This is a genomic window from Egicoccus halophilus, from assembly GCF_004300825.1.
Classification (GTDB): domain Bacteria; phylum Actinomycetota; class Nitriliruptoria; order Nitriliruptorales; family Nitriliruptoraceae; genus Egicoccus; species Egicoccus halophilus.
The window spans coordinates 3,670,248-3,727,918 of the sequence record NZ_CP036250.1 but is presented as its reverse complement, the minus strand read 5'-3'; the positions used below and the strand labels follow the sequence as shown (position 1 = coordinate 3,727,918).

Here is a 57,671-nt window from a genome sequence, read left to right as displayed (position 1 = left end):
TCCCGACCTCGAGATCCCCCCGCTGGCGCCGGTGCCCGTCGCCGGTGCGGTGCCCGACACCTACGTGGTGGACGTCGACGGGCAGCTGGAGCTGCGTGACCTGCGCAGTGGGGATCCGATCCCCGTGGAAGCGCTGGAGGCGATGGGCGCCACCGAGGCGCCGGCTCGCGAGCTCGAGGTGCGACCCGGCTCGACGCGCGACGACTACGCCGTGCTGGCGGTCCGGGGCGGGGTCGGCGACGGCGCCTCGCGGGTCGAGCTGCTCGACGGCGGCGACCCGGCCGGCGGGACCGAGGGCGTCCGCCGCGGAGCGTCGGTGGCCACGGCGCTCGCGCCCGGCGCCGAGGACGAACCGTCCTTCCTCACCAGTGTGGTGTGGGCCCCCGACCAGGACGCCGCGATCGTCACCGCTCCTGCGACCGGCGACGACGGCACCGTCCTGCGCTGGTGGGACACGCCGAGCGCCGAGGACCTGCAGGGTGAGGGGGACTGGCCGGAGGCCGGCCCGATCGTGCTCGATCGCGATGTCGAGCTGCTGGACTGGGTCGGGGCGACCAGCGTGCGTGGGGACGAGAGCGTCCTGGTGTTGCGCGATGCTCAGGGGCGGTTGGTCGCCCAGACCATCGAGGTGCAGGGCGACGGCACCCTCGCGCCGGGCGAGACCCGGGAGCTGCCCTCGGGCACGGACGTCGCGAGCTCGCACGCCGTCCCCGGCACGCTGGCCGCAGCGGAGTACACCCTGGCCCGCTCCGGGGACACCTGGGAACTCGCCTGGTCCGCCGACGGCGACCGTCACACGACCACGACCCTGCCCGACGGCCTCGGCACCGATGGCGAGCCGTGGCTCGACGCCAAGCAGGACGCGGCGCTGGTCGGCAACGGGTCGGCGACGTGGCTGGTCGCGCACGACGGCGACGGCGAGTTCCTCGCACCGGTCGAGCTCGGCACCGGTGGCCGCGCTGCACTGTTCGACCGTTCGCGACCCGGCGCCGCGCCGACGACGGACGAGCCGGACCCCGCGCCGCCGACCTCCACGACGACCGAGCCGGTGCCGGGCGACACGTCCGATCCGCGAACGTCGGCCGCCGCACCCGCGACCGACGACGCGGCACCTTCCCCGTCCCCGCTACCCGCGCCCGCCCTGCCGGCTCCGCTCGTCACGGTCGGCGTGACCGACCTGGTGCTGCACGGCCCCGACGGCGAGCAGGTGCTCACCTCGCTGCCCGCCGAGGGCGAGTCGAGCTTCCTGTCGGTCGCCGTCCGGCCCGGCTCGTCACCCGACGAGCTGACCGTCGTCGCCCTGCACCTCGCGGAGGGGATGCAGGACCTGCGCACCTACCGCCTGGTCGACGGGGAGCTGTCGGTCGACTACTGGCCGCAGCAGTACCAGGTCGGCTTCGGGGGCGAGGCCGGCGACGCCGTCGCCGCCTACGGCCCGGTGTGGCACCCGTCGGGCGACAAGCTGGCCTGGGTGGAGACCGGAACCTCCGGCACGCCGGTGCTGCGCGTCGTCGGCTGGACCGAGGCCGGGGTGGGGACGGGCGACACCGCCGACGACCACGCCTCGTTCTCGCTCGACGAGCTCGTCGGGATGGAGCCCGAGCCGGTCGACTGGGTCGACCTCGGTGAGGGACGTACCGAGATCCGCGCGGTGACCGGTGACGGGGCGAGTTCGTGGATCACGCTCCCGATCGAGATCCAGGGCGACGACGCCGCGGCACGGTCGGGACGGCCCGAGTTCCACAGCCTGGCCTCCGGCGGGCAGGGCGCGGTCGGCGGCCTCGCCGGCTCCTCGGCCGACGGGCCGCGCTGGGTGCTCCAGGACGGTGCGGTGCGGTCGCTCGTCGACCGCAGTGTCGTCGTGCCGCTGCCGCCGGCGTTCTTCGCGGCCGAGGGCATCCCCGACCCGTGGATGCGCGCACTCGGTGACGGCGTGCTCGTGGGCATGTCGAACACCGGGACGGCCTACCACGTCACCGGCGACGGTGAGATCTCGCGGGTGGGTGGCGACGGGATCCTGGACGGCGACGTCATCCGGTGAACCCCGCGAGTTCCCCGTCCGGACGGCCCGTTCGGCCGGTCCCGTCGGCGCTCGTCCCGGTCGTTCGCGGGAGCGGACTGGTACCGTCGTCGTACGGCCCGTCACCATGGCGGGCCGTGCGCGTGCCCGCCGCCGGCCGTCCGGGGAGTCGCCGGCCGCCCGGTCACGCCGCGTCGTCCTGACCTCGCCGGAGGCTGCCCTCTCGTGCCGTACGTCGACACCCATTGCCACCTCGACCACCACGAGGGCCTGTCACCCGCCGAGCAGGTCGAACGGGCCCGCGCGGCCGGTGTGCGCACCATGATCACCGTGGGCACCGACATGGCGTCGTCCACCCAGGCGGTGCGCACCGCGGCCCGGTTCGACGGCGTGTGGGCGGCCGTCGGGGTGCACCCCAACGACGCGATGGAGGCCACCCCACCGGTGCTCGACGTGATCGACCGACTCGCGCAGGACGAGCGGGTGGTCGCGGTGGGCGAGACGGGTATGGACTACTACCGCGAGTACACGACGCCGGCGCAGCAGGAGGCCAGCTTCCGGGCACAGATCCAGATCGCCCGCGAGCGCGACCGGGCCCTGGTCATCCACTGCCGCGAGGCGTGGGACGACTGTCTCGACGTCCTCGAGGACGAGGGCGCACCCGAGCGGGTGGTGATGCACTGCTTCAGTGGCGATCTCGCGGTCACCAAGCGCTGCGCCGACCGGGGATGGTTCCTGTCGTTCGCCGGCAACCTGACGTTCCGCAATGCCCAGGAACTGCGGGACGCGGCCGCCGCGGCGCCCCTCGAACTGCTGCTCACCGAGACCGACTCGCCGTTCCTGACCCCCCACCCGCACCGCGGCAAGCCCAACGATCCGTCCTACGTTCCGTACACGCTGCGCACACTGGCCGAAGTCCAGTTGCGGCCGGTCGACGAGGTCGAGGCGGCGGTCGAGCGCAACGCCGTCCGGGCCTTCGCGCTGCCGGTCGACGCAGGCGAACACCCCCGCTGACCTGCAGCGGGGCAGTCCTCGCGCGCATTCCGCACGGCGGCGCGGCGATGGTTCAGCATGGCCGCTCCCGGCCGACCGTGCTTCCACAACCTGTCCGGACGGCCACGGCCGGACACGGCCCCCTGTCCTACCGTCCGCCCCCATGTCTTGGCGAACCCCCCTCTCTGCCATGTCGCGGCGTGCCCGCATGGCAGCATCCCTCACCCTCGTCGGTGCTCTCGCGCTGCCACTGATCGGCTGGTCCGACGCCGTGGTCGTCGCGGTCGACGGCGAGGTCCACGACGTGCGGACCTCCGCCGGCACGGTGGCCGACGTCCTCGACGAACTCGAGGTCGAGGTCGGCCCCGAGGACCTCGTCGTGCCGGCACCGGCCACCGAGGTCACCGACGGGCTCGAGATCGAGATCGCACGGGCGATCACCGTCGACGTGGTCGTCGACGACCGCGTGCACGAGGTCGTCGCGCCCGTCGAGTCGGTCGCCGACGCGCTCGCAGCCGCCGAGCTGACGCACGTGCGGCAGGAGGGCGCTCGGGTCGTGCCCGGCCCGGCCGCGCGACTCGCCGACGGTGCGGTCGTGCACGTCACCCTCCCCAAGCCGGTGGAGGTCGTGGTCGACGGGACGACCCACGAAGCCGACACGCTGCTCGGCACGGTCTACGGCGTCCTGTCGGAGCTCGAGGTGGAGGTCGGTGAGGACGACCGGGTCACGCCGGCGTTGACGAGCTCCATCGACGGTCCGACCGAGATCGTCGTCGAGCGGGTCGAGACCGTCGAGGACACCGTCGAGGTCGTGCTCGAGGCGGGGGAGCGGCGCCGCGAGGACGCCGACCTGCCGCGCGGCACCACCCGGGTCGCCCAGCAGCCCCAGGACGGGCTGCGGGTCGACACCTACGCGGTGACGACCGTGGACGGCGAGGAGTCCGAGCGCGAACTCGTCGAGCAGGAGGTCGTTCGCGAGCCCCGCGACCGCGTCGTGGTCGTCGGCACCAAGGCGCCGGCCCCCGCCCCCCGGGCGGCGTCGTCGAGCGGGTCGTCGTCGAAGTCGTCGTCGGGCGGGTCGTCGAACTCGTCGTCGAGCGGGTCGTCGTCGAAGTCGTCGTCGAACTCGTCGTCGAGCTCCGCTTCGTCGAGCACGTCGTCGTCGAGCTCCTCGTCGTCCTCGTCGTCCTCGTCGTCCTCGTCGTCGGACGGGGTCTGGGACCGGCTCGCGCGCTGTGAGGCCGGCGGCAACTGGTCGCACAGCGGCGGGCGGTACCACGGTGGCCTGCAGTTCCACCCCGACACCTGGACGCGTCACAAGCCGTCCGGGTACCCGACCTACGCCTACCAGGCCTCGCGGGAGCAGCAGATCGCGGTCGGCGAACGGGTGCGGCAGTCGCAGGGTTGGGGCGCCTGGCCGGCCTGCTCGCGCAAGCTCGGCCTGCGCTGACGACCGCCTATCGTGGACGGGCGCGGCACACCAGCCGCGCCCGTCGACGTGTCCGAGGTGCGAGGACGTCCCATCGGTGAGCTGCTGACACCCCGCGAGGTCCGCCGCTTGCTCGCCGAGCGCGGATTGGCCCCACGCAAGGCGGCCGGGCAGAACTTCGTCGTCGACCCGAACACCGTGCGGCGGATCGTCGACGCCGCCGGGTTGCGGGCCGACGACGTGGTGCTCGAGATCGGGCCCGGCCTCGGGTCGCTGACGCTCGGTCTGGCTGGCGCGGTCCGACGGGTCGTGGCGGTCGAGATCGACGCCGGCCTGGTCGGCGCGTTGGCCGAGGTGCTCGACGGACGCGAGGACGTGACGGTCGTCCATGCCGACGCGTTGCGCGTGCGGCTCGGCGACCTGGTCGACGGCGGCCCGGTCCGGCTGGTGGCGAACCTGCCCTACAACGTCGCGACCCCGCTGGTGATGCACGCGCTGGAGGACCCGGCGGTGCACGACCTGTTCGTCATGGTGCAGCGCGAGGTCGGTGAGCGATGGGCGGCGGCGCCGGGGGATCCGCTCTACGCCGGGGTGAGCTGCAAGCTGGGCACCGTCGCCCGGGCGCAGGTGGCGCTCGCCGTCCCGCGCGCCGTCTTCCACCCGGTGCCCAACGTCGACAGCGTGATGGTCCGCATCGTCCGCCGCGACGACGCGCCACGGGGACCCGAGCGCGAGCGTCGCTTCCGGCTGATCGAGGCCGCGTTCCGACAGCGGCGCAAGACCCTGCGCAACAACCTGCGTGCGCTGGCCGAGGTGACCGTGCTCGAGCGGGCGGCCGGACGTGCCGACATCGACCTCACGGCGCGAGCGGAGCGGCTCTCGCCCGCCGACGTCGCACGGCTCGACGCGGCCCTCGCCGACGCCGGCGTGGTGATCTGAACCTCCGACGGGGTGTCGTGCCGGTCGTCCGGGTCGTGCGGTCGCCCCACGCCGGGAGGGTCGGAATCGGGCCGGTGCCGGCAGATCCCTAGGATGCACCCGGCTCGCAGGGGAGCTGCAGTCGAGTCGGGGAGGCCGCCGTGGTCGGCGCAGACAGGACGGGGACGTCGTGTGTCCGCGTCCGCGTGCCCTCCAAGGTCAACCTGTTCCTGTCGGTGCGTGGTCGGCGTCCCGACGGGTACCACGAGCTGGTGACCGTCATGCAGACCGTCTCGATCCACGACACCGTCTCCGCCCGGCTCGACGGTTCGGCCTCGGCGGCGCACCCGGCGGCCCGGAGGTTCATGGACCTGGCCTTCACGCAGGAGGCCGGTCCGGAGGTGCCGCCCGGCGGGGACAACCTCGCGGTTCGGGCGGCGCGTCAACTGATGGGCCTGGTCGGGGTCGGTACCGCGCAGCGCGACGGCGAGGCGATGGTGCCGGTGACCCGGCTGCACCTGACCAAGCGCATCCCGGTCGCCGCCGGGATGGCTGGTGGGTCGGCCGATGCCGCGGCCGCGCTGCTGGCCCTCAACGAGCTCTGGGGTACCGAGCTCGACCGCAACGAGCTGCGCGACGTGGCCGCCGAACTCGGTGCCGACGTACCCTTCTGCGTCACGGGTGGCACCGCGCTCGCCACCGGCACCGGGACGGCCATCGCGCAGGTGCTGTGCCGCGGGCGTTACCACTGGGTCGTGGGCATCAGCGAGCAGCCCCTGTCGACCCCGGCCGTCTACCGGGCGTTCGACGAGGTCGGTACCCCCGGCGAGGCCGAGCCCGACGCGGTGCTCCAGGCGCTGCGGACCGGTGACGCGGAGGCGCTCGGCGCGGCCCTGCACAACGACCTGGAGGTGGCCGCGTTCTCGTTGCGGCCGGAGCTGCGCGATGCCCGTGACGCCTTCCTCGACGCCGGCGCGCTGGGCGCGGTCGTGAGTGGTTCGGGGCCGACGGTCGTCGCGCTGGCCGCCTCGGCGCAGCACGCCGTGGAGGTGCGCGAGCGCATGCAGGGCGTGTTCGACCGCTCCGAGGTGGCGCTCTCGCCCGCCGGGGGACCCGAGCTGGCGCTCGGCTGAGTCGAGTCGGCACACGCCGGCGGGCGGACTACCCTGCCCGGCCGGTGCCGGCGCGCGCGAGCGCGCGACGGGCCGCCACCCTGGGAGGTGGTGTAACTGGCAACACGCCGTCCTTTGGAGTCGGTATTCAGGGTTCGATCCCCTGCCTCCCAGCCACGACCGTCCGCCATGACGGACGTCCCCGACGCGTCGGGACGTGCGGCGATCGCCGCGCTCGGTACCCTCGGTAGTACCCCCCAGGGGTATGCTGGGTGTCGACCGAGGAGCTGACGTGCGCGGGTACACCATGAGCAAGGAGCAGTACCTCGCCCGTCTCAAGCGCATCGAGGGCCAGGTTCGCGGCCTGCAGCGCATGATCGACGAGGACACGTACTGCATCGACGTGTTGCAGCAGATCGCGGCCGTCAACGGCGCGCTGCGCAACGTCGCCATCGGCCTGCTCGACGAGCACGTGGGTCACTGTGTCGCCGACGCCGCCGCCGCCGGCGACCAGGAGCGTGCCCGCGAGATGGTGAACGAGGCCACCCAGGCGATCGCCCGACTCGTCAAGTCCTGACTGGAGGCCGACATGGCCACCTCCGACATCGACACCCGCACCGGCTCCACCGCGGGCACGGCGACCCGCCGGCTCGACCTGCCCGTGGAGGGCATGACCTGTGGGTCGTGCGCCGCCCGGGTCCAGCGCACGCTGGACAAGCAGCCCGGGGTCCGCGACGCCGAGGTCAACTTCGGCACCGGCCTCGCACGGGTCGAGCTCGACGAGGCCGCCGATCTCGACGCGTTGCAGGCCGCCGTGGAGAGAACCGGCTACACGCTGGTGCTGCCTGCTCCCGCCCCGAGCGGGGCCCGGCACGTGCTGCAGGTCGAGGGCATGACCTGCGGCTCGTGCTCCGCCCGCGTGCAACGGGCGCTGGCCAAGCAGCCGGGCGTGGTGGACGCCGAGGTCAACTTCGCGACCGGCATCGCCGAGGTGCACACCGACGGTCCGGCCGACCCCGCCGCCTGGCGGGCGGCGATCGAAGGCGCCGGCTACCGGGTCGCCGGACCCGCCGCCACCGACGGGGACCGGCCGGCCGCGCCGAGCGCCGAGGAACGGGCGGCCCGCGCCGAGCGCGACGAGGCCACCCACCGGCGGCTGTGGGGGCGTCGGCTCGCCCTGGTCGCCCTGCCCGCGCTGCTGCTGCTGTCGACCATGCTCTACCACGACTGGGCGATGAGGAACCCGGGCCTGCGGCTGGCCCAGTTCCTCGTCGCCACCCCGGTGCAGTTCTACATCGGCTGGCCGTTCCTGCGCGAGGCGGCCCGTCGCGCCCGCCACCTCAGCGCCAACATGGACACGCTGATCGCGATGGGGACGCTCGCGGCCTGGTCGTACTCGACCTGGCAGCTGGCGACCGGCGGCCACGAGCTGTACTACGAGGCGCAGGTCGTCATCATCGCCTTCATCGTGCTCGGCCGGTACCTCGAGGCCCGGGCGAAGGGCAACGCCGGACGGGCGATCCGCTCACTGCTGGAACTCGGAGCCAAGCAGGCCCGGGTCCTGCGCGACGGGTCGGAGCAGCTCGTCCCCGCCGACCAGGTCGTGGTCGGCGACCTCGTCCGGATCCGTCCCGGTGAGAAGATCCCGGTCGACGGCGAGGTCGTCGACGGCACCTCGGCCGTGGACGAGTCGATGCTGACCGGGGAGTCGTTGCCGGTCGACAAGGCGGTCGGCGACCAGGTGGCCGGCGCCACCCTCAACACCGCCGGTGCCCTCACCGTCCGAGCCACCGCCGTCGGTGCCGAGACCGCCCTGGCGCAGATCGTGCGGCTCGTCGAGGATGCGCAGGCCGGCAAGTCGGGGCTGCAGAAGCTCGCGGACCGGGTCTCGGCCGTGTTCGTGCCGACCGTCATCGGGATCGCTCTGATGACGTTCGCCGCCTGGACGCTGACCACCGGCGACACGGCCCAGGGCCTGCTCGCCGCCGTGGCCGTGCTCATCATCGCCTGCCCGTGCGCGCTCGGACTGGCCACGCCCATGGCGACCATGACCGGCATGGGTCGCGGGGCACAGATCGGTGTCCTGATCCGTTCCACCGACGTGCTGGAGCGCACCCGCGGCATCACCACCATCGTGCTCGACAAGACCGGCACGCTCACCCGCGGGGAGATGACCCTCACCGACGTCGTCGTCGGCGACACCGACGAGCCCACCCTGCTCCGGCTCGCCGGCGCGGTCGAGGCGGACTCCGAGCACCCCGTCGGTCGCGCCCTCGCCGACGGGGCGCGGGCACGCATCGGCGTGCTGCCCGCCGTACGTCGGTTCACCGCCCTGTCGGGGCGGGGCGTGCGCGCCGACGTCGACGACGTCGAGGTGGTCGTCGGACGCCGCACCCTGCTCGCCGAGTCGCGACTGTCCTTGCCCGACCGGCTCGAGCAGGCCGCGGGCGAGCTCGAGGCGCGTGGACGGACCGCGGTCTTCGCCGGCTGGGACGGCGAGGTCCGCGGCGTGCTGGCCGTGGCCGACACCCTCAAGGAGGATGCCCGCGACGCGGTCGCCCGACTGCACGCGCTCGGGCTCGAGGTCGCCATGCTCACCGGCGACAACCGGCGCACCGCGCAGGCCATCGCCGGGCAGGTGGGTATCGACCGGGTGCTCGCCGAGGTGTTGCCCGAGGACAAGCAGGCCGAGGTCCGACGACTGCAGGAGCAGGGACAGGTCGTGGCCATGGTCGGCGACGGCGTCAACGACGCGCCCGCGCTGGTGCAGGCCGACCTCGGCATCGCCATCGGCACCGGGACGGACGTCGCGATCGAGTCCAGCGACCTGACGCTGATGCGCGGCGAGCTGACGGGGGTCGCCACGGCGATCACGCTGTCGCGCCGGACCCACCGCACGATCCGTCAGAACCTGTTCTGGGCGTTCGCCTACAACACCGCCGCGCTGCCGGTGGCCGCGTTGGGGCTGCTCGATCCCATGATCGCCGGGGCGGCCATGGCGTTCTCGAGCGTGTCCGTCGTCACCAACTCCCTGCGGCTGCGCCGGTTCGCACGCGACTGAGCGGCGCACGTCGAGTTCGCTGCCGGACGCGGCCCGGGCCTGGCACCGGTGACCCTCGTCGGCCGGGCCCCGCCCCGGACGCCGACCGCGCAGACGAACAGGGGGCCACGGCAGCTGCCGTGACCCCCCGCAGGTGGTGCCGCCGTGCGCTGGCGTCAGCGCCGGTTGGAGACCTGGGCGCGGGCCTCGTCGAGGCGCGACTCGCGAACCTCGTCGAGGGACTCCTGGGCCCCCTCGATCGGCGACTCGGGCACGACGACCGGCTCACCCTCCATGCTCAGGGCACCGACCGACGCGCGCTCGGTCTGCGCGCGACGGGCCTCGAAGGCCTCGAGCGCCGCAGCCTTGCGGTCCTCGGCCACGTCCACCGAGGCGTCGCTGGACATCGCCATCATGCCGAAGGCGGAGGAGCCGAGGTCGGCGCACTGGCCGATGGCCTCGCCACGGACACGGACGTTGGTGCCGGTCGGCGCGGTGGTGTTGCCGTTGCAGCGCAGGTCGCCACGCACGATGGTGTCCTCCAGCGTCGGAGCGCCGGTGTGACGCGAGATCTGCAGGTCCGACCCGAAGTACACCGGCCCGCAGTCGTCGCCGCCGATCTGCAGGGTGCCCCGGTTGAGGTTGAACAGCGCGTTGCCGTCGACCTCGCTGGTGCAGAAGATGCTGCCCTGCTCGGCGCGCGCGATCGTGAGGTCACCCTCGATCGTGCTGTCGAACACGTCGGTGAAGTCGTTGTTGTTCGTCTCGAGGTTGCCGCCGACGCGCAGCGACTCGACGAAGGTCTCGGTGCGGGCGTCCACGGCCGCGCGGATGTCCATGCTGCCGGCCAGGTCGCCGCCCAGCAGGAACACGAACTGGTTGCGACGGGTTGCGATGTCGCCACCGATCTCGGTGTCGAACAGCACCTGGCCGAACGAGGCCTGGCCGGTCACGTCACCCGCGATCGAGGAGTCGGCGAACTCGGCGTAGCCCTCGGCGCGGACCTCGACGTTGCCGCCGACGGTGGTGCCGTCGGCGAGCAGGTCGGCCTCGCGCAGCACCAGCACGTTGCCCTGGACGGTCACGCCGTCGAGGACACAGAAGCTGCCGGCGGGCACCCGCAGGTCACCGGAGATGGTCCCGTTGGTGAGACTGCTGTTGTTGCAGGTCACGACGTTCGCTGATGCCGGCAGCGCGGTCGCGCCCATCACCATCGCGGCGGCGACGCCGACGACGGTCGATTGACGGAGTTTCATGAAGGTTCCCCACGGTTCGATTCGGCCGGTCCTGGCCGGGAGCCGACACTAGACATCGCGGCGTAGGACTTGCGACGACGATCTCGGATTCTTCACCGTATGCGAGCGATTAGCGCGCGATCTAGTTAGGGTGATCTGAACACCTGGTGTCACCGGGTTGTCGGAGACGCGACGGCTAAGGTCGGTGAGCCGTTCGCTCGCCCGGAACAAGGAGTCCTCGACGTGTCCGACCACGCCCGCACCGCCGCGGTCGTCCTCGCCGCCGGCAAGGGGACCCGCTTCCGTTCCGACCTCGCCAAGGTCCTGCACCGCGCCGCCGGCCGCACCCTGGTCGGCGCCGTCCTCGAGGCCCTGCGCCCGCTCGGACTCGGGCAGGTCGTGGTGGTCGTCGGCCACCAGGCCGACGACGTCGCCGCCGCCGTCGACGCGGCCGGCATCCCCGGGCTCACCACCGCGCTCCAGGCCGAGCAGCACGGCACCGGTCACGCCGTCCAGATCGCGATGCCGGCCCTCGCCGACGACGTCGAGCGGGTCCTGATCCTCCCCGGTGACACCCCCCTGCTGACCGCCGACACCCTGCAGCAGCTGCTCGCCGCCGCCGACGGACGCGCCGCCGCCCTGCTCACCGCCCGGCTCGCCGACCCCACCGGCTACGGCCGCGTCCTGCGCGACCCGGACGGCGCCGTCACCGGCATCGTGGAGCACCGCGACGCCGATCCCCGACAGCGGGCCGTCGACGAGATCAACGCCGGCATGTACGTCGTCGCCCGTGAGCCGCTCACCCGCGCGCTCGGACGCCTCGACGCCGACAACGACCAGGGCGAGCTCTACCTCACCGACGTCATCGGCATCCTCGCCGGCGACGGCGAGCCCGTCGCCGCCGTCGTCACCGACGAGGACGAGGTCGCCGGCGTCAACGACCGCCGACAGCTCGCCGACGCCGCCGCCGTCCTGCGGCGCCGCCACCTCGACCACCTCATGACCGACGTCGGCGTCTCGGTCACCGACCCCGCCACCACCTACGTCGACGTGGACGTCGAGGTCGGCCGCGACGCCGTCCTGCTGCCCGGCACCATCCTCGAAGCGGGCACCCGCGTCGGCGAACGCGCCGTCGTCGGCCCCCACACCCACCTCACCGGCTGCGAGGTCGGCGCCGACGCCACCGTGCACTCCACCCGCGGCAGCGACGCGATCATCGGCATGGGCGCCACCGTCGGGCCCTACACCCACCTCCGTCCGGGGACCCGGCTCGGCGTGAAGTCGAAGGCCGGCGCCTTCGTCGAGACCAAGAACGCCGACATCGGCGACGGTGCCAAGGTCCCCCATCTCGCCTACCTCGGTGACGCCACCGTGGGGGAGCGGGCCAACATCGCCTGCGGCGTCATCACCGTCAACTACGACGGCGTCGGCAAGCACCACACCACCATCGAGGACGGTGCCTTCGTCGGCTGTGACACCATGCTCGTCGCCCCGGTGACCGTCGGCGCCGGTGCCTTCGTCGCCGCCGGTTCCACCCTCACCGACGACGTCCCCGCCGACGCGCTCGCCATCGCCCGCGCCCGACAGGTCAACAAGGAGGGCTGGGCCGCCCGACGCCGCGAGCAGCACGACGGCTGACGGTCGTCCGCCGTCGTGCCCCGGTGGCACGCTCCCGCGCGCACGACGCTCCGGGCGCTCCTCGAACGGCCGGGCGCGCGCGGCACTCGGACGCCCACGTCGAGCGGGCGGGACCCGGCTGGCCCGTCGCGCCGATGGACGGCTACCGTCCACGGCTCCCCCTCCTGCCGCGCGTCGAGGCTGCCGTGGAAGTCGTCACCAAGAAGCGCATGCACATCTTCACCGGGTCCTCCTACCCGGAACTCGCCCGCGAGGTCGCCGACCACCTCGGCATGCGCGTCGGCGAGGTGAAGCTGGCCCAGTTCGCCAACGGCGAGCTCTACGCCCGCTTCGGCGAGTCCGTCCGCGGCGGTGACGTCTTCGTCATCCAGTCACACCTGTCCATCCCCGACGGGATGAGCATCAACGACTTCGTCATCGAGCAGCTCATCATGCTCGACGCGCTCAAGCGCGCCTCCGCCAAGCGCACCGTCGCGGTCATCCCGTACTACGGCTACTCCCGCTCCGACAAGAAGGCCCGCTCCCGCGAGGCGATCGCCGCGCGCATGATCGCCGACATGTACGAGACCACCGGCGTGGACCGCATCATGTCCGTCGACCTGCACACCGGGCAGATCCAGGGCTTCTTCGACGATCCGTTCGACCACCTCACCGCCCTGCCGCTGCTCGTGCAGTGGATCGCCGACAACACCGAGGCCGCCGACCGCGTCATCGTCTCGCCCGACGCCGGACGCGTGCGCCTCACCGAGAAGTTCGCCGGCCATCTCGGCGCGCCCATCGCGATCCTGCACAAGCGCCGGGACCCCGAGCGGCAGAACGTCTCCGAGACGCTCGACGTCATCGGTGACGTCGAGGGCAAGGACTGCATCCTCATCGACGACATGATCGACACCGCGGGCACCATCTGCGGCGCCGCGTCGCTGCTCAAGGAACGCGGCGCCAACCGGGTCTTCGCCTGCGCCACCCACCCGGTGTTCTCCGGCCCGGCCGCCCAACGGCTCGACACCTCCGTGATCGAGAAGGTCGTCGTCACCAACACCCTGCCGATCCCCGAGCAGCGCCGCATCGACAAGCTCGTCGTGCTCTCCATCGCCCCCATCCTCGCCTCGGCGCTGCGCGCCGTGTTCGAGGACCAGTCCGTCTCCGAGATCTTCCGCGGCGAGAACGTCTGAGCGATGGGGATGGGTCCCCCGTCTCGGGCGCTTCGCGCCCTCGTTGCCCCCCATCCCGGCCCCGTCTCGGGCGCTTCGCGCCCTCGTTGCCCCCCCCCAACCGGCCTTACGGAGGTTGCGGTTGCCGGGGGGAGGAGGCGGGCGGTAACCTCGCCCTCCACGGCCCGCGTGTCCTTCCTCGCGGGCCGGCCGCGTGTCCGGCCCTCGCGTCCCGAGTCGCGACCGCGCCGAGCCGCACGCACACCCCACGTGACATCTCGCCGCCGCAGGTCGTGCCCTGAGGGGTCCGACGCACAGCTCGTGCCCCCTGCGGGCCGGGCCAGACGGTGACCGACCCACGCCGGGGACGAACACACCTCAGGAGCACCACCGTGTCGAAGCAGGTCCAGCTCAGCGCCGCCGCGCGCACCCACCACGGCAAGGGCGCCTCCGGTCGCCTCCGTCGCGAGGGCCGCGTGCCCGGCATCGTGTACGGCTACAAGGTCGAGCCCACGGCCGTCAGCGTCGACGCCCTCGAGCTCTACCACGCGCTGCACACCGAGGCCGGTCGCAACGCCATGATCCGCCTCGACATCGAGGGCGCCACGCACCTCGTGATCGCGCGCGACCTGCAGATCCACCCGATCCGCCAGGAGACGCAGCACGTCGACTTCCTCGCGGTCGACACCGACTCGCAGATCTCCGTCGAGGTGCCGGTCGCGCTCGTCGGCGAGGAGGACATCGCCCCCGGTGGCGGTGTCGTCAACCAGATCCTCTACACCGTGCCGGTCCTGGTCCGCCCGCTCGACGTGCCCAACGCCATCGAGGTGTCCATCGAGGGCATGGAGATCGGTGACGTCAAGCGCATCGAGGACCTCACGGCCGAGCTGCCCGAGGGCGCCGAGTTCGACACCGACCCGGAGACGACCGTCATCACGATCAACGCCCCGGTGAGCGAGGCGGAGCTCGAGTCGCTCGAGGAAGGCGTGGGCGCCGGCTCCGACGACACCGGTGCGGAACCCGCCCCGGTCGACGTCATCGTCGAGCCGGCCGAGGCCGAGGAGGCCTGAGCCTCCCGCGTCCGTTCTCCAGGAGTACCCCCGTGGCCGACGACGACCGCTGGCTCGTCGTCGGCCTCGGCAATCCCGAGGCGGAGTACGGCGGTACGCGGCACAACGTCGGTGCCGACGCCGTGCGGCGCTTCGCCGTCCGCGAACACGCGCCGTTGTCGCGCAACAAGCGGGCGCGCTGCGAGACCGCCGAGACCGTCGTGGCCGGTGTCCGGTTCGCCCTCGCGATCCCACAGAGCTACATGAACACCTCCGGCGGACCGGCGCAGCAGGCGGCGACCTGGTTCAAGGTCCCGGTCGAGCGCACGATCGTGTTGCACGACGAGCTCGACGTCGACCTCGGTGCGCTCAAGATCAAGCGCGGCGGTGGCGCCGGCGGCCACAATGGCCTCAGGGACCTCGACCGGGCCTTCGGCAGCCGCGAGTACCTGCGGGTGCGCATCGGCATCGGACGCCCGCCCGGCCGCATGGCCGGCAAGGACTTCGTACTGCGCCGTTTCTCGCCGGCGGAACGCGAGATCGTCGACGTCACCCTCGAGGAGGCGTGCGACGCGGTCGTGCTGCTCGCGACCCAGGGCCTCGAGCCCACCCAGAACCGCTACCACGGGACACGCTGACCCGTCGACGTCGAGGAGACCTCTCGTGAAGGAGAGATTCGCGCAGATCCGCCTGGCGTGGGGGCAGCTCAAGCAGGTCGACCCCAAGGCGCCGGCGATGATCGCCGCCGGTGCGTTGATCGGTCTGCTGGTCGGGGCCCTGCTCGGCCTGCTCATCAACCCCTGGGTCGCCATCCCGTTCGCGCTGCTGTTCACGTTCATGGGCGCGATGGTGGTGTTCAACCGGCGCCTGCAGAAGGCGCAGTTCTCGGCCATCGAGGGGCACCCCGGGGCGGCCGCGGCCGTGCTCCAGCAGATGCGCGGTCAGTGGTTCGTCACCCCGGCCGTGGCCGTCAACGCCAAGCAGGACCTCGTGCACCGGGTGGTCGGACGCTGTGGCATCGTCCTCGTGGGGGAGGGCGGCTCGAAGCAGCGGGTCAAGGGGCTGCTCGCCAAGGAGCGCAAGCGCCTGTCGCGGGTGGCCGGTGACGCACCCCTGCACACCATCGTCGTCGGTGACGGCAGCGACGACACGGTGGCGCTCAAGAAGTTGCAGTTCACCATGAACAAGCTCGACCGCGAGCTGAAGAAGACCGAGGTCCCCAAGCTCGAGCGTCGCCTCAAGCCGCTGGACAAGGCCCCGCCGATCCCACAGGGGATCGACCCCAACATGGCCCGGCGGCCGCGGCCCAGGCCGCGCTGACCCCGCCGACCCAGCGGTCGTCGAGGGCCGCCCGCTCGGCCATGCGCCCACCACCGCCGGTTCGCGGCGCTGCGGGGACGCGGGCACACTGGGCGACCGCCACACCACAACCCGAGCGCACGCCGAGCCGGACGCCGCGACCCCCGTCGCGGCCCGGGTCGGCCTTTCGCCGTCCCCGGCGCGCGGAGCACCGCGCGCCCCGCGTGGCGACGTCTGCGCGACCGTCCCGCGAGGTCCCCATCGTGAGCGCCCCCTCCAGCATCGACGACGTGCTCGACCCCGGCCTCGCGGTCGGCCCGCTCGCGGCCGCCCTGCGTCCCGGACGTGCCGCATGGCCCGAGGAGTTCGAGGCACCCGACGAGCTCGTGTGCACGCCCGCGCTGCGTCCGTACGTCCTGAGTCTGCTGGCCGAGCGGGCCCGCCCGCTGCTGGTGCTCACGCCGCGGACCTCCGACGCGGAGGCGGTCGCCGACGGCATCGCGGCCTACCTCGGTGAGGACCGCGTGGCGGTGTTCCCGGCGTGGGAGACCCTGCCGCACGAGCGGCTCTCGCCCCAGCCGCGCACGGTCGGCCGTCGTCTCGCGGTGCTGGACCGGCTCTGCCACCCGCAGGCGCACGAGCAGCCGCTCCAGGTGATCGTGGCGCCGGTCCGGGCGGCGGTGCAGCCCATGGACCCGGCCCTCACGCGGCAGCGACCACTGGAGCTGACGGCGCGATGGGGCGGGTTCGACGCGCTGGTCGAGGGTCTGGCCGCGCTCGGCTACAGCCGCACCACGCAGGTCGAGGCGCGGGGGGAGTTCGCCGTCCGCGGCGGCATCGTCGACCTGTTCCCGACCGGCGGCGACCAGGCCGTCCGCGTGGAGTTCTGGGGCGACGACGTCGAGTCGTTGCGCGCCTTCTCGGTCGGGGACCAGCGCTCCACCGAACCGCTCGAGCGGGTGGTGATCGACCCGGCCCGCGAACTCGTCCTCGACGAGGCGTTGCGCGCGGCCGCCCGGGGGCGGCTCGCGGACTGGCCGGAGCTGACCGAGTCGCTCGACAAGCTCGCCGAGGGGCAGACCTTCGAGGGTGCCGAGGCACTCGTGCTGTTGCTGCGGGACGAACCGGCGCTGCTCAGCGACTTCCTGCCCGAAGGCGCCGGTCTGGCACTGATCGATCCGATGCTGCTGCAGGATCGGGCCACCAAGCTGCGCGAGGAAGCCGAGGTGCTGGCCGAGACGGCGTGGCGCACGGCCGCCTTCGCCGGTCAGGACGGTGCCGCACTGGACGGGCTGGCCGGTGCCGAGGTCCCGCTGCAGGGCACCAACTTCGCCTCACCCGACCAGCTGCTGGCCCGCAGCCCGGACTGTGTCTGGCGCCTGACGCCGTTCGGTGGAGTCGATGGTGGGCCTCGGGAGGGACATCGTGCCGGCGGGACGCGGCTGCCCGGGACCGCCTGGGACTCCTTCCGCGGCGACGTCGTCACGCTGTCCGAGCGCGCCAACATGTTGCTGCGCGACGGCAAGCGGGTGGTCGTGGCCGTCGACGCCGACGGTCCGGCGCGGCGCATCGCCGACGTGCTCGGTGAGCAGGGCGTGCCGGCATCCATCGTGCCGGCGCTGGCCCCGCAGCCCGTCGGGCAGCGGGTCGAGGTCACCGTCAGCCGGCTGCGCACCGGGTTCGCCTCGGACGAGCTCGGCCTGGCCGTGCTCGGGACCTGGGACGTGTTCGGTCCGCGCCGCCGTCGCGCCAGTCGCCGGCTCGGCACCCGTACCAACGCCGCCGACGCGGTGGTGCAGTTGCGCGAGGGCGACCCGGTGGTGCACCGCACGCACGGCGTCGGGCGCTACCGGGGCATGGTGACCCGGGAGTTCCCCGGTCCGGGCGGCACGCCCGCCAAGCGCGACTACGTGCTGCTCGAGTACGCCGACGGCGACACCCTCTACGTGCCCTCCGACCAGGTCGACGCCGTCACCAAGTACCAGGGCGGCGAGACCCCCAGCGTGATGTCGCTCGGCGGTGCGCAGTGGGAACGGGCCAAGAACCGGGTCCGCAAGGCCGTCCGGGACATCGCCGCCGACCTCATCCGCCTCTACGCCGCCCGCATGCACGCGCCCGGCACCGCGTTCTCGCCCGACGGCGCCATGCAGGCCGAGCTCGAGGACGCCTTCGCGCACGTGGAGACCGTCGACCAGCTCACCACGATCGAGGAGATCAAGCGGGACATGGAAGCGCCGATCCCGATGGATCGGCTGCTGGCCGGCGACGTCGGCTTCGGCAAGACCGAGGTGGCCGTCCGCGCCGCCGGCAAGTCGGTGTTCGACGGCAAGCAGGTCGCGGTGCTCGTCCCCACCACCATCCTCGCCCAGCAGCACTTCGAGACCTTCAAGGAACGCTTCGCCGGGTTCCCGGTCGAGGTCGAGGCGTTGAGCCGCTTCACCACGGCCAAGGACCGCAAGCGCATCCTCGACGGCCTGGCCGCCGGCACCGTCGACGTCGTCGTCGGCACCCATTCGCTGCTCGCCAGGACCGTGCAGTGGAAGGAGCTCGGACTCGTGGTCGTCGACGAGGAGCAGCGCTTCGGCGTCGCCCAGAAGGAACGCCTCAAGCAGCTGCGCACCTCCGTCGACGTGCTGTCGATGTCGGCCACCCCGATCCCGCGCACGCTGGAGATGGCCGTGTCCGGCCTGCGGGACCTGTCGGTCATCGAGACCCCGCCCGAGGACCGCCAGCCGGTCATGACCGTCGTCAGCGAGTACGACGAGTCGCAGATCGCGCTGGCGATCCGTCGCGAACTGCTGCGCGACGGCCAGGTCTTCTACGTCCACAACCAGGTCGACACCATCCACCGGGTCGCCGCCGGGATCGTCGAGATGGTCCCCGGTGCCCGCGTCGAGGTGGCGCACGGGCAGATGGACGAGCGGCAGCTCGAGCGCGTCATGGTGCGCTTCTGGGAACGCGAGTTCGACGTCCTGGTCTGCACCACCATCGTCGAGTCCGGCCTCGACGTCCCGAACGCCAACACGCTGATCATCGAACGGGCGGACCTGCTCGGGCTGTCCCAGCTGCACCAGCTGCGGGGCCGGGTCGGACGCTCCGCCGAGCGCGGCTACGCCTACTTCCTCTACCCGCAGGGCGCGTCGATCACCGAGCCCGCCTACGAGCGGCTCAAGACCATCGCGGAGCACACCCGCCTCGGCTCCGGACTCGCGATCGCGATGCGCGACCTCGAGATCCGTGGCGCCGGCAACGTCGTCGGGGCCGAACAGTCCGGCCAGGTCGCCGCGGTCGGCTTCGAGATGTACTCGCAGCTGCTCAAGGAGGAGGTCGCCGACCTGTCGGGACAGCCGGTCGAGCCGGAGGTCGAGATCAAGCTCGAGCTGCCCGTCGACGCCCACCTGCCGCACGACTACGTCGAGGACGAGCGGCAGCGGCTCGAGCTGTACAAGCGGATCTCGGCCATCCGTGACGCCGGCGGTGTCCGTGACGCCAAGGCGGAGCTGGCCGACCGTTTCGGACCGCTGCCCGAACCCGCCGAACGGCTGCTGACCCTGGCGGCGCTCAAGGCGGCACTGCGACGGTGGCGCATCACCGAGGTGACGCTCACGCCGGCGGGTCGTCTGCGCGTGGTGCCGATGGACCTCAGCGAGTCGCAACTGGTGCGACTCGAACGGCTGCACCGCGGGTTCAAGTACAGCCGCGAACAGCTCACGCTGCAGTTGCCGGTGCCCTCGCCACGGCCGGCCGACCTCGTCGGCTGGGTGGCCGCCACCCTGCGCGACCTGGTCGCGCCGGCGAAGAAGCGCTGAGGCGTAGTCGCCTCCGGCACGGTGTGCAGGAACGTACGGGAGAGCGCGCGGCGGCGCGTCCGACGGCGCCCGACGGCAGCAGCGGGACTAGACCCGGGCCGTCAGCCGCCGTCGAGAGAGGCCCGCCGTGCCACGGCACCTGCTCCTCCGATCCCGCGCACGCCTGTCGTTGGCGCTCGCGACCCTGTTCGCGCTCGCCGCCTCGGGAACGCCCGCCACGGCCGCCCCGGCCGCGGTCGCCGTCACCGCCGACGCGCGCCCCCACGTGTCGGGCGCCGAGACCGTGCCCGTCTACGACTACGCGGACGCGATCCGCGAGACCGTCTACGTCGAGAGCACCACCGACAGCGACGCGTCGGGCTCCCCCGACCGCATCGCGATGGACATCATCCGTCCCCGCGAGGCCGCCGAGGCCGGCGTCGACGTCCCGGTCATCATGGTCGCCTCGCCCTACTACCACTGCTGTGGACGCGGCAACGAGTCCGAGCGCAAGACCTACGACGGCAACGGCGACCCGGTCGCCTTCCCGCTGTTCTACGACAACTACTTCGTGCCGCGTGGCTACGCCGTCGCCCTGGTCGACCTCGCCGGTACGGCTCGCTCCGAGGGCTGCATGGACGTCGGCGGCGAGGCCGAGGTGCAGTCGGCGGTCGCCACCATCGACTGGCTCAACGGGCGCGCGAACGGCGTCGACCACGCCGGCAACCCCGTCACCGCCGACTGGAGCAGCGGGTACGTCGGGATGATCGGCAAGTCCTGGGACGGCTCGGTCGCCAACGGCGCCGTCGCCACCGGGGTCGAGGGGCTCGAGACCATCGTGCCGCTCGTGGCGATCTCCAATTGGTACAACTACACCCGTGAGAACGGCGTCGTGATCTCGCGCGGGTACGCCGACTACCTGCACCGCTACGTCAACGGTCGTCCCACGGGCACCTGCAACCACGTGCGTAGCGAACTGATCGCCGGCGCCGACGACGCCACCGGGGTCTACAACGACTTCTGGGCCGCCCGCGACTACGTCCCCGACGCCTCGGACGTGACCGCGAGCGTGTTCCTGATCCACGGCCTCAACGACACCAACGTCAAGACCAACATGGTCGGCCCCTGGTGGGACGCGCTGGGTCGTGCCGGGGTGGAACGCAAGATCTGGTGGACGCTCAACGGCCACGAGGAGCCGTTCGGCGTCCTGCGCGAGGAGTGGGTCGACACCCTGCACCGCTGGTTCGACTCGGAGCTGATGAAGCTCGACAACGGCATCCTGCACGAGCCACGCGCCAAGATCCAGGTCGGTCCCGACGAGTGGATCGACGACGCGACCTGGCCGGCCCGCAACCGCAGCCGGGTCCGGCTCGCGCTCAGCGGCACCGGCTCGGACGGCTCCGGACAGCTCAGCCTGCGCGGCAACCGGCCCACCGCCGGGACCGAGTACCTCGCCGGACAGCTGCTCGCCTTCTCGACCGGGTCGCTGCGCGCCGACACCCGCATCTCCGGTGACGCGGAGCTCAAGCTGCGCCTCAAGGTCGACCGGCCCACGATCGGCATCCGCAGCCGGCTCGTCGAGCACGGTGACCTCCGGGTCGTCTCGCCGTCGGTCCGCACGCTGGCGACCGAGTCGTGCTGGGGGCAGGGCATCCCCGAGGACGACGGCTGCTTCCGGGACACCGAGCAGATCGTCAACCGTGCGGGCAGCCGCGTGCTGACCCACGGCGACGCGTCGGCCGCGCACTGGCAGTCGCTCGACACGCTCTCGCCGCTCGAGCCCGACCAGTGGTACGACCTGACCATCCCGATCCGGTCGACCGACGTGACGCTCGGCGCGGGTCACCGCCTGTCGCTGGAGCTGCGTGCCACCAGCCCGAACTACACGGCCCTGCCGTGGTCGGGCGCACGCATCCAGCTCGATCTGAAGAACAGCGAGCTGGTCGTGCCGGTCGTGCGGGGTGCCTCGAGCTTCCCGGCCCCGGGTCCGCGCAGCGACATGCGCACCGACCACGCGTGGCCGAACCCGAGCGCGCAGCAGCTCGCGCGCGAGTTCAGTCGCTGACGTCCCACACGGACGCGACCGGGGCCGGCCATCGCAGCCGGCCCCGGTGCGTCTCGCGACGTCCTCAGCGGCCCGGGGGAGCCGTGGAACCGCGGTCCACCAGGCGTGGCGGCAGCAGCGTCACGGGAGCCACGTCCGCGGCGTCGAGCTGTTGCATCACCAGCTGCACCGCCCGGCGCCCGATGTCCTCGACCGGGATCGACACGCCGGTCAGACGCGAGGCCGCCGCCATCGTCTGCGGCGCGACGCACACGACCGACAGCTGGCCGGGCACCTCGACGCCGCGACTCGACAGCTCCTCGAGCACCAGCGGCACGATCGCCTCGTTGTGCACCACCAGCGCCGTCAGCCCGTCGAGCTCCGCCGCCAACGCGTCGAGGGCGGCGCGCAGCTCCCCGAAGGTCGCTTCGCCGGGTCGTTGTGCCGTGTGGACGCCGCGTCGAGCACCTTCGTCGTGCAGCCCGTCGGTGAAGCGGCGGGCGAACCCGGTGTGCCGCTCGTGCACGGCCGTCGGTTGCCCGATCAGGCCGATCCGTCGGTGGCCGAGCTCGGCGAGGGAGGCCACCGCGAGCCGGCCGGCGGCCTCCCAGTCCAGGTCGCAGCAGACCAGCCCCTGGCGGTCGTCGGGCAGCCCGAGGAGCACGGCCGGACGTCCCAGCTCCCGCAGGGTCGGCACGCGGGTGTCGTCCTCCTCGACGTCCATGAGCACGACGGCGTCCGCCATCGCTCCAGCGGCGACGCGTTGCAGCCCTGCCGATCCCGATTCGCCGGTCAGCAGCAGCACGTCGTGGTCGTGGCTGCGTGCCTCGGTGACGATGGCCGCGGCGAACTCCATCAGGATCGGGACGTAGACGCCGGTGCGCAGGGGCATCATGAGCGCCAGGATCTGCGAACGTCGGCTCGCCAGCGCCCGTGCGCCGGCGTGCGGCCGGTAGCCGAGCTCCTCGATCGTCCGCTCGATGCGCCGGCGCACCGGCTCCGACACGGTCCGCTTGCCCGACAGGGCATAGGACACCGTGCTGGGCGCCACACCGGCGTGTCTGGCCACGTCGCTGATGGTGACACCGCGTCGGGGGAGTCGCGGGGGCGTCACGTCGCTTGCCATGGCCGCTCTCCTCGACCGCGGTCGACCGGCGAGCCTAACGCCTGCGGTCCGCGCCCCCCGGCGGGGCGGGCACGGGCGTTCACCTCCGTTCCGTCGCGTTGACGGAGCCCGGCGTCCCACGTACAGTCGAAGCGCTTCGACAGTCGAATCGATTCGACTCGCCGGCTCGTCGAGCGGGTGAGGAAGCGGAGCAGACACACACGTCGGTGTCGGGCCTCGTCGCGGGAGATGCGGCGGCGTGCGGCCGTGCCGACGACGGCTCGAGACTGGGAGAGGGAGAACGATGAGAGCGCGACGCATGTTCGCCGCCAGTGCGGTGATCGGCCTGTTGGCGGCCGCCTGTGGCGGCGGGGACGACGGTGGTTCGGGCGACCCGGCCGCCAGCGGTGGCGACGGCGAGGAACAGGTCCTGCGCCTGTGGCACTACGAACCGCTACGAGAACGGCGTGATGGGTTCGGGCAACTGGTACGGCGTGCCCAACTACGCCGAGTTCGTGATGTTCTACTACAACCAAGACCTCTTCGAGGAGCACGGGGTGGAGGTCCCGACCACGCTCGCCGAGCTCGAGGCGGCGATGGACACCTTCGTGACCGAGGGCGTGACGCCGCTGGCCTTCAGCGGGTCGGAGTACCCGGCGCAGCAGGTGTGGTATCAGCTGGCGCTCAGCCAGGGCGACCGCAGCCTGGTCGACGCCTTCCAGCTCTACGAGGGTGAGCTCGACTTCACCAACGACGCGTTCACCTACGGCGCCGATAAGCTCACCGAGTGGGTCGACGCCGGCTACGTCAGCACGGACGCGATCGGGCTGCCGGCCGAGGACATGGGCACCGCCTTCATCAGCGGCCAGCACCCGTTGATGCTGTCGGGCACCTGGTGGTACGGCCGGCTGATGGACGAGATCGACGGCTTCGAATGGAGCTCGTTCCTGTTCCCCGAGTCGGAGCTCTACCCCGGCTCGAGCGGCAACCTGTGGGTGATCCCCGAGGGCGCGAGCAACAAGGACCTCGCCTACGAGTTCATCGACATCACCATGCGTCCGGAGATCCAGAACATCCTCGGCAACGAGGGCGGTCTGCCCGTCGCCGCCGAGGCCGACGCGATCACCGACCCGAAGAACCAGGAACTGGTCGAGCACTTCAACCGGATCAACGAGCAGGACGGGTTGGCCTTCTACCCCGACTGGCCGGTTCCGGGCTACTACGACACGCTGGTCGCCAACACGCAGGACCTGGTGTCCGGTCGCGCCTCGACCGAGCAGTTCCTCACCAGCATCGAGCAGCCCTGGCGCGATCACGTCGCCACGCTCGCTCGCTGAGACGCCGCTGTCGCGGCGCCGGTGTCTCTCCCCACCGGCGCCGCGGCACCCGGCCAACGCCCCCGTCGTCCGGGTGGCGCGTGACGGTGTGAGGTTCTCATGGCCAAACAACGTGGTGCCGTGGTGGTCGACCGCGGTTTCCTGCCCTTCCTGGTACCCGGCCTGCTGCTCTTCGCCGTGGTCATCGCGCTGCCGCTGACGATGAACATCGGGCTGAGCTTCACCACCTGGACCGGCGTCGGGACGCCGTCGTGGGTGGGGTTGGACAACTACACCCGGCTGGTGTCCGACGCGGCCTTCTGGGCGTCGTTCCGCAACATCCTGGCGATGATCGTCGCGATGGCGATCGTGCCCACCGTGCTGGGGCTGTTCCTGGCCTCGCTGCTGTTCGACTACGTCGGCAAGAAGCTCGGTGACCGACCGGCCAGCGGGTTGCGCGCGGCCTTCTACCTGCCGCAGGTACTGCCGGTGGCCGTCGCCGGCGTCGTGTGGGGCTGGATCCTGCACCCGACCTACGGGGCGCTCAACCTCTCGTTGCGCACGCTCGGTCTCGACACGCTCACCCGCAACTGGCTGGGTGACCACAGCACGGCGCTGCTGTCGGTGATGGCGGTGATGATCTGGTTCCAGGTCGGCTACCCGGTGGTCATCTTCATGGCCGGCCTGCAACGGGTCGATCCCCAGCTGTACGAGGCCGCCGAACTCGACGGCGCCAACTGGGCACAGCGGTTCCGGCACATCACCGTGCACATGATCCGTCCGGAGATCTTCGTGGTCCTGCTGACCACCACCATCGCTGCGCTCAAGGTGTTCGGGCCGATCTACGTGCTCACCCGTGGCGGCCCCGGCAACGCCACCAACGTCCCGAGCTACTTCGCCTACCAGAATTTCTTCGAGCGGGCGCAGGTCGGCTACGGCGCCGCGATCGCCACCGTCCTGACGCTCATCGTGGTGGTCTTCAGCGCGCTCTTCCTCGGTGCCCAGTCACGCGACGAGTTGCGGGAGGCGAGCTGACATGGCGACCACCACACCGCTGCGGCCACCGGCAGACCGGGTCACCCCGCCGGTCGAGCGTCTGCCCCGGACCCGGGCGTCACTGGGCCCCTGGGTCGTGCTCGCGCTCCTCGTCGTCGTCGCCCTGCTGACGTTGGCCCCGTTCCTGCTCGTCACGATGAACGCGATCAAGACGCCGGCGGAGTACTCGACCAACGGTCCGCTCGCGCTGCCCGAGGGCCTGTATCTGCAGGGCTTGATCGACTTCTGGCACCGGGTCGACTTCGGGCAGAAGCTGATCAACAGCGCGCTCATCAGCGGCACGGTGGCCGTCGGGGCGGTGGTGCTCTCGCTGTGCAACGCGTTCGTCATCGGCATCGGCCGCGTGCGGGGCCGACTCGCGTTCCTGGTGCTGTTCCTGCTGGCCAACATGCTGCCCCACGAGGCGCTGGCCTACCCGCTGTACTACCTCGCACGGGCGGTCGGGATCTACGACACCCGCTTCGCCGTGATCGTGATCTTCACCGTGATCCAGAGCGCCTTCGGGACCTACCTGCTGTCGAGCGTGCTGGCGAAGTTCCCGACCGAGATCCTCGAGGCCGCCCGGGTCGACGGTGCCACCAAGTGGCAACTGCTGTGGCGCGTGATCGTCCCCGTCAGCCGTCCGACGCTGTCGGTGCTGTTCGTGTTCTTCTTCATCTGGACCTGGAACGAGTTCTTCCTGCCACTGATCTTCCTGATCTCGAACGCCAACCAGACGGTGCCCGTGGCGCTGGGGGTGCTCCAGGGCCAGCGGCTGATGGACGCCACCATGTCCAGCGCCTCGGGCCTGCTCGGCGTGCTCCCCGCCATCGTCTTCTTCCTGCTCTTCCAGCGGACCCTCACCCGGGGGATCACCGCCGGTGCGGTCAAGTGACGCACCTTCCCGTCCGACCCGTCTCCCTGTCGCAGGTGTCCCGTGAAGTTCAGTGACGGTTACTGGTTGATGCGCGACGGCGTCCGCGCGCACGTCCCCGCCGAGGCCTACGACGTGCGCCCCGGGCCCGGCTGCTTCTCCGTCGACGCGCCCACCCACCCGATCCGCCACCGTGGGGACACCCTCAAGGGGCCGGTGCTGACGGTGCGCTGCAGCTCACCGATGGACGAGGTGATCCGGGTCAGCGTCACCCACCACGCCGGGGGCACCGACCCCGGCCCGCACTTCGCGGTCCTGCCCGATCGGCCCGACGCCGAGGTGCACGTCGACGACACCGAGGCGGTGCTGCAGGCCGGCCGCCTCGCGGTGCGCGTCCGGCGCGGGGCGCCGTTCGGGCTGAGCTTCGAGGCCGACGGCCGTGTGCTCACCGCCAGCGGCACCAAGGCGATGGCCAAGCTGGAGCTCGACGGACGTTCCTACGTGCGTGAGCAGCTCGAGCTCGGCCTCGACCAGCACGTCTACGGACTCGGTGAGCGGTTCGGACCGTTCGTGAAGAACGGCCAGGTCGTCGACATCTGGAACGCCGACGGCGGCACCAGCAGCGAACAGGCCTACAAGAACGTCCCGTTCTACCTCACCGACGGGGGATACGGCGTGTTCGTCGACACCCCGGCCCACGTCTCCTTCGAGGTCGCCAGCGAGGTGAACTCGCGGGTGTCGTTCAGCGTCGAGGGCCAGACCCTGTCCTACCTCGTCATCCACGGCCCGAGCCCGAAGGCGATCCTGGAACGCTACACCGCACTGACCGGGCGCCCCGCGCTGCCGCCCGCATGGTCGTTCGGCTTGTGGTTGTCGACCTCGTTCACCACCGACTACGACGAGGCCACGGTCACGAGCTTCATCGAGGGCATGGAACAGCGCGAGCTGCCGCTGAGCGTGTTCCACTTCGACTGCTTCTGGATGCGCGAGTTCCACTGGTGCGACTTCGAGTGGGACCCGCGGACGTTCCCCGACCCCAAGGGCATGCTGCAGCGCCTCAAGGACCGGGGCCTGAAGGTCTGTGTCTGGATCAACCCCTACATCGCGCAGCGTTCGCCGCTGTTCGAGGAGGGTCGCGAGGCCGGCTACCTGCTGCGTCGCCCTGACGGCAGCGTGTGGCAGTGGGACCTGTGGCAGCCCGGCATGGCGCTGGTCGACTTCACCAATCCCGCGGCGCGCGCCTGGTACGTCGGCAAGCTCGAGGCGCTGCTCGACATGGGCGTGGACAGCTTCAAGACCGACTTCGGCGAGCGGGTGCCGACCGACGTCGTGTGGCACGACGGCTCCGACCCCGCGCTGATGCACAACTACTACGCGCATCTCTACAACGCCTCGGTGTTCGAGCTGCTCGAGCGACGGCGGGGCCGCGGCGACGCGGTGGTGTTCGCCCGCTCGGCGACCGCCGGCGGACAGCAGTTCCCCGTGCACTGGGGCGGGGACTGCGAGTCGACGTTCGTGTCGATGGCCGAGAGCCTGCGCGGTGGGTTGTCGCTCGGCCTGTCCGGCTTCGGGTTCTGGAGCCACGACATCGGCGGCTTCGAGGGCACCCCGGACCCGGCCGTCTTCAAGCGCTGGATCGCCTTCGGCCTGCTGTCCTCGCACAGCCGGCTCCACGGCTCGGGGTCCTACCGGGTGCCGTGGTTGGTCGACGAGGAGTCGGTCGACGTCCTGCGCTCCTTCACGCACCTCAAGCTGCGCCTGATGCCCTACCTGTGGGGCGCCGCCCACGAGGCCACGCAGCAGGGAGTGCCCGTGATGCGCGCGATGCCGCTCGAGTTCCCCGACGACCCCGCCTGCACCCACCTCGACCGTCAGTACCTGCTCGGCGGTGACCTGCTCGTGGCGCCCGTCTTCTCCGCTTCGGGAGACGTGTCCTACTACGTCCCCGAGGGTGCCTGGACCTCGCTGCTGACCGGCGAGGTCGTCCAGGGGCCGGGCTGGCGCACCGAGCGCCACGGGTTCGACAGCCTGCCGCTGTTGGTGCGTCCCGGCGCCGTGCTGGCGACGACCGAGCGGGTCGAGCGTCCCGACCACGACCTGCGCGACGGCGTGGTGCTCCGGGTCCACGGGCTCGCCGACGGCACCGAGCGCACCGTCGTGGTGCCCGCCGTGGACGACCAGGCGCCCGCGCGCTTCACGCTGCGTCGCGCCGGTGGCCGCGTCACGGCGACCGCCGAGGGCGCGCCGGGGCCGTGGTCGCTGGTGCTGGTCGGCGTCGACGGCGAGGTGGTCGACGGGGACCGCGCCGAGGACGCGGAACTGCAGGTGACGGCCGCCACCGGCGTCGGTGCGCTGGTCGTGGACCTCGCGGACGGTGACGACCCGCGCTGGTGAGCCCTCAGTCCGCCGTGTGTTCGCGTGCCTCGGTGTCGCCGTCCTCGAGGTCGTCGAGCTCGCGACCGCGGGTCTCGGGTAGACCGAGGAAGGCGCTGGCGAGCACGGCCACGAGGACACCGATGGCGATCGAGGCATTGGCGAAGCCGCCGGTGAGGTCGGCGAGCACCCCGAACGAGAGCAGGCCGATCACGGCGCCGGCCACGCCGGCCATCGTGATCCAGCCGGCCACCGTGGCCCGGTACCGGGTCGGGGCGATCTCGGCCGCCAGTGCGCCGGTCGGTGGGGCGAAGCCGCTGCTGAACGCGATCGCCAGCAGGTAACCGGCGGCGAGCCAGGTGGTGTCGCCGGCGTAGGCGATGGCCACCGAGAGACCGGCCAGCGCCATCATCAGGCCGGCGGTGAGCCGGCGGCCGAGGCGGTCGGCCCCCGCGCGTCCGAGCAGGATCCCGGTCAACCCGGCCGGTCCGGCGCCCAGCACGAGCATCGAGATGAACAGCGGCGACGCACCGAGCACCCCCTCGCCGTAGACGAACAGGTAGGTGAAGCCGGGCCCGGTCGCGAGCGCGATGCCGCCGGAGACCAGGGCGAGCAGGGCCACCGGACGCGCGAGGCGACGTGGCACCAGGCCCGGTAGCCCGTGGGCATGCGCGGCCCGCTCGGCGATGCGGGGCTCGCGGACCTTGCGGGCGAGGACCGGCAGCAGCACCATTGGGACGAGCGCGAAGGCGGTCACCACGCGGAAGGAGGGTTCTCCCGGGAGCAGCCCACGGCCGATCGACACCACGCCCGCGCCCAGCCCGTAGGCGGCCGTGACCAGCGCGATCGCCGACGAGCGGTCGCGGGAGGTGGCCTCCTCGGCGGCGACGACCCCGGCCAGGGCGTTGACCGTCGACAGCGCCGGGCGCGCCAGGGCCACGAGGCCGACGTACCACCAGAAGCCGGGGGCGAGCGCGGCACCGCAGGTGAGGAACAGCCCGATCGCGGCCAGGGTCAGCAGGAGGTTGCGGCGTCCGAAACGGTCCGCCAGCGACGCGATGGGCAGGCTCGCCAGCGAAGCGATGCGGACCAGCGCCAACGCCACCCCGAGGGTGGTCGCCGGCAGCCCGATCTCGGCCGCGAGGTCCCCGCCGGTGCCCGTCTCGCCGAACACCGCCGCGACGTCCCCGATGACGGCCGTGACGCTGAACTGCGCGATCCCGGCCCCGATCGACAGCACCGAGACGGTCAGGACGGGCACCGTCAGCCAGGCCGGACGGTTCCGGCTACGGCCGGTGCCCGACCCGCGGGACGGAGCGTCGGACACGCAGGTTCCTGTCGGCCGGGAGCGGGCAACGGCGCACGGAACCTACCGGGGCTACCGTCGCGCCCCGACCCTGGGCGGTGGCCGCCCGGGAGGATGTGACCGCGACCCGAGGCGAGCCGTGCGGCTGGTGACCTGGAACGTCAACTCCCTCAAGGCACGGCTGCCTCGGGTGCTGGAACTGCTGGACGAGCACGATCCCGACGTGGTCTGCCTGCAGGAGACCAAGTGCGCCGCCGAGGCGTTCCCGCACCGGGAGTTCGGCATGGCCGGCTACACGGCGGTCGACCACTCGGCCGGGCGTTGGAACGGTGTCGCGCTGCTGGTCCGGCAGGACCTCGAGATCGACGAGGTGGTACACGGCCTGCCCGGCGAGCCCGACGAGGCCGAGGCCCGCTGGGTCGAGGCCCGTGTCGGTGGGGTGTCCGTCGTGAGCACCTACGTGGTCAACGGCCGGTCCCCGGACCATCCGATGTTCGCGGCGAAGCTGCACTTCTTCGAGGCGATGCGGGACCGGACGCGGACGCTGGTCGCGGCGGGCCCCACGGTCGTGGCCGGCGATCTCAACGTGACCCGGGACGATCGGGACCTGTGGGACCCGGGCGCGTGGGCCGGCTCGACCCACGTCACCCCCGAGGAACGCGCCCACCTCGAGGCCATCCTGGCGCTCGGGCTGGTCGACGCGTGGCGACAGGTCGCGCCCGACGAGGTCGGCTACACCTGGTGGGACTACCGGATGGGAGCGTTCCACCGCGGCATGGGCATGCGTCTGGACTATGCGTTGGTCAGCGAGCACCTCGGTGTGCGCACCGTCCGGGTCGACCGGTCCTACCGCAAGAACAACCGGGCCGGCGACAAGCCCTCCGACCACGCCCCGGTGCTGGTCGAGCTCGACCGCTTCGAGGGTTGACGCGGGGCCCGGCTCACCGGAGTGTCGCCACGCGGGGCCGGTCGTCGAGGTCGGGGTCGGTGCCCTGCAGGGAGGCGACCAGGCGCAGCGCCGCCGGTCGGGTGTTCCTCGGTCAACGAGATAGGGAAAATTGCCACTAACGATGGTCGACAACGGCCGTCACGCGTGCCCGGTGGGAGCGGAGCGAGGTGGCGGCGGTCGGAGCGCGGGCCTACGGTGGCGCGGCACCGTTCTCCCACGCGACACGAGAGGGCCGCCGGTGGCCGTCGACAGCTGCCTGTTCTGCCGCATCGTCGCCGGGGAGGTCCCTGCCGAGCGGGTCGCGACCGGGGACGGGGTGCTCGCCTTCCGGGACATCGAGCCGCGGGCCCCGGTGCACGTGCTGGTCGTGCCCGAGCGTCACGTCGCCTCCGTCCACGAACTCGACGACGGTGCGTCCGGTCTGCTGGCCGACTGTTTCGCGCTGTGTCGGCAGGTGGCCGAACAGGAGGGCATCGCCGACGGCTACCGCGTCACGACCAACGTCGGGGAGCGCGGCGGCCAGTCGGTCGCCCATCTGCACTTCCACGTGCTCGGCGGCCGCCAACTCGGTCACATCGACTCCGGCGCTCCCGAGGGGCCGGCCTGACGCACGACGACGCCCGTCGCCGGGCGACGGGCGACGGGCGACGGGCGTCAGGGGGAGCGCCCACACTGGCTCGTCAGCGGGGCAGTGCGACGAGCGTGGCTCAGTGCTCGTCGTAGTGGTCGCCGTGCTCGGCGTGGCGGTGGCCGTCGTGCACGTAGTCGACGTGGTCGTCGTGCTGGACGGTCTCGTGGCCGCAGTCGGGGCCGTGGGCGTGCTCGTGCTGGTCGTGCGGGGCGCAGGTCGTCGACATGTCGTTCCTTCTCGGTTCGGCGGGCCCGGGCTCAGCGGGAGAGGCTGACAGTAACATCGAAGTATCGCGATATCCCGATGTGTACGACGAGTGCGCGGTCCGAGTTCGTTGCCGCACGGTCCGGGATGGCGTCGAAACGTCCCGGGTGGCGGTCGATCGGCGTGTCAGAGCGGCTCGTGGGCGTGGACGACCGCGTCCTCGACGATGTGGGCCACGTGCTCGTCGACGAGGTGGTAGCTCACCGTGCGGCCAGCACGGCGTGCTTCCACCAGCCGGGCGCCGCGAAGGATCGCGAGGTGCTCGGACACCCGCGGCTGGGCGACGTCGAGCGCGGCGACCAGTTCGTGCACCGCCCGGTCGCCGGCCGCGAGCTCCCGCACGATGCCGACCCGCAACGGGTTGGAGAGCGCCTTGAAGATGTCCGTGACGCGCTGCAGCGACGTCCGGTCGAAGGCGTCGTCGTCAGGCATGCGCGGAAGTGTAGATGCACCGGTCGCTGCCGGTCGCGGGCGCGCTGGCCGGAGGCGGCGGGGCCGGTCCACGGGCGCGCCGGTGCTCACAGCTGGTCGTGATGCCGGTGATCGTGGTGGTGTGCCTCGTCGAGAACCACCGTGCCGTCGTCGAGCATGTGCACGTGCCCGCCGTAGGCGGTGGCCAGGTGCGGGGGGGTGAGGACCTCGGCCGGCGGGCCCGACGCCACGACCCGGGTCGCCATGAGCACGACGAGGTCCGCGAGCTGGGCCGTGCCGACGTCGTGCGTGGTCAGCACCACGGTCGCGCCGCGGGACCGCTCGGCGTCGATGACCTCGGTGATCGTCTCCTGGGTGACCAGGTCGAGGCCCGTGATCGGTTCGTCGAGCAGGATCACGTCAGCGCGCTGCGCCAGCGCCTGGGCGACGTAGGCCCGCTGGCGTTGCCCGCCGGAGAGCTCGAGGAGCTGCCGGTCGAGCAGGTCGCCGATGCGCATCCGTTCGACGGCCTCGTCGATGGCGGCCCGGTCGGCGGCGCGCAGCGGGCGGAAGGGGCCCAGCCGTCCGTAGCAGCCCATCTTCACCGTCTCGCGCACGGTCAGCGGCACCGCTTCGTTCGCGACCGTCGTCTGCAGGACGTGCGCCACCCGGCGGCGGGCGTTTCGCGGTTGCAGGCCGAGCACCTCGAGGCGTCCGCGCGTGGGGCGCGCGAGTCCGGAGATGGTCGACAGCAGGGTGGACTTGCCCGACCCGTTCGGGCCGATGATGGCGACCACGGCGCCGGTCGGCACCGTCAGGTCGACGTCGCGCACCGCCCGGTGGGTGCCGTAGTCGACGCCGAGTCCCGACATCAGCAGCGCGGGCGGCGCCGTCGTTCGGCTGTCGGGCCGCACGTCGACGGACCCGGAGGGGGACCGGAGTGGCGGGGTAGGAACAGTTCCCATTATCCTCATCGGCATTGGTCGCAGACTCAACGTACTGCAGGAAGTCGCCGCATGAGTGCTCTCCTCTCCGTCACCCGCTGCCGTCGCCGCTCGTCGGCCGGCATCGCCGTCGCTGCCGCGCTCGCCCTGCTGCTCGCGGCGTGCGGGGGCACCGACGTGCTCGAGGACGCGCCGCCCGAGACCGCCGAGGGCGGGGGCGCCGACGTCGGGACCGGCGACGAACCGGGCGCGGGGGCGGCGGACGCGGTGGCCGCCCCCGACGCGGACGAGCTGCTCGTGGTCGCCACGACCAGCATCCTCGGTGACATCGTGGAGGAGCTGGTCACCGGTGACGGCACGGTGGAGGTCCTCATGCCGCCGGGGGCGGACCCGCACGGCTACCAGCCCTCGGCGGCCGACGCCGCGCTGCTGCGCGAGGCCGACCTCGTCGTCGCCAACGGGCTGGGTCTGGAGGAGAACCTGCTGTCGGCCCTCGACGCCGCCGAGCAGGACGGCGTGCGCGTGTTCGAGCTCGCCGAGCAGCTCGACCCGATCGCGTTCGACGGCGACGGCGACGGCGACGGGCACGGTCACGCCGACGAGGAGGGGCATGCGCACGACGACGACCATGCGCACGACGACGACCATGCGCACGACGACGACCATGCGCACGAGCACGGTCCGGAGGACCCGCACGTCTGGTTCGACCCGCTGCGGATGGCCGACGGCGTCGGGCTGATCGCGGCCGAGCTGGCCGTGGTGCACCCGAGCGTCGAGGTCGAGGAGTGGGAGCGTCGGGGCGACGCCTACGCCGAGCAGCTGCTGGCCGTCCACGAGGAGCTCGAGGACTCGTTCGCCGCCATCCCGGTCGAGGATCGACAGCTGGTCACCAACCACGATGCCCTGGGGTACCTCGCGCACCGCTATGACTTCGAGGTGCTCGGTACCGTGATCCCCGGGTCCTCGACCCAGGCCGAGGCCGATGCCCAGCAGTTCGCCGAGCTGATCGCGGTCGTCGAGGAGGCCGAGGTCGCCGCCGTGTTCGCCGAGAACACCGACTCGACCGTCCTCGCCGAGCAGTTGGCCAGCGAGGTGCTCGGCCGTGGCGACCTCGAACTCGAGGTCGTGGGGCTCTACACCGACGCACTCGGTGAACCTGGCAGTGGTGCCGAGACCTATCTCGACCTGCTGCGGGAGAACGGCCGTCGCATCACCGACGCCCTGACCTGATCGGAGCCCGTCGCCGTGTTCGACCTGCTCACCGTGCCGTTCTCGTTCACCTTCATGCAGAACGCCCTGTACGCGGGGCTGCTGACCGTCGTCGCCAGCTCGCTGATCGGCACCTGGGTCGTGATGCGCGGCATGGCGTTCATGGGTGATGCGTTGGCGCACGGGGTGTTGCCGGGGATCGCGATCGCCTACATCGTCGGCGGCAACCTGTTGCTCGGTGGTGCGCTCAGCGCGGCGGTGATGATCGGTGGAGTCACCGTCGCCAGCGCCCGTACCCGTCTGGGCGACGACACCGCCATCGGTCTGCTGTTCGTCGGGATGCTCGCCGCCGGTGTGGCCATCATCTCGCGCGGTGGGGCCTACGCCGGTGACCTGACCACGATCCTGTTCGGCGAGCCGATCGGGGTCACGGCCGCCCATCTGCGCACGCTGCTGGTGGCGACCGTCGTCACCGTGGCGGTGACCGTGGCGCTGTACCGACCGTTCCTGGTGCTCTCGTTCAGCCGTGCGAAGGCGAAGACGCTCGGGCTGCAGCCCGGTCTGGCCCACCTGGCGATGCTGGCACTCATCGCGATGGTCGTGATCAGTTCGTTCCGGACGGTGGGGACGATGCTGGTGTTCGCCTTCATCGTCGCGCCACCCGCGACCGCCGCACTGGTGTCGCGCCGGGTGCCGGTGATGATGCTCGTGGCCATGGGGATCGGTGCGGTCTGCGTCGTCGCCGGACTGCTCCTGAGCTACCACCTCGGCACGGCCACGGCCGCGACGATCGCCGGCCTGACGGTGCTGGTGTTCTTCGTCGTGCTCGCCGTCCGGGAGGCGGTCGAGACGTTGCGCGGTTGGCGTGCCCGTCGCGGCGACGACGTCGACGGCACCGATGCGCCGTCGGGCCCCTCCGCCGCGGTCCCCGCCTGACCGTGCCCCGCCGACGAGTCCGGTGGGCGACCCGGTCGTGGTCCCGTGGTGGTCAGTTGCAGGTGGCGCAGGTGCCCACGAGCTCGAAGCGGTGGGAGTCCACGTCGAAGTCGGTCTGTCGGCGGGCCTCCTCGGCGGCCTCGGCCAGGGCTCGCTCGATCCGCGGCGGCAGCACGACGTCCTCGAGCCGGCCACACGACGAACACAGCAGATGGTGGTGGTGCTCGGAGAGTTCCTCGGTCAGCTCGTAGCGGGCGACGTCGTCGGTCGACGCCAGACGACGCACGGCGCCGCACTGCTCGAGGGTGGCGAGGTTGCGATAGAGCGAACTCTGCGACTGGCGCGCACCGATCTCCTGCAGTTCGGGGATCGTCACCGGCCGCCCCGCGTCGATCAGCAGCTGGACGAGCTGGCGACGCCCGCCGGTGTAGCGCTGGCGGGCGCGACGCAGTTGCTCGTCGACGATGGCGTGGACGTCGTTGTTCATGCCGCCAGCATAGAACACGTTCCGAGAATGGTGACGCTTCCTGCCCGGGCCAGCGGTTCGAGCGGCGCAACCCATCGACCGGCCGCACCGCCGCACCGCTGGATCGCGCCGTCCGCACCGCGGCCTCGCGCGACGGCTCAGGTTGGCCTAACCTTCACTGGTCCACGGTCGGGAGCTCCAACAAGATGTCCGGTCAGACGCCGAGCATCGTCGGGATCCCCGTGCCCGCCCGGCCCGGGGGTGTCCGTGGCGTCGACGCCAGCACAGGACGGGTGCCGGTCGGCTCGCCGTGGTCGCGGGACGGGGCGGCATGACGCCGCCGCTCGCCGACGCCCTGGCCGCCGTCACCGCGCTCAGCCCCTGGTTCGGCGCCGAGACGGCCCGCCACCGCAGGAGGCGGTGCGCCTCGACGCGCTGGCCACCGACGGGGCGCGTCTCGACACGCTCGTCGCGTCCCGGGCCCAGGGGCTGGCGACCGCCCATCGTGACGTGGCCGCGGGCCTGGTCCTCCACGACCTCGTGTGGCGGGTGACCGCGCCGCCGCTCGCGACGGCCGTGGTGTCGGGCATCGCCCCGCGCCTACGGGCCGAGGGCATCACGTTGGTCCACGACGCCTCCGGCGCGTGCACGGGGGTGCACCTGCACGGCCTCGACGCGGAGGTCGACGCCGACCTGGACCGCCTGCTCAGGCGCGTGCGTGACGACGTCGTCGGGACGATCGAGGGCCTGCTGCCCGCGTTCCGCTCGCGTGCGCGCCTGGGGATGCCGGCGCTGTGGGGCGAGGTGGCGGACACGTTCGCCGCGGCGCTGCAGTGGTTGGGGGACCTCGTGGGTGCGCCACGTGCCGCCCGCGACGCGGCGGACACCCTGCTCGACGGAACGCCGCCGCTGCGTGGCGGCACCAACTGGGTGCCGGTCACGGTCGCCGGCGCGAGCGCCACCCACCGGGTGCGCAACACCTGCTGCCGCGCCTACCGGCTCGAGCAGTACGACTACTGCGCCGGCTGCCCACTGCTCGACGCGGAGGACCGGCTCGCGCGCTTCCGCGCGATCACCGAGGCGTCGGCCGATGCGGCCGCTGGGGGGACGGCCGATGCGGCCGCTGGGGGGACGGCCGATGCGGCCGCTGGGGGGACGGCCGACGCGACGTCCTGCTAGGGGTCGGGCTGCGGGTGGTCGTGCGCGCTGGCTGCCACGTCCCTGCGCATCCCGGCGCGGGACGGGCAGTATCGAGGCAGTAGACTCCGCGGCCGACGCGTGTCGCAAACGTCGTGCCGCTCTCGCCGCCGCCGTCGGCCGCCCCCGTTCGTCCCTGGAGTACCTCGCCGTGCGCATCCGCTCGCTGTTGTCCGCCGCCGTGCTCACGGCCCTGCTCGCCGGGTGTGGTGCGGCCACGACCCCCGGCGCCGCAGCCACCGTGGACGGCGAGGTGATCCCGCGCGAGCAGCTCGAGGACGCCGTCCGCGAGCTGACGGGCGAGACCACCGGCATGGACGCGCAGCAGCGCAACCAGCTGGTCGGCGACCTCCAGCGCAACGTGCTGACCTTCCTGATCCAGGTGGAGGTCATCGAGAACTACACCGACGAGCTCGGGATCACGGTCGACGAGGCCGAGGTGCAGGCCCGCTACGAGCAGGACCTCGAGGCGTTCGGTGGCGAGGAGGGCCTCGCCGAGGTGCTCGCCTCCCAGCAGAGCGGCCTGACCGTCGAGCTCTACCGCGAGGCGTTGGTGCCGGCGACCGCCCGCCTCGACGTGCTGCGCGACCAGCTCGCCGAGGACGTCGACCTCGAGGAGGTCGAGGTCCGCGAGGTGCGTCACATCCTCGTGGAGACCGAGGACGAGGCGCAGGAGATCGTCGACGAGCTCGCGGGCGGCGGCGACTTCGCCGCGCTGGCCCAGGAGCGCTCGATCGATCCGGGCAGCGGTGCACAGGGCGGCGAGCTCGGACAGAACCCGCGTGGCGCCTTCGTGCCGGAGTTCGACGACGCGGTGTGGGAGGCCGAGATCGGCGAGGTCGTCGGCCCGGTCGAGTCCAGCTTCGGTTTCCACGTGCTCGAGGTGACCGGTGAGGACACCGTCGAGCAGGCGACTGGTGGTGGTGACCCGCTGCAGGCCGCCAACCTCGAGGTCGACCGGCGCCTGAGCGAGGCGTTCGCGGAGGCCGACGTCTCCGTCGGCACCGGTCTCGGGAGCTGGGACCCCGTGCAGCAGCGGGTGGTCGAGCCCGGTCGTGTCGGGCAGGGCGCGGAGCCGGCGCAGGGGCTGTTGCCCGACGAGCTGATCGAGGAGCCGACCGCCGACGCACCGGTCGAGGAATGAGCCGACGCGGAGTCCGGGTATGAGCCCGACCGCGGGCAGCGAACCGCCACGGGTCGTCCTCGTGGAGACCTCCGATGCGTTGCCGGGCCTGCTGCCGTTCCAGGCCTGGGACGCGCTGGCGAGCGCTCCGGTGGTCCACCTGCGCGACCCCGACGCCCACCCGAGTGCGCAGCACCTGTTCTTCGCGGGGCTGGACCTCGTCACGGTCGAACCGTCCCCGCTGGAACGGCGGGACCTCGACCTGGCACGCCCCGGCAGCCCGGAGGACCGCCGCCTCGCCAAGGCACTGCTCGCCCAGGCCGAGGCCGACGGCGTCGTGGTGTACCTCCTGGGTCCCGGTGACGAGGGTCTGGGCCCGACGCTGGGCGGTCAGGCGCAGCTGCTGGGTGCCGAGGTCGAGTTCGTCTTCCTGGCCCAGCAGCCGGCCGGGGCGGAGTTCACCCGCCTGGTCGACGTCCTGCGTCGCCTCCGTGACCCCGAGCACGGCTGCCCGTGGGATCTCGAGCAGGATCACCACACGCTCGGCCGCTATCTCGTCGAGGAGACCTACGAGCTGCTCGACGCGATCGAGCGCGGTGTCGACGTCGACATCGAGGAGGAGCTCGGCGACGTCCTGTTGCAGGTCGTCTTCCAGGCCCAGGTCGCCCGGGACCGTGGTGCGTTCGGCATCGACGACGTGACCCGCGGCATCGTGGACAAGCTCGTGCGTCGCCATCCCCACGTGTTCGCCGACGTCGAGGTGGACGGCGCCGAGGACGTGCAGCGCAACTGGGACCAGCTCAAGGCCGCGGAGAAGACCGATCGGACCGGCCCCTTCGACGGGGTGCCGCCGGCCCTGCCGGGGCTGCTGCTGCTCGAGACGCTGGAGCGCAAGGCCGCCAAGCGCGGGTTCGACTGGGGAGGTTCCCACGAGCCGGCCGACCGGGTCCGCGAGGAACTCGACGAACTGCTCGCCGCCGACGGTGAGCACCGCCTCGAGGAGTTCGGCGACCTGCTCGGCGCGGTCGTCGGGCTCGGACGGACGCTCGGCATCGACCCGGAGGAGGCGGCGCGGGCGGCCGGACGCAAGTTCCGCAGCCGTTTCGAGGCGATGCTCGCACTGGCGGCGAAGCGGGACCTGCCCGTCGACGACCTCAGCCGGGACACCTGGCTCGAGCTGTGGGACGAGGTCAAGGCGCCGGACTGACCGCGCCGCTCGGACGGCGCCCCGTCATCTCCTTGCGTCGCCGTCCGACCGCCCTACGCTGCCGGCACGCCCGGTGCGCGGCGACGCGCGACGGCGTCGAGCACTAGGCTGACCGCCCCCTGCATCGTCGAGGAACGCCATGTCCGCCGACCACACCACCGACGCCTCGGTGCCAGCGGAGCCGGCCAGTATCCGTCCGCCGGACCTGCCGCCCCGCGCCGTGCGTGGTGCCGACCGTGACGTGCTCGCCGGCTGGGACACCGACGTCGAGCTCGCCGCGCTCGCACGGGGCCGTGGCGATCGACGCCCCTTCCCGATCGACACCGTCGTGGTGCTCGGTGCGGGGGTGGCGGGCGCGACGGGAGGTGCCGCGCTGGGTGCTCGTCGCGGGCGGGGCGCGGTGCTCGGGTCGCTGGTCGCCGTCGTGAGTGCGGCGGTGGTGCGCCGGATCTGGCGGCTCGACGTCTGAGACCCGCACCGCTGCGCGCCGACGGCACCCGGACCGGTTCCCGTTCCCGCCCCCGCCAGTCGTTCGTGTCGACGTTGTTTCCCCCGCGCACGTCCGTGACGTACCGTCTGCCCGCATCCGAGGCCGTGCGGATCGGCGACCGTGCCCGACCTTCGAGGTAGAGAATCCATGGACCTGACCACCATCGACCTGGTCCGCGCCCGCGAGATCCTCGACAGCCGCGGCAACCCGACCGTCGAGGTCGAGGTCGGGCTCGTCGACGGCACGCTCGGTCGCGCCGCGGTGCCCTCCGGCGCCTCCACCGGCGAGGCCGAGGCCGTCGAGTTGCGTGACGGTGGTGAGCGCTACCTCGGCAAGGGGGTGCGCAAGGCCGTCGACAACGTCCACGAGACCATCGCCCCGGCGTTGCTCGGCCGCGAGGCGACCCGTCAGCGTGAGGTCGACGCGCTGCTGCTCGAGCTCGACGGCACCGACAACAAGGCCGAGCTCGGCGCCAACGCGATCCTGGGGGTGTCGCTGGCGACCGCGAAGGCTGCGGCCGCGGCGCTCGGCCTGCCGCTGTACGCCTACCTCGGGGGCCCCAACGCCCACGTGCTGCCCGTGCCGATGATGAACGTGCTCAACGGCGGCAGCCACGCGGAGTCCAACGTCGACTTCCAGGAGTTCATGATCGCGCCCATCGGCGCACCGAGCTTCTCCGAGGCGCTGCGCATCGGCACGCAGGTCTACCACCAGCTCAAGAAGGTCCTGCACGGCCGGGGGCTGTCCACCGGACTCGGCGACGAGGGCGGCTTCGCCCCCGACCTCGCGTCCAACTCGGCGGCGCTCGACCTGTTGATGGAGGCGATCGACGAGGCCGGCTTCACCGCCGGCACCGACGTCGCGCTGGCCATGGACCCGGCGACCTCGGAGCTGTTCCGCGACGGGAGCTACGCCCTCGAGGGCGAGGGACGCGTGCTGTCGTCGCAGGAGATGGTGGACCTGTGGGCCGACCTGGTCGGGCGCTATCCGATCGTGTCGATCGAGGACGGCCTCGACGAGGGGGACTGGGACGGTTGGAAGCTGCTGACCGCGCGGCTCGGGGACCAGGTCCAGCTCGTCGGTGACGACCTGCTCGTCACCAACCCCGCCTTCGTGCGGCGCGGCATCGACGAGCGCGCCGCCAACAGCGTGCTGGTGAAGGTCAACCAGATCGGTTCGCTGACGGAGACCTTCGACGCGGTCTCGCTGGCGCAGCGGGCCGGCTGGACCGCGATGATCAGCCACCGTTCGGGCGAGACCGAGGACGCGACCATCGCCGACATCGCGGTCGCCACCAACGCCGGACAGATCAAGACCGGTGCGCCGGCGCGCTCCGACCGGGTCGCCAAGTACAACCAGCTCCTGCGGATCGAGGAGGAGCTCGGCGACACCGCCCGCTACGCCGGTCGCGACGCCTTCCCCCGGTTCTCCGCATGAGTCGGGCCGCCGCGGATCCGACCCCGCGCCGGGCGCTGCGCTCGGCGCAGCGCCGCCGTCGGCGTGGAGGCTCCGGCCGCGGCCCCCTGCCGGTGCAGCGGGCGGCGCGACGCTTCGCCGCAGCCATCCAGGGCGCCGTGCGTGGCGACCGCCCGTTGGTGCTGTTGCTGCTCGGTGCGTTGGTGCTGTCGGTGCTGATGCTCTCCGGGCCGGCGCAGCGGTATCTCGACACGCGCGACCGGGTCGATGCACTGGCGGGCAAGGCCGTGGCGCTCGAGCAGGTCAACGCCGAGCTCGAGCAACGGCAACGCGATCTGCAGGACCCGGGCAACGTCGAGCTGCTGGCCCGCGAGCAACAGGGATTCATCCGGCCGGGCGAGGTGCCCTACACCCTGGTGCCCCCCGAGGTCGACCGTCCCCGCATCACCTCACCTCGCGAGGCGGCACCGGGACCGTCGCCGGCCTGGTACCGCCGGGCGTGGGACGCGCTGGGCGGGTGGATCGGGGCCAGCTGAGCGGCCGGCGACGCCATCGTCCTGCCGCCCGCACGGTGGGCGGGGACGATCGGATGGTGTCCGGGTCTTGCTCCCGAGCCGTCCGGTCCGTACGGTTTGCGGGTGCGGGACCCCAGCCGGTCCTGCCCGCGCGCACCCGGCCCGTTGCCCGGACCGGGTTCTTCCATCGCCAGCCGCCTGATGTGCGGCTACGACCGGGGCCCACGGCGCCTCGCGCGAGCGCCTCATCGCCCCACAGGAGTTGGTCCAACTGCAGGGTCAGATCGTCAAGGGCAAGGTCGTCCGGCTCGAGGAGTACGGCGCGTTCGTCGAAGTGTCCACCGAGGACGGCGGCGTCGTCACCGGGCTGGTCCACGTTTCCGAGGTCGACGCCGACTTCGTCGAGAACATCTACGCCTACCTCGCCGAAGGTGACGAGGTCGACGTCAAGGTGCTCGACGTCAAGGACGACGGCAAGGTCGACCTGTCCATCAAGCGGGCCGACCCGGAGTGGCAGGACGAGGAGTCCGTCAACCTGCGGTCGAAGCTCGACAAGGACTTCAACAAGCGTCTGCGGCGGTTCATGCACAAGTCGCAGATGATCCAGGGTGAGGCACGCCGGCAGCGTCGCGGACGCGTCGTCTCGTGACCTCCGCTGACGGGGCCGACGGCCCCGTCCCCGTCGCCGTCCGGCCGCCGGACGCGTCCGGTCCCCAGACCGACGCCGTCCGGCCGGATCCGGCGGCTTCCTACGCCCGGGCGCTGGCAGCTCCACCCGCCGATGCGCGCGGGCGCGCCGTCGTGTCGGCGCAGCTCGGCCGGCCCTCCCGGGGTGAACCGGCGGTGGTGCACACCTGTGTGTTCGGGTTGCCGACGGTGGTGCGGGTCGACCCGCGCCTCGACGACGGCACCCCGTTCCCGACCACCTTCTGGTTGACCTGCCCGGTGATGCGCTCCCGGGTGGGCCGCCTCGAGGCCGACCACGCGATGGTCGGCCTCAACGAACGGCTGGCGACCGACGAGTCGTTCGCGGCCGCCTACGCCGCGGCTTCCGAGCGCTACGTCGCGGCCCGGAACGAACTGGGGGACCCGCTGCCGGGGAACCCGTCGGCCGGCGGCATGCCCGGGCACATCAAGTGCCTGCACGTCCATGCCGGCCACACCCTGGCGACCGGGGACAACGTCGTCGGGCAGTGGACGCTCGAGCACAGCACGCCGGCGCCGTGCCGCGGTCCGTGTGTGACCACCGAGCAGGTCGAACACCAGCTCGACCGCGAACGGACCCGGGCCCGCGACCGGCACCGGCTCCAGGACCAGGACCAGGACCGCCCATGAGCACCCCCCGCGCCGCCGTCGACGTCGGGACCAACTCGGTCCGTCTGCTGGTGAGCGATGCGGACGGCCGCCGGCTGGCCCGCGAGCTGACGATCACTCGACTGGGGACCGGCGTGGACCGCACCGGGGTGCTCGACGACGACGCGCTGCACCGCACGTTGACGACCATCGCGGGCTACCGCGAGCAGTGGGTCGCGGCGGGCGTGACCGACCGGGTCCGGATCGCCGCGACCTCCGCCGTGCGCGACGCCGGCGACCGCGACCGGTTCTTCGACGGCGTGCGGGAGCTCACGGGCGTCGACGCCGAGGTGCTGACCGGTGAGCAGGAGGCGGCGCTGACCTACGCCGGCGTGCTCGGGGCCCTCGACGTTCCGACGCCGGCGGCGGTGGTCGACGTCGGTGGCGGGTCGACCGAACTGGTCGTCGGCGACGTCGCCGGGACGGTCGTCGGCAGCGTGTCGCTGCAGCTGGGCTGCGTCCGGTTGGCCGAGCACCATCTGGTGTCCGACCCGCCCACCCTCGTCGAGTGGCGGGCCGCGCGCGCAACGGTCGACGAACGGCTCGCGGAGGCCGACGCCGGCCTGTCCGTGCAGCACGCCGACCTGGGCGGGGCACGGACGCTGGTCGCCGTCGCCGGGACCGCCACCACGCTCGCCGCGCTGCACCTCGACCTGCCCGAGTACCTCGAGGAACGCATCCACGCCACCCGGATCCCGACGCCGGCGTTGCTCGAGCTCACCGACCGCCTGGCCCGGATGACCTCGGCGCAGCGTGCCGCGCTCGGCCCGGTGCAACCGGGACGCGAGGACGTCCTGCACGGCGGGGCGCTGGTGCTCTCGCGCGTCGCGCAGCGCTACGGGTTCGCCGACGTGGTCGTCAGCGAGGCCGACATCCTCGACGGCCTGGCCGCGTCGTTGGCCTGAACCGCCACGCGACGGAGTGCAGGGACGCTTCAGCGCACCACGGCCCCGAGCGACTCGGCCAGACGGATGGCACCACCGAGGTCGAGGACCGCGCCGGCGAGTTCCGCGTCCGCCAGGGCGACCCCGTCGAGGCGGGCGTCGGTGAGCTCCGCGTCGCGCAGGCGGGTGCCGTGCACGTTCGCGCCGGTCAGGTCCGCGCCGGTGAGGTCCGCTCCACGCAGGTCGGCGCCGCCGAGGTCGGCGTGGGCCAGCCGCAGGCCCGCCAGTCGCATCCGTCGCAGGTCGGTGCCCCGGAGGTTGACGTAGGTCCAGTCGCCACCGTCGATCTCGAACCCGAGCAGGGTCGTCGCCGTCAGTTCGCTGCCGGTCAGCTTGCAGCCGACGAACCGGGCCGTGGACAACCGGGCGCCCTCGAGACGGCAGTTGACGAACGCCGTGCCGTCGTGGACGGACGCGCTGAGGTCGACCCCGGCGAGGTCACAGGCGGTGAACACCGCGCCGCTGGTACGCACGCCCGACAGGTCGGCGTGGCGCAGTTCGCAGCGCTCGAACACCGCACCGGTGAAGTCGAGGTCGCGCAGGTCCTCCCCGCACCGGTCCTCGCCGACCAGGTGCAGCGGCTCGACGGCGGCCATGGGCGCTCCTGTTCGCGACGCGGTCTCCCGGACCCGGACACGGCTGCGGACCCTACGGGGCCGGTGCGACGGGGGCGGTGCCCCGGCCCCGTCGCACCGGGAGCGTCAGGCGGCCGCGACCGGCTGACCGAGGTCGGGGGTGAGCCGCCGACCGACGGCGTACGCACCGACGACCGCGAGCACGATCGCGACCACCGGCGGGATCAGGATCCCCTGACGGCTGGAGATCCAGGCGGCGAGCGTCGCCACGGCGTAGACCGCGACGTTCTCCCACCGCACGGCGGGGAAGCGGTAGGCCAGCGGCTCGGGCATCCCGCGGCGCCAGTTCGCGACGTGGTCACCGATGAGCACCCCACCGATGGCCGGGATCAGGATCCCGAGCCAGGACAGGTAACCGATCAGGTTGTCGTAGATCGGCAGGGCCAGCAGCGTGCCGATCACCACACCACCGATGACGAACGGCTTCTTGGTGTTGGCGTTGAACAACTCGGCCCCGGCGACGCCGAAGTTGTAGGCGGTGTTGTCGTTGGTGGTCCACAGGTTGGCGACCAGGAACACCAGACCCCAGCCGATCAGGTTGAGCGCGAACAGGACCTCGACGAAGTCGCCGATCCCGAACGCCAGCGCACCGATGCCGCCGAAGAAGATCATCAACAGTTCGCCGACGATGAACGCGATCGCGGCGGAGGAGAACCCCTGCGTCGGTGTGCGGGCGAAGCGGGTCCAGTTGGGTGCCTGGGTCCCGCCGGAGGCGAACGTGCCGACGATGGCCGTGACGGCCGCGGCCACGGTCAGCTCACCCGTGCCGGTCACCTCGCCCAGCCCGCCCAGGCCGCCGATCTCGGTCAGCGACCGCCACGTCACCCAGCCGGCGAGCACGAGCAGCAGCGGGACCGACACTGCCGAGAGCAGCTCCATGCCCCGGTAGCCGAAGTAGGCGGTCAGCCCCATCACGGCGCCGCCGCCGAGGATGAGGATCCACCGCCACAGCGGCCCGTCGAGGCCGGTGACCTGCTGCGTCAACAGCGCGAGGGTGGCGACGGTCACGCCGTACCAGCCGATCTGGGTGCCGCCGAGCAGTAGGGAGACCAGCTTGGCGCCCTTCTCGCCGAAGGCGTAGCGGGCCATCACCACCGTCGTCAGGCCCGAGCGTGCACCCACGGCACCCAGCGCCGAGACGTACACGCCGAGCACGATCGAACCGAGCAGCGCGATGGTGAGGAACTGCCCGAACGAGAACGCCGGCGCGATGCTCGCCCCGGCCAGCATCGTCGGGGTGAAGAAGGTGAACCCGAGCAGCACCACGCCCAGCGACAGCACCCCCTTGCGGGCGTGGGCGGGCACGATCTGCAGCGGGTAGTCCGGGTCGACGTCGCTGGGCTGCGACGCGCGGGTGCTGGCCAGGTCACTCATCACCGATGTCCTCGTTCCAGACCGCCGGGTGGGCGGCGATGAACTGTTGCAGCAGGTCGATGCAGCGCTGGTCGTCGAGCACGTGCACCTCGACGCCGTGGTCGGCGAGCCAGTCGTGGCCGCCGCTGAAGGTGCGGGTCTCACCGATCACGAGCCGGGAGATGCCGAACTGGCGCACGAGGCCCGAGCAGTACCAACACGGCGAGAGCGTCGTGACCATCGTGGTGCCGCGGTAGCTGCGCTGACGGCCGGCCCGGCGGAACGCGTCGGTCTCGCCGTGCACCGACGGGTCGTCGTCCTGCACCCGCCGGTTGTGGCCCCGCCCGAGGACCTGCCCGTCCGCACCGATCAACGCGGCACCGATGGGGATGCCACCCTCGTCGCGGCCGGTCCGCGCTTCCTCGACCGCCACGTCCAACCAGGACCGCAGCGTCGCCTCGTCGAGCAGGTCCACCATGCTCCCTGACGTCTCGGGTTTCGGCGCATCCTGTCACGGTCGACGCCGCGATGGGTGATGGGGCGGCGGGAGACTCGCAGGGCGGTGTTCCAGCGACGTGTCGGGCACGTCGCCGCGCGATGTCGTCCTCGCCTAGCGTCGGACGTCGGCGAGCGACGACGTGGGAGGTGTCGTGGACGAGCGGCTGGACCCGGCGGTGTTCTGGCCGCGACTGGGACGGGCACTCGCCGAGGTGCCCGAGGACGCCCGGACCCCGCCGCCGCAGGCGCGGGTCGGCGCGGTGCTGGTCCTGCTCGAGGACACCGCGGAGGGACCGCGGGTGGTGCTGACCCGCCGTCGTCGCGACCTTCGCTCGCATCCCGGTCAGGTCTCGTTCCCTGGTGGCCGGCTCGATCCGGGGGAGACCGTCGAGGAGGCGGCGCTGCGCGAGGCCCGGGAGGAGATCGGGCTGCGGACCTCCAGCGTCGAGGTGGTCGGGATCGGACCCAAGTTCTACATCCCCCCGTCACGGTTCTGGGTCGTGCCGGTGCTGGGCCGTTGGCGGCAGCCGCATCCGCTGACCGAGAACCCCTGGGAGGTCGACGAGGTCCTCGAGGTCCCGCTGACCCAGCTGCTCGACCGCACGCGGTGGCGGCACGCCCCGCTGAGCCTCGGCGGCTCGACGTGGGCCTGGCAGCTCGACGACGACGTGTTGTGGGGTGCGACCGCCGTGGTGATGGCGCTGCTGCTCGAGACGGCCGTCGACGACTGGTCCGGCGGGCTCGCCCCGGACGACCTCGGCGACGAGCGCGCCGTGCGACCCTGGGAGCAGGTCCCCTCGTGGGAGCGTCGCACGCGTCTGGCGGGAGACCTGCCGGCGGTGGCGCAGCAGGAACTCGCCCACGTCACCGCCGGACAGCTGCGGGCGGTGCGCGACTGGCTGGCCGGGCACGACGTCGGACCGCTGGCGCGCGCCGAGCAGGCCGGTCGCGCCGCGGCCCACGCGATCCGGCGCATGCGCCGGGGCGACGTCGCGGAGCTGAGCGTGACCGTGCTGGCCGGGCCCAGCGACAACGGTGCCGCCGGGCTGGCCGCGGCGCGTCTGCTGGTCGCCGGCGGCGCCCGCGTCGACGTCCGCACCGTCGGGGCGGCGAGGTATCCCGGGCAGGTGGCGTTGCTCGCGGCGGCCGGGGTGCGGGTCGAGGCGGTCGGTCCCGGTCTCGACGACGCGGCGCCGCCCGGTGAGGTGGTGCTCGACGCGATGCTGGGGGTCGGCACCGTGCCGCCGCTGCGGGACCTGCCCGAGGCGGCGGCCAGGTGGTTGCGCCGACACGACGTCCCGGTCGTGGCGCTGGAGCTGCCCTCGGGGCTGTCGGCCGACGTCGGGCTGCGGGGCTCGTGCGTCACCGCCGACGTGACCGTCGCGCTCGGGGCCCCGACGCTCGGGCTGCGGCCGAGGATCTCGCACGCCTACGTCGGTGACCTCTATCTCGCCGACCTCGGGATCCCGCCGGCGGCGTGGCACGCCGCCGGCGTCGACGACCCGCCGACGTTCCCGAACGGGCCGCTGGTCCGGCTCACCGCCGACGACGCGGCGACCGACGCCGGCACGCCGGACCAGGGCGAGCGCTGACGTCGACGCCGGGCCGCCATCCGACCGGGCCGCCGTCGTGTGGCACTCAGACGCACCGTCCGTCGCTGACGCCTCGGCGGCAGTGGAAGCGCTCCTCGGCGCCGCCGGGCACCCAGCCGTCGTGCTCGAGCGTGATCGTGACCCGCAGGTCCCGGCCAGCGACCGCGTCGTCGAGGAAGCCCCACGAGAGCACGGCGACGTAGCCGAGCCCGTCGTCGTCCTCGTCGAGGTGCACGCGGGTGGTCGTCTCCCAGGTGTCCTCGCCGAGCGCCTCGGCGTCGAGCGCCCGGGCCAGGTCGAAGGCCAGGTCACCGGGCGAGTCGTAGAAGTTCTCGAGGTCGGCGGGCAGCTCGGCGGCCTCCCACGGCGTCGCGCCGGACTCCCACTCCTCGGGCTGGTCCGGCTGGTCGACGTAGGTACGCAGCTGGTCGGTCAGCCCCTCGGCGCTGTGCTGGGGCAGCGGGCTCCCGTCCACCGAGCCGGCGTCGGGGCCGTCGCCGTCGGTGCCGTCGGTGCCGTCGTCCTCGGTGTCACCCGCGTCGTCCGCGTCGTCCGCGTCGTCCGCGTCGTCCGCGTCGTCCGCGGCGTCGTCGCCGCCATCGCCCGGGTCGGCGTCCGGCTGCTCACGGATCTCGTCGCGCAGCTGCTGGTTCTCCTCGAGCAGCGCGTCGGCGTCCTGGCGGGTCTCCTCGAGTTCGGCCTCGAGCTCGGCCACGCGTGCCTGCGTGCTGCCGTCGTCGTCACCGTTCGTCCCGCACGCGGTGGCCATCAGCGCCACGGCCGCGAACGTCGCCATCGAGCGTCGCATGGATCGTCCTCCCGTCGACGACCGACCCTACCGACGTGGCCGGACACCGTGCGGGCGGTGGGATTCGAACCCACATGGGCCTCGCGGCCCCAAGGGGTTTAAGCCCTTTGCGTCTCACCGGTTTCGCCACGCCCGCGCAGGCGGGAAGCCTAGAGCAGGCTGCGCTGTCGCTCACGACGGCGCGTCCTTGCGCGCCTCCACGAGGTCCGACGATGTCCGGGCCGTCTCTGCGTCGGGGGAGCCCCGTCCGCGGTGGACCAGCAGGGCCAGGACCTCGGCCAGGTGCAGGGACCGCGGGACCTCGCCGCCGGCGAGGTGGGCGATCTGGGTGCGGCAGGAGAACCCGTCGGCCAGCACGATCGTGCGCGGCGCCGCGTCGCGCAGGGCGGGCAACAGCTGGCGTTCCGCGGCGGCGACCGACACCTCGAAGGGCTCGCCGTCGCGGTAGCCGAACGAGCCGGCCAGGCCGCAGCAGCCGGCGTCGAGGTCGCGCCACGACGCCCCGAGCCGGTCGAGCAGCCGCGCGTCGGCGTCCGTGCCCATCACCGCCCGCCCCTGGCAGTGCGGGTGCAGCAGCACCTCGACGTCCTCGAGCGGGACGGGTGGCGCCCAGCCGATCCCGTCGAGGAACTCCGCCAACGTGCGCGTCGCCCCGGCGATCGCGGCGGCGGCCGGGTCGTCGGCGAGCAGGCTGGGCAGCTCGTCGCGCAGGGCCGCCACGCACGACGGCTCGAGTCCGACCACCGGGACGCCACCGACCGCGGCCGGGCCGAGCACGGCCACCAGGCGACGTAGGGTCGCGACCGCCTCGTCGAGCATCCCGTGGTCGTACAACGGTCTTCCGCAGCACACCGGACGGGGCGCCACCACGACGCGGCGACCGGCCGCCTCGAGCACCTCGACGGCGGCGCGGCCGACCTCGGGGGTGAGCGTCTCGGTGAAGGTGTCGACGAACAGCAGCACCGGCTCGCCGGACACCTCGGAGCCGCCCCGCCGGCGCCACCAGGTCGAGAACGGCTCGTCGGCGAGCGTCGGCACCGGCCGCCGGGCGCTCACCCCGACCCGCGGTCGCAGCCAGCGCGACGGCGCGGAGCCGGCCAGGGCGTTGGCCAGCCGCGGCGTGTGCGACCCGGCGCGCAGCCACCACCGCACGCGTCCCAGCGCCAGGTGTTCGGCCGGCCGGCGCCTCTCGGCGTAGGTGCGCGCGAGCACCTCGGCCTTCAACGTGGCGACGTCGACGCCGGTGGGACACTCGGCCTTGCACGCCTTGCACGACAGGCACAGGTCGAGCGCCTCGTGCAGGCGCGCGTCGCCCAGGCCGTCGAGGTCGGTGTCGGGCCGCAGCACCTCGAACAGCAGGTGGGCGCGCCCACGGGTCGCGTGCGCCTCCTCGTGGGTCACCATCCACGACGGGCACATCGTGCCGGTGCCCTGGTCGCGGACGCACACACCCATGCCGACGCAGCGGGCGGCGGCGCCGGCGAGGTCACCGTCGTCCTCGGCGAGGGCGAACCAGCCGGCCGGGGTGGTCATCGCCGCGCGTGGCCGCAACCGCAGGTCGGCGTCGAGCGGAAGCGGATCCACCAGCCGGCCGGGGTTGAGCAGTCCCTGCGGGTCCCACAGCGCCTTGAACCGTCGGAAGGCGTCGACGAGCTCGCGGCCGAACACGCGGCCGTACAGCTCGGCGCGGGCCTGGCCGTCGCCGTGTTCGCCCGACGGCGACCCACCGTGGGCGACGACCAGGTCGGCGGCCTGCTCGACGAACCGGCGGAAGGTCGCCACCCCGGCGTCGGTGGCGTGGTCGAAGTCGATCTTGGTGTGCACGCAGCCGTCGCCGAAGTGGCCGTAGACGCCAGCGGTCAGGCCGTGGTCGGCCAGCAGGTCGGCGAGGTCGGCGAGGTAGGCGGACAGCCGGGCCGGAGCGATCCCGGCGTCCTCCCAACCGGAGAGCTTCATCGCCTCTCCGGGCGCGACCGAGATGGCGCCGAGCCCCTCGGCCCGTACCCGCCACACCGCGCGCTGGTCGGCCGGGTCGACGACCAGGCGGTGGGTGGGCGCGCCCACCTCACCGCGCGCCCGGACCAGCCGCTCGGCGGCGGCGGTGGCCTCGGCGACGGTGTCGCCGGCGAACTCGGCCACCAGCCAGCCGTCGCCGTCGGGCAGCAGGTCCAGCCCGCGTGGGCGCGGCCGGCCGGGACGGGCGGAGCCGGCCACCAGCATCGCGTCGATCCCCTCGAGCGCGGCGGGACGGTGGGGCAGCAGCGCCGGGACGTGCCGGGCCGCCTCGACCAGGTCGCGGTAGCCGAGCAGGACCTGCACGGTGGCCCCCGGACGCGGGACCAGCCGCACGCTGGCGCCGAGCACGACCGCGCAGGTCCCCTCGGTGCCCACCAGTGCCTTGGCGAGGTCGAGGTGGTCCTCGTGCAGCAGCTGGTCGAGGCCGTAGCCCGACACCCGCCGGGGGACGGCCGGGAACCGTTCGCGGACCAGGGCGCCGACCTCGCCGCGCAGGTCGAGCAGCCCGGCGAGACGGCCCGCCATCGGTCCGTCCCCGGCGGCGAGCGCCCTCGCGGCGTCGAGCGGGACCCGGCCGAGCTCGACGCGCGTGCCGTCGGCGAGCAGGACGTCGAGCGACTCGACCTGGTGGACGGTGCGTCCGGCCGTCAGCGAGTGCGGCCCGCAGGCGTCGTTGCCGAGCATGCCGCCCAGCGTGCAGCGGTCGGCGGTGGAGGGGTCGGGACCGAAGCGCAGGCCGTACGGCGCGGCCGCCCGCTGCAGCGACGCGAGCACGACGCCGGTCTGGACGCGTGCCGTCGCGGTGTCGGGGTCGACGTCCTCGATCGTGTCGAGGTGGCGCGCGAGGTCGAGCAGCACGCCCGTGTTGGTCGCCTGGCCGGCCAGCGAGGTCCCCGCCCCGCGGGGGGTCACCGGTACCCCCGCCGCCCGGCACACCGCCAGCACGGCCGCGACCTCGTCGGCGTCCCTGGGCGACACCACCCCGAGCGGTACGTGGCGGTAGTTGGACGCGTCGGTGGCGAACAGTGCCCGCGTGCCGGGGTCGAAACGGACCTCGCCGGTCACGGTGCGGCGAAGTTCGAACGCGAGTTGCCGACGGGTCGCCTCGTCGGGCAGCTCGACGGGCCGCGTCGCTCTCCTGCGCGCCACCGCCACGGCTGGTCCTCCCGCCTCGTCGTGGGCAGCCTAGGGTGGCCACGCGTGACCGGCCCGACGGCCCGACGACGAGGTGGCGACGTGAGCGCACGCTGGTTCCCGAACGGTGTGGTGGCGAGCCCGCACCACCTCGCCTCGGGCGCCGGCGCGCGGGTGCTGGCCGACGGCGGCAACGCGGTCGACGCGGCCGTTGCCGCCAACCTGGTGCTCGCGGTGGTCACGCCCTACCTGTGCGGAACCGGCGGGGACCTGCTCGCGATCGTGTGGGACGGCCAGGCCCACGGCGTCACGAGCGTCGGCAGCGCCCCGCGCGGTGCCGACGTCGCCACCGTCCGGGCCGCCATCGACGCGGGGCACGGCGACCCGACGGTGTCGATGCCCGGCACCGCCGGCATGCCGACCTTCGGCGCGCTGGCGGTCACGGTCCCCGGCGCCGTCGCCGGCTGGTTCGACCTGCTCGAACGGTTCGGCAGCCGCTCGTTCGGCACCGTCGCCCGGACGGCGGTCGAGCTCGCCGAGGACGGGTTCGTGGTCAGCGCCCACGGCGGCGGGGCGCCCGAGCGGGCGCGTCAGCGCCTGGCGGACCAGCCGCACTGGGCCGAGCACTACGGTCGCATGCGGGCCCGCGAACGCTTCGTGCAGCCGGATCTCGCGGCGACCCTGCACCGGCTGGCCGACGACGGCCCGGACGCGCTCTACCGCGGCCCCCTCGGCGAGCGCATCGTCGAGGTGCTCCAGCAGCACGGCTCGACGATGACCCACGACGACCTGGCCGGGCACCGGGTGCAGCGGGGCACGCCGATCCGCGGCGGCTACCGCGACCTCGAGGTGCTCGAACTGCCGCCACCGACGCAGGGGGTCACGGCCCTGACGGCGCTGGGCGTGCTCGACCGGCTGGGGGAGCGCCTGCCCGACGACCCGGCCCTGGCGACCCACCTGCAGGTCGAGGCGGTGCGCGCCGCGCTGGGCGACCGCGAGCAGTACGTCGCCGACCCGCGTCACATGCGGGTGTCCGTCGACGACCTGCTGGCGCCGGCACGACTGGACGCGATCGCCGCGGCCGTCGACCCCGACCGTGCCGGCGGGTGGCCGCCCGCCCGGCCCTCGGCGGGCGGCACCGCCTACCTGTGTGCCGCCGACCGCGACGGGCTGCTGGTCAGCCTCATCCAGTCCAACTTCGTCGGGTTCGGCTCCGGCGTGGTCGTGCCGGGGACCGGCATCGGCCTGCACAACCGTGGCGCGCACTTCTCCCTCGACGGGGACGACCCGAACGCCATCGGCGGCGGCAAGCAACCCATGCACACGTTGATCCCGGCACTGGCGCTGCGCGGCGGGACGCCGGCGTACGTGTTCGGGACCATGGGGGGTGACGGGCAGGCACAGATCCACGCCCAGGTGCTGGGCAACCTGGTCGACCGTGGCGACGACCCGCAGACCGCCGTCGCCAGGCCCCGCTTCGTCGTCAGCGTCGCGGATGGCTCGGTGGGGCTCGAGGCCGACGCCGACCCGGCCGTCGCCGACGGTCTGCGGGCGCGCGGTCACACCGTCACCGACATGCCGGCGAACGCCCACGGCGCCGGCCATGCCCACGCCATCCAGCCCGTCCCGGCCGGCGGCTACGCGGCCGGCAGCGACCCCCGCACCGAAGGTGGCGCCATCGGCTGGTGACCGGCCCCGCCAGCTGACGACAGGAGCACGAATGCAGGTCCAGGAGTACCGCGTCCTCCACGAGGGTCGCGAGGTGGTGGTCGAACTCGACCAGGCCTTGTTCGTCGCCTATCGCGCGCGACTGCTGATCGACGGGGTCCCCCGCGACGAGCGCAACGTCGTCGGCGGGTCGTTCCGCCTGCACAGCGGCGACGAGGCGCAGGTGGTGGTCGAGGTCGAGCTGTCGTGGTGGGGAAAGGTGCGTCGGGCCGCCGTGCGCACGCCCGCGGGAGGGGTGCCGCTCGAACCGGTGCGTGACTGACCGGCGACCAGCCTGGGGCCGGCGACCTCAGCCGGTGGCGTCCACCGCGGGGACGCGAGCCGGGCCGGTCGTCGCCCGCACCACGAGCTCGGGACGGAACCGCAGGTGCGGGACGTCGCGGTCGCCCAGTGGCTGTTCGCCGAGCAGCTGCACGACCGCCTGTGCCATCGCCTCGAACGGCTGCTGAACGGACGTCAGCGGCGGATGGACATAGGGGTTCGGGCCGGCGTCGTCGAACCCGATGACCGACACGTCCCCGGGCACCGACAGGCCCTGCTCGCGGATGGCGCGGATGGCCCCCATCGCCATCAGGTCCGATCCGCAGACGATGCCGGTCGCGCCGCGCGCCAGCAGCTGGACGGCCGCCGCGTGTCCGCCCTCGATGCCGTAGAGCGTCTCACTGACCAGCTCGTCGTCGTGTCGCGCCTCGGCGAGCCCCTGCCGGTAGCCCTCGGTGAGCTCGATGCTCGGCAGGTAGCGGCGCGGTCCGATCGCGAGCCCGATGCGGCGGTGACCGAGCGCGGCGAGGTGCCCGACGGCCTGCCGGGCCGCGGTCGCGTGGTCGACGGTGACGCTCGGGACCGGGAGACCGGTCGGCGCACCGTTGACCAGCACGGCCGCGACCCCGCGGGCGAGCAGGTCGAGGTAGCGGGCGTGGTCGTCGACCGCCGTGGTGTCCGCGCCGAGCCCGGACACGAGGATGACGCCGGTCACGGCGTGGTCGAGCAGGACCTCGAGGTAGTCGGACTCGACCATGCCGGCCGGCGTCGAGGTGCACAGCACCGTGGTCAGGCCCTCGTTGGCGAGCCGGGACTCGATCGCCTGCGCGAAACGCGGGAAGACCGGGTTGTCGAGTTCGGGCACGATCAACCCGACCAGGCCGCGGCGGCGGGCGCGGGCCACCCCGACGGGCTCGTAGCCGAGCTGGTTGAGTGCGCGCAGCACTTCCCGCCGGGTCGTCTCGGAGACGCCGGCCTTGCCGTTGAGCACGCGGCTGACGGTCGCCTGGCTGACACCGGCGAGTTCGGCGACGTGACGGAGTCGTGGTTTCACGCCACGGACCCTAGTCGCTACCTCCAAGCTCTGAAAGGTTTTGCGGAAATCTTGGCAGCACCGTGCAACATCTTGCTAGAGTCGGCCTCGCCGGAGGAGAGGACGGGCGCGCGGTTCGTCCCCCTGGCCACGAGGGAGAAACGTGCGATGACCAGCTGGAGGAAGTGGGCGGTCGTGCCGGCCGCCGCGCTCGTGCTGACCGCCTGTGGGAACGGGACGGAAGAGCCGACGACCACCGAGGACCCCGCGGAGGACACCGCGGAACCCACGACCGAGGACACCGAGGAGCCCACCGACGAGGAACCGGCCGAGCCGGAGCCCGACGAGGGCGCCGAGGAGGAGGGCGAGGAGATCGCCCGTGCCGACGCGGACCTCGTGATCTGGGCCGACGACACCCGTGCGCCGATCCTCGAGCCGCTGGCCGAGGAGTTCGGTGAGGCGGAGGGCATCAGCGTCGCCGTGCAGGAAGTGCCGTTCGACCAGATCCGCGACCTCGTCTCGGTCCAGGGTCCCGCGGGCCAGGGCCCCGACGTCTTCATCGGCGCCCACGACTGGCTCGGGGAACTGGCCGAGAACGGCGTGGTGGAGCCGCTCGACCTCGGTGGCGCCGAGGGCGACTACCTCGAGGTCGCCACGCAGGCGTTCAGCTACGACGGCACCAACTACGGGCTGCCGTACTCGATCGAGAACATCGCGCTCGTCCGCAACACCGAGCTCGCTCCCGAGGCCGCCGAGACCCTCGAGGACATGGTCGAGGTCGGTACCAGCGCGGTCGACGCCGGTGACGCCGACCTGCCCGTGGCCTGGCAGCAGGACCCGGGCGACCCGTTCCACAACTACTGGGTCGTGACCGGCGCCGGCGGCTACGTGTTCGGGCAGCAGGACGACGGGTCCTACGACGCCGAGGACGTCGGCATCGACTCCGAGGGTGGCCTGCGTGCCGCCGAGATCTTCGGCGAGCTCGCCGAGCAGGGCGTGGTCAACTCCGACGTCACCTACGACGTCATGATCGACACCTTCGCCTCCGGTCGTGCGCCGTTCGCAGTGACCGGTCCGTGGGCGCTGCCGGACTTCGGTGACGTCGACTACGTCGTCGAGCCGCTGCCCAGCGTCGACGGCAACCCCGCCGGCCCGTTCGTCGGGGTGCAGGGCGTGATGGTGTCCGCGTTCGCGGAGAACTCGCTCGCCGCCACCACCTTCGTGCTCGACTACCTCGGCCAGGAGGAGGTCCAGCTCGAGCTGTACGAGGCCGGGGGCCGACCCCCGGCGCTGCAGAGCGCGTTCGACGCCGTGTCCGACGACCCGGACGTCGCCGGCTTCGGCGCTGCCGGTGAGACCGGCCGGCCCATGCCCGCCATCCCGGAGATGGGTGCGGTCTGGACCGCCTGGACCGACGCCTACCAGAACATCTTCGCGGGCAACGACCCCGAGGCGGCGTTCGAAGAGGCAGCCGAGCAGATCCGCAACACCATCGACGCCGGCTGATCCGCGGCCACGCGACGATGAGTCAGCAGCAGACCGCCGGCCGGGGGGCGTCCGACGCCTCCCGGCCCGCCGGCGGGCCGAACGGTCGACGGCCCTCCCGCGAGCCCTTCGCCGACCGTCTCGCCGCCCGGCTCGGCTCCAACAGCCTGACGGGCCTGTTCTTCAAGCTCGTCTTCCTCGGCGTGGTCAACGGCCTCGCCCTGTACGCGGTCTCGACCCTGCTGCCACTGCGGGCCTGGACCCCGCTGCTCGTCGTGGTCGTCGCGACGCTCGCGCTCGACGCGGTCTACCTCTCCCGGCGCACCCTGCCGCTGAAGTTCCTGATCCCCGGCACGATCGCGCTGCTGGTGTTCCAGGTCTATCCGGTCCTGTACACCGCCTACATCGGCTTCACCAACTACGGCACGGGCAACGTGCTGACCCAGGACCAGGCGGTCGACCGCATCCTGGCCGGCGCGACCCGGGTGCCCGAGGGCGCCACCCGCTTCCGGTCCACGCCGCTGGTCGACGACGCCGACGGCACGCTCGCCCTGCTGCTCACCGATCCCGACGGGGACGTGTTCCTGGGCACCGCCGACGGCCTCGAGTCGATCGACGAGGGGGACGTCGCCGGCGAGGGCCGCGACATCGTCGTGGCCGACCGCTTCCGGCCACTGACGCTCGGGGAGGCCCAGCAGCGCGAGGACGAGGTGCTCGACTTCGCCGTGCCGATCTCCGACGAACGCGCCGCCGAGTTCGACGAGGGGGTGAACGCCGAGGCGATCAGCGTGCAGACCTTCACCACCGCGGCGGTCGCCGTGACCGCGCTCGAGCTCGACGAGGACACCGGCAACATCGTCGACACCGTCGAGGGCGTGGTCTACGAGCCGGTCGACGGGGTCTACACCGCCGAGGACGGTGCCACGCTGCGACCGGGCTTCCGCACCGTGGTCGGGTTCGACAACTACGAGCAGGTGCTGACCTCACCCGCCATCCGTGGACCGTTCTTCCGCGTGTTCGTGTGGACGTTCGCGTTCGCGATGCTGTCGATGCTCACGACGTTCGTGATGGGGCTCGCGCTCGCGATGGCCCTCAACGACCCGCGCATCAAGGGGCGCAGGCTGACCCGCTCGCTGTTGATCATCCCCTACGCGCTGCCGTCGTTCATGACGGCGCTGATCTGGCGCGGTCTGCTCAACCAGTCGTTCGGTCCGGTCAACCGCATGTTCGGACTCGACGTGCCGTGGCTGTCGAGCCAGGCCTACGCCGGCGCGTTGCCGAAGTTCTCGATCCTGCTGGTCAACCTGTGGTTGGGCTTCGGGTACATGTTCCTGATCAACACCGGTGC

49 protein-coding genes and 2 tRNA genes (2 of these 51 cut by a window edge) are annotated in these 57,671 nt (G+C 72.6%); 37 read left to right on the top strand and 14 right to left on the bottom strand.

Going from position 1 to position 57,671, the window contains the following annotated elements:
* From ELR47_RS16970 to ELR47_RS16935, 8 genes are all read left to right on the top strand, one after another.
* Window positions 1-2,041, top strand: partial view of a hypothetical protein gene (locus tag ELR47_RS16970; protein WP_130650959.1) — the 3' portion only. It extends 209 nt beyond the left edge of the window; only the last 2,041 of its 2,250 coding nucleotides appear in the window; its start codon lies off the left edge, out of view; the stop codon is at window positions 2,039-2,041.
* Window positions 2,042-2,245: 204 nt separating this feature from the next.
* Window positions 2,246-3,034 carry a TatD family hydrolase gene (locus tag ELR47_RS16965; RefSeq protein WP_130650958.1) on the top strand — a complete coding sequence of 263 codons (789 nt, stop codon included), beginning with the start codon at window positions 2,246-2,248 and terminating at the stop codon, window positions 3,032-3,034.
* Between the two features lie 187 nt (window positions 3,035-3,221).
* Window positions 3,222-4,463, top strand: a complete 1,242-nt coding sequence (locus tag ELR47_RS16960; protein WP_165404165.1) for a resuscitation-promoting factor — start codon at window positions 3,222-3,224, stop codon at window positions 4,461-4,463.
* A gap of 48 nt (window positions 4,464-4,511) precedes the next feature.
* Window positions 4,512-5,381, top strand: a complete 870-nt coding sequence (rsmA, locus tag ELR47_RS16955) for a 16S rRNA (adenine(1518)-N(6)/adenine(1519)-N(6))-dimethyltransferase RsmA (protein WP_370469407.1) — start codon at window positions 4,512-4,514, stop codon at window positions 5,379-5,381.
* A gap of 185 nt (window positions 5,382-5,566) precedes the next feature.
* Window positions 5,567-6,493, top strand: coding sequence for a 4-(cytidine 5'-diphospho)-2-C-methyl-D-erythritol kinase (locus ELR47_RS16950; RefSeq protein WP_165404164.1), 927 nt, complete (start codon window positions 5,567-5,569; stop codon window positions 6,491-6,493).
* 81 nt (window positions 6,494-6,574) lie between these two features.
* Window positions 6,575-6,649, top strand: a tRNA-Gln gene (locus tag ELR47_RS16945).
* A 115-nt stretch (window positions 6,650-6,764) separates the two neighbouring features.
* Window positions 6,765-7,049, top strand: coding sequence for a metal-sensitive transcriptional regulator (locus ELR47_RS16940; RefSeq protein WP_276319912.1), 285 nt, complete (start codon window positions 6,765-6,767; stop codon window positions 7,047-7,049).
* Between the two features lie 12 nt (window positions 7,050-7,061).
* The gene (locus tag ELR47_RS16935) at window positions 7,062-9,533 is read left to right on the top strand and encodes a heavy metal translocating P-type ATPase (protein ID WP_194461775.1); all 2,472 of its coding nucleotides are present in this window, start codon (window positions 7,062-7,064) and stop codon (window positions 9,531-9,533) included.
* A 155-nt stretch (window positions 9,534-9,688) separates the two neighbouring features.
* On the opposite strand, the gene ELR47_RS16930 is transcribed toward ELR47_RS16935, so the two are convergent.
* Window positions 9,689-10,768, bottom strand: coding sequence for a hypothetical protein (locus ELR47_RS16930; RefSeq protein WP_130650954.1), 1,080 nt, complete (start codon window positions 10,766-10,768; stop codon window positions 9,689-9,691).
* Between the two features lie 222 nt (window positions 10,769-10,990).
* Here ELR47_RS16930 and glmU point away from each other — a divergent pair, with 222 nt between their 5' ends.
* From glmU to ELR47_RS16895, 7 genes are all read left to right on the top strand, one after another.
* On the top strand, window positions 10,991-12,385 hold the full coding sequence (gene glmU, locus ELR47_RS16925) for a bifunctional UDP-N-acetylglucosamine diphosphorylase/glucosamine-1-phosphate N-acetyltransferase GlmU (protein WP_165404163.1): 1,395 nt from the start codon (window positions 10,991-10,993) through the stop codon (window positions 12,383-12,385).
* A 185-nt stretch (window positions 12,386-12,570) separates the two neighbouring features.
* Window positions 12,571-13,557, top strand: a complete 987-nt coding sequence (locus ELR47_RS16920) for a ribose-phosphate diphosphokinase (RefSeq protein WP_268234442.1) — start codon at window positions 12,571-12,573, stop codon at window positions 13,555-13,557.
* Window positions 13,558-13,928: 371 nt separating this feature from the next.
* Window positions 13,929-14,606, top strand: coding sequence for a 50S ribosomal protein L25 (locus tag ELR47_RS16915; protein ID WP_165404162.1), 678 nt, complete (start codon window positions 13,929-13,931; stop codon window positions 14,604-14,606).
* 32 nt (window positions 14,607-14,638) lie between these two features.
* Window positions 14,639-15,223, top strand: a complete 585-nt coding sequence (gene pth, locus ELR47_RS16910) for an aminoacyl-tRNA hydrolase (protein ID WP_130650950.1) — start codon at window positions 14,639-14,641, stop codon at window positions 15,221-15,223.
* 25 nt (window positions 15,224-15,248) lie between these two features.
* Window positions 15,249-15,905 (top strand): DUF4191 domain-containing protein, encoded by a 657-nt coding sequence (locus tag ELR47_RS16905; protein ID WP_130650949.1) that lies wholly within the window; start codon window positions 15,249-15,251, stop codon window positions 15,903-15,905.
* Window positions 15,906-16,147: 242 nt separating this feature from the next.
* Window positions 16,148-19,693: a transcription-repair coupling factor gene (mfd, locus tag ELR47_RS16900; RefSeq protein WP_130650948.1), complete on the top strand. Its 3,546-nt coding sequence runs from the start codon at window positions 16,148-16,150 to the stop codon at window positions 19,691-19,693.
* Window positions 19,694-19,820: 127 nt separating this feature from the next.
* The gene (locus ELR47_RS16895; protein ID WP_205745337.1) at window positions 19,821-21,737 is read left to right on the top strand and encodes a CocE/NonD family hydrolase; all 1,917 of its coding nucleotides are present in this window, start codon (window positions 19,821-19,823) and stop codon (window positions 21,735-21,737) included.
* A gap of 64 nt (window positions 21,738-21,801) precedes the next feature.
* Here the strand turns inward: ELR47_RS16895 and ELR47_RS16890 are convergent, their stop codons facing one another.
* Window positions 21,802-22,842, bottom strand: a complete 1,041-nt coding sequence (locus tag ELR47_RS16890; RefSeq protein WP_130650947.1) for a LacI family DNA-binding transcriptional regulator — start codon at window positions 22,840-22,842, stop codon at window positions 21,802-21,804.
* Window positions 22,843-23,291: 449 nt separating this feature from the next.
* Here ELR47_RS16890 and ELR47_RS16885 point away from each other — a divergent pair, with 449 nt between their 5' ends.
* The 4 genes from ELR47_RS16885 (at window position 23,292) to yicI (ending at window position 28,440) form a co-directional block, all read left to right on the top strand.
* Entirely contained in the window at window positions 23,292-24,158 is an 867-nt protein-coding gene (locus tag ELR47_RS16885) for an ABC transporter substrate-binding protein (RefSeq protein ID WP_130651465.1), read from the top strand.
* A 99-nt stretch (window positions 24,159-24,257) separates the two neighbouring features.
* Window positions 24,258-25,172: a carbohydrate ABC transporter permease gene (locus tag ELR47_RS16880; RefSeq protein ID WP_130650946.1), complete on the top strand. Its 915-nt coding sequence runs from the start codon at window positions 24,258-24,260 to the stop codon at window positions 25,170-25,172.
* Window position 25,173: 1 nt separating this feature from the next.
* Entirely contained in the window at window positions 25,174-26,067 is an 894-nt protein-coding gene (locus tag ELR47_RS16875; RefSeq protein ID WP_130650945.1) for a carbohydrate ABC transporter permease, read from the top strand.
* Between the two features lie 42 nt (window positions 26,068-26,109).
* Window positions 26,110-28,440 (top strand): alpha-xylosidase, encoded by a 2,331-nt coding sequence (yicI, locus tag ELR47_RS16870; protein WP_130650944.1) that lies wholly within the window; start codon window positions 26,110-26,112, stop codon window positions 28,438-28,440.
* A 4-nt stretch (window positions 28,441-28,444) separates the two neighbouring features.
* Here yicI and ELR47_RS16865 read toward each other — a convergent pair whose 3' ends face one another.
* Window positions 28,445-29,746, bottom strand: coding sequence for an MFS transporter (locus ELR47_RS16865; RefSeq protein ID WP_130650943.1), 1,302 nt, complete (start codon window positions 29,744-29,746; stop codon window positions 28,445-28,447).
* A gap of 118 nt (window positions 29,747-29,864) precedes the next feature.
* Between ELR47_RS16865 and ELR47_RS16860 the strand changes: the two genes are divergently transcribed.
* The gene (locus ELR47_RS16860) at window positions 29,865-30,653 is read left to right on the top strand and encodes an exodeoxyribonuclease III (RefSeq protein ID WP_130650942.1); all 789 of its coding nucleotides are present in this window, start codon (window positions 29,865-29,867) and stop codon (window positions 30,651-30,653) included.
* A gap of 259 nt (window positions 30,654-30,912) precedes the next feature.
* Window positions 30,913-31,281: an HIT domain-containing protein gene (locus ELR47_RS16855; RefSeq protein ID WP_205745335.1), complete on the top strand. Its 369-nt coding sequence runs from the start codon at window positions 30,913-30,915 to the stop codon at window positions 31,279-31,281.
* A gap of 100 nt (window positions 31,282-31,381) precedes the next feature.
* Here the strand turns inward: ELR47_RS16855 and ELR47_RS16850 are convergent, their stop codons facing one another.
* The 3 genes from ELR47_RS16850 to ELR47_RS16840 all read right to left on the bottom strand — a co-directional run bounded on the left by ELR47_RS16850 (window position 31,382) and on the right by ELR47_RS16840 (window position 32,894).
* Window positions 31,382-31,531, bottom strand: coding sequence for a zinc transporter permease (locus ELR47_RS16850; protein ID WP_130650941.1), 150 nt, complete (start codon window positions 31,529-31,531; stop codon window positions 31,382-31,384).
* Between the two features lie 164 nt (window positions 31,532-31,695).
* Window positions 31,696-32,001: an ArsR/SmtB family transcription factor gene (locus ELR47_RS16845; protein ID WP_130650940.1), complete on the bottom strand. Its 306-nt coding sequence runs from the start codon at window positions 31,999-32,001 to the stop codon at window positions 31,696-31,698.
* An 86-nt stretch (window positions 32,002-32,087) separates the two neighbouring features.
* Window positions 32,088-32,894 carry a metal ABC transporter ATP-binding protein gene (locus tag ELR47_RS16840; RefSeq protein WP_205745334.1) on the bottom strand — a complete coding sequence of 269 codons (807 nt, stop codon included), beginning with the start codon at window positions 32,892-32,894 and terminating at the stop codon, window positions 32,088-32,090.
* 102 nt (window positions 32,895-32,996) lie between these two features.
* On the opposite strand from ELR47_RS16840, the gene ELR47_RS16835 reads away from it, so the two are divergent.
* Window positions 32,997-34,154, top strand: a complete 1,158-nt coding sequence (locus tag ELR47_RS16835) for a metal ABC transporter solute-binding protein, Zn/Mn family (RefSeq protein ID WP_130650939.1) — start codon at window positions 32,997-32,999, stop codon at window positions 34,152-34,154.
* Window positions 34,155-34,169: 15 nt separating this feature from the next.
* Window positions 34,170-35,069: a metal ABC transporter permease gene (locus ELR47_RS16830; protein WP_205745333.1), complete on the top strand. Its 900-nt coding sequence runs from the start codon at window positions 34,170-34,172 to the stop codon at window positions 35,067-35,069.
* 52 nt (window positions 35,070-35,121) lie between these two features.
* Here the strand turns inward: ELR47_RS16830 and ELR47_RS16825 are convergent, their stop codons facing one another.
* Window positions 35,122-35,556 (bottom strand): Fur family transcriptional regulator, encoded by a 435-nt coding sequence (locus ELR47_RS16825; protein ID WP_165404161.1) that lies wholly within the window; start codon window positions 35,554-35,556, stop codon window positions 35,122-35,124.
* Between the two features lie 399 nt (window positions 35,557-35,955).
* Between ELR47_RS16825 and ELR47_RS16820 the strand changes: the two genes are divergently transcribed.
* The 9 genes from ELR47_RS16820 (at window position 35,956) to ELR47_RS16780 (ending at window position 43,741) form a co-directional block, all read left to right on the top strand.
* A complete protein-coding gene (locus ELR47_RS16820; RefSeq protein WP_130650937.1) occupies window positions 35,956-36,714 on the top strand; it encodes a (2Fe-2S)-binding protein in 759 nt (252 codons plus the stop codon).
* Between the two features lie 169 nt (window positions 36,715-36,883).
* A complete protein-coding gene (locus ELR47_RS16815; protein ID WP_165404160.1) occupies window positions 36,884-37,876 on the top strand; it encodes a peptidylprolyl isomerase in 993 nt (330 codons plus the stop codon).
* A gap of 19 nt (window positions 37,877-37,895) precedes the next feature.
* Window positions 37,896-39,062 carry a nucleoside triphosphate pyrophosphohydrolase gene (mazG, locus tag ELR47_RS16810; RefSeq protein ID WP_130650935.1) on the top strand — a complete coding sequence of 389 codons (1,167 nt, stop codon included), beginning with the start codon at window positions 37,896-37,898 and terminating at the stop codon, window positions 39,060-39,062.
* A 139-nt stretch (window positions 39,063-39,201) separates the two neighbouring features.
* Complete coding sequence (locus ELR47_RS16805; protein WP_130650934.1) at window positions 39,202-39,531, top strand: hypothetical protein; 330 nt, start codon at window positions 39,202-39,204, stop codon at window positions 39,529-39,531.
* Between the two features lie 168 nt (window positions 39,532-39,699).
* The gene (gene eno, locus ELR47_RS16800; protein WP_229730464.1) at window positions 39,700-40,989 is read left to right on the top strand and encodes a phosphopyruvate hydratase; all 1,290 of its coding nucleotides are present in this window, start codon (window positions 39,700-39,702) and stop codon (window positions 40,987-40,989) included.
* Complete coding sequence (locus ELR47_RS16795; RefSeq protein WP_130650933.1) at window positions 40,986-41,504, top strand: FtsB family cell division protein; 519 nt, start codon at window positions 40,986-40,988, stop codon at window positions 41,502-41,504. The genes eno and ELR47_RS16795 overlap by 4 nt, the downstream gene beginning before the upstream one ends.
* Before the next feature lie 241 nt (window positions 41,505-41,745).
* A complete protein-coding gene (locus ELR47_RS16790; RefSeq protein WP_165404159.1) occupies window positions 41,746-42,132 on the top strand; it encodes a S1 RNA-binding domain-containing protein in 387 nt (128 codons plus the stop codon).
* A 194-nt stretch (window positions 42,133-42,326) separates the two neighbouring features.
* Window positions 42,327-42,818 carry a DUF501 domain-containing protein gene (locus tag ELR47_RS16785; protein WP_165404158.1) on the top strand — a complete coding sequence of 164 codons (492 nt, stop codon included), beginning with the start codon at window positions 42,327-42,329 and terminating at the stop codon, window positions 42,816-42,818.
* Window positions 42,815-43,741 carry a Ppx/GppA phosphatase family protein gene (locus tag ELR47_RS16780; RefSeq protein WP_130650930.1) on the top strand — a complete coding sequence of 309 codons (927 nt, stop codon included), beginning with the start codon at window positions 42,815-42,817 and terminating at the stop codon, window positions 43,739-43,741. Before ELR47_RS16785 ends, ELR47_RS16780 begins: the two co-directional genes overlap by 4 nt.
* Before the next feature lie 29 nt (window positions 43,742-43,770).
* On the opposite strand, the gene ELR47_RS16775 is transcribed toward ELR47_RS16780, so the two are convergent.
* The 3 genes from ELR47_RS16775 to ELR47_RS16765 form a co-directional block, all read right to left on the bottom strand.
* Window positions 43,771-44,376 (bottom strand): pentapeptide repeat-containing protein, encoded by a 606-nt coding sequence (locus ELR47_RS16775; protein WP_130650929.1) that lies wholly within the window; start codon window positions 44,374-44,376, stop codon window positions 43,771-43,773.
* Between the two features lie 105 nt (window positions 44,377-44,481).
* Window positions 44,482-45,789 (bottom strand): cytosine permease, encoded by a 1,308-nt coding sequence (gene codB, locus ELR47_RS16770; RefSeq protein WP_130650928.1) that lies wholly within the window; start codon window positions 45,787-45,789, stop codon window positions 44,482-44,484.
* Complete coding sequence (locus tag ELR47_RS16765; protein WP_130650927.1) at window positions 45,782-46,246, bottom strand: nucleoside deaminase; 465 nt, start codon at window positions 46,244-46,246, stop codon at window positions 45,782-45,784. Before ELR47_RS16765 ends, codB begins: the two co-directional genes overlap by 8 nt.
* Before the next feature lie 172 nt (window positions 46,247-46,418).
* Here ELR47_RS16765 and ELR47_RS16760 point away from each other — a divergent pair, with 172 nt between their 5' ends.
* Window positions 46,419-47,858 carry an NAD(P)H-hydrate epimerase gene (locus ELR47_RS16760; RefSeq protein ID WP_165404157.1) on the top strand — a complete coding sequence of 480 codons (1,440 nt, stop codon included), beginning with the start codon at window positions 46,419-46,421 and terminating at the stop codon, window positions 47,856-47,858.
* A gap of 46 nt (window positions 47,859-47,904) precedes the next feature.
* Here ELR47_RS16760 and ELR47_RS16755 read toward each other — a convergent pair whose 3' ends face one another.
* The 3 genes from ELR47_RS16755 to ELR47_RS16745 form a co-directional block, all read right to left on the bottom strand.
* Window positions 47,905-48,666 (bottom strand): hypothetical protein, encoded by a 762-nt coding sequence (locus ELR47_RS16755; RefSeq protein ID WP_130650925.1) that lies wholly within the window; start codon window positions 48,664-48,666, stop codon window positions 47,905-47,907.
* Between the two features lie 49 nt (window positions 48,667-48,715).
* Window positions 48,716-48,802, bottom strand: a tRNA-Leu gene (locus ELR47_RS16750).
* Between the two features lie 35 nt (window positions 48,803-48,837).
* Window positions 48,838-51,837, bottom strand: coding sequence for an FAD-binding and (Fe-S)-binding domain-containing protein (locus ELR47_RS16745; RefSeq protein ID WP_205745332.1), 3,000 nt, complete (start codon window positions 51,835-51,837; stop codon window positions 48,838-48,840).
* 81 nt (window positions 51,838-51,918) lie between these two features.
* On the opposite strand from ELR47_RS16745, the gene ELR47_RS16740 reads away from it, so the two are divergent.
* Together ELR47_RS16740 and ELR47_RS16735 are read left to right on the top strand one after the other, a co-directional pair.
* Window positions 51,919-53,505 (top strand): gamma-glutamyltransferase family protein, encoded by a 1,587-nt coding sequence (locus ELR47_RS16740; RefSeq protein WP_165404156.1) that lies wholly within the window; start codon window positions 51,919-51,921, stop codon window positions 53,503-53,505.
* Between the two features lie 31 nt (window positions 53,506-53,536).
* On the top strand, window positions 53,537-53,806 hold the full coding sequence (locus ELR47_RS16735) for a hypothetical protein (RefSeq protein WP_130650923.1): 270 nt from the start codon (window positions 53,537-53,539) through the stop codon (window positions 53,804-53,806).
* A 27-nt stretch (window positions 53,807-53,833) separates the two neighbouring features.
* Here the strand turns inward: ELR47_RS16735 and ELR47_RS16730 are convergent, their stop codons facing one another.
* The gene (locus ELR47_RS16730) at window positions 53,834-54,859 is read right to left on the bottom strand and encodes a LacI family DNA-binding transcriptional regulator (RefSeq protein ID WP_130650922.1); all 1,026 of its coding nucleotides are present in this window, start codon (window positions 54,857-54,859) and stop codon (window positions 53,834-53,836) included.
* 147 nt (window positions 54,860-55,006) lie between these two features.
* On the opposite strand from ELR47_RS16730, the gene ELR47_RS16725 reads away from it, so the two are divergent.
* Together ELR47_RS16725 and ELR47_RS16720 are read left to right on the top strand one after the other, a co-directional pair.
* Window positions 55,007-56,344 (top strand): sugar ABC transporter substrate-binding protein, encoded by a 1,338-nt coding sequence (locus ELR47_RS16725; protein ID WP_130650921.1) that lies wholly within the window; start codon window positions 55,007-55,009, stop codon window positions 56,342-56,344.
* A gap of 17 nt (window positions 56,345-56,361) precedes the next feature.
* Window positions 56,362-57,671, top strand: the 5' portion of a protein-coding gene (locus ELR47_RS16720; protein ID WP_130650920.1) for an ABC transporter permease subunit. It continues 379 nt past the right edge of the window; only the first 1,310 of its 1,689 coding nucleotides appear in the window; its start codon is at window positions 56,362-56,364; its stop codon lies beyond the right edge, outside the window.

Excerpts from the sequence above, each read along its gene's own strand:
- ELR47_RS16850 (WP_130650941.1), bottom strand. The coding sequence starts at position 31,531 with ATGTCGACGACCTGCGCCCCGCACGACCAGCACGAGCACGCCCACGGC.
- codB (WP_130650928.1), bottom strand. The coding sequence starts at position 45,789 with ATGAGTGACCTGGCCAGCACCCGCGCGTCGCAGCCCAGCGACGTCGAC.
- ELR47_RS16755 (WP_130650925.1), bottom strand. The coding sequence starts at position 48,666 with ATGCGACGCTCGATGGCGACGTTCGCGGCCGTGGCGCTGATGGCCACC.
- ELR47_RS16960 (WP_165404165.1), top strand. The coding sequence starts at position 3,222 with ATGGCAGCATCCCTCACCCTCGTCGGTGCTCTCGCGCTGCCACTGATC.
- ELR47_RS16735 (WP_130650923.1), top strand. The coding sequence starts at position 53,537 with ATGCAGGTCCAGGAGTACCGCGTCCTCCACGAGGGTCGCGAGGTGGTG.
- ELR47_RS16780 (WP_130650930.1), top strand. The coding sequence starts at position 42,815 with ATGAGCACCCCCCGCGCCGCCGTCGACGTCGGGACCAACTCGGTCCGT.
- ELR47_RS16795 (WP_130650933.1), top strand. The coding sequence starts at position 40,986 with ATGAGTCGGGCCGCCGCGGATCCGACCCCGCGCCGGGCGCTGCGCTCG.
- ELR47_RS16930 (WP_130650954.1), bottom strand. The coding sequence starts at position 10,768 with ATGAAACTCCGTCAATCGACCGTCGTCGGCGTCGCCGCCGCGATGGTG.
- ELR47_RS16845 (WP_130650940.1), bottom strand. The coding sequence starts at position 32,001 with ATGCCTGACGACGACGCCTTCGACCGGACGTCGCTGCAGCGCGTCACG.
- mazG (WP_130650935.1), top strand. The coding sequence starts at position 37,896 with ATGAGCCCGACCGCGGGCAGCGAACCGCCACGGGTCGTCCTCGTGGAG.
- ELR47_RS16885 (WP_130651465.1), top strand. The coding sequence starts at position 23,292 with ATGGGTTCGGGCAACTGGTACGGCGTGCCCAACTACGCCGAGTTCGTG.
- ELR47_RS16805 (WP_130650934.1), top strand. The coding sequence starts at position 39,202 with ATGTCCGCCGACCACACCACCGACGCCTCGGTGCCAGCGGAGCCGGCC.
- ELR47_RS16825 (WP_165404161.1), bottom strand. The coding sequence starts at position 35,556 with ATGAACAACGACGTCCACGCCATCGTCGACGAGCAACTGCGTCGCGCC.
- ELR47_RS16775 (WP_130650929.1), bottom strand. The coding sequence starts at position 44,376 with ATGGCCGCCGTCGAGCCGCTGCACCTGGTCGGCGAGGACCGGTGCGGG.
- ELR47_RS16935 (WP_194461775.1), top strand. The coding sequence starts at position 7,062 with ATGGCCACCTCCGACATCGACACCCGCACCGGCTCCACCGCGGGCACG.
- ELR47_RS16835 (WP_130650939.1), top strand. The coding sequence starts at position 32,997 with ATGAGTGCTCTCCTCTCCGTCACCCGCTGCCGTCGCCGCTCGTCGGCC.
- ELR47_RS16890 (WP_130650947.1), bottom strand. The coding sequence starts at position 22,842 with ATGGCAAGCGACGTGACGCCCCCGCGACTCCCCCGACGCGGTGTCACC.
- ELR47_RS16880 (WP_130650946.1), top strand. The coding sequence starts at position 24,258 with ATGGCCAAACAACGTGGTGCCGTGGTGGTCGACCGCGGTTTCCTGCCC.
- eno (WP_229730464.1), top strand. The coding sequence starts at position 39,700 with ATGGACCTGACCACCATCGACCTGGTCCGCGCCCGCGAGATCCTCGAC.
- ELR47_RS16725 (WP_130650921.1), top strand. The coding sequence starts at position 55,007 with ATGACCAGCTGGAGGAAGTGGGCGGTCGTGCCGGCCGCCGCGCTCGTG.
- ELR47_RS16875 (WP_130650945.1), top strand. The coding sequence starts at position 25,174 with ATGGCGACCACCACACCGCTGCGGCCACCGGCAGACCGGGTCACCCCG.
- ELR47_RS16765 (WP_130650927.1), bottom strand. The coding sequence starts at position 46,246 with ATGGTGGACCTGCTCGACGAGGCGACGCTGCGGTCCTGGTTGGACGTG.